Annotated in this window: 40 protein-coding genes and 1 tRNA gene; 15 read left to right on the forward strand and 26 right to left on the reverse strand. The window is 45.2% G+C overall.

Annotated elements, in window-relative coordinates:
* Positions 1-530: 530 nt before the first annotated feature.
* The 7 genes from DWW90_RS11740 to DWW90_RS11770 all read right to left on the reverse strand — a co-directional run bounded on the left by DWW90_RS11740 (position 531) and on the right by DWW90_RS11770 (position 5,769).
* Positions 531-872: a T9SS type A sorting domain-containing protein gene (locus tag DWW90_RS11740; RefSeq protein ID WP_122345103.1), complete on the reverse strand. Its 342-nt coding sequence runs from the start codon at positions 870-872 to the stop codon at positions 531-533.
* Between the two features lie 66 nt (positions 873-938).
* Complete coding sequence (locus DWW90_RS11745) at positions 939-1,256, reverse strand: type II toxin-antitoxin system RelE/ParE family toxin (RefSeq protein ID WP_233547727.1); 318 nt, start codon at positions 1,254-1,256, stop codon at positions 939-941.
* Complete coding sequence (locus DWW90_RS11750) at positions 1,247-1,483, reverse strand: hypothetical protein (protein ID WP_233547729.1); 237 nt, start codon at positions 1,481-1,483, stop codon at positions 1,247-1,249. Before DWW90_RS11750 ends, DWW90_RS11745 begins: the two co-directional genes overlap by 10 nt.
* A 122-nt stretch (positions 1,484-1,605) precedes the next feature.
* Positions 1,606-2,520 carry a ribonuclease Z gene (locus DWW90_RS11755; protein ID WP_122345104.1) on the reverse strand — a complete coding sequence of 305 codons (915 nt, stop codon included), beginning with the start codon at positions 2,518-2,520 and terminating at the stop codon, positions 1,606-1,608.
* Positions 2,521-2,793: 273 nt separating this feature from the next.
* Positions 2,794-3,948, reverse strand: a complete 1,155-nt coding sequence (locus DWW90_RS11760) for a cytochrome d ubiquinol oxidase subunit II (protein ID WP_115500771.1) — start codon at positions 3,946-3,948, stop codon at positions 2,794-2,796.
* Positions 3,949-3,978: 30 nt separating this feature from the next.
* Positions 3,979-5,529 (reverse strand): cytochrome ubiquinol oxidase subunit I, encoded by a 1,551-nt coding sequence (locus DWW90_RS11765; protein WP_122332600.1) that lies wholly within the window; start codon positions 5,527-5,529, stop codon positions 3,979-3,981.
* Between the two features lie 12 nt (positions 5,530-5,541).
* Entirely contained in the window at positions 5,542-5,769 is a 228-nt protein-coding gene (locus DWW90_RS11770; RefSeq protein WP_115500773.1) for a DUF4492 domain-containing protein, read from the reverse strand.
* 287 nt (positions 5,770-6,056) lie between these two features.
* On the opposite strand from DWW90_RS11770, the gene DWW90_RS11775 reads away from it, so the two are divergent.
* Both DWW90_RS11775 and DWW90_RS11780 read left to right on the forward strand, forming a co-directional pair.
* The gene (locus DWW90_RS11775) at positions 6,057-7,541 is read left to right on the forward strand and encodes a Gfo/Idh/MocA family protein (protein WP_122345105.1); all 1,485 of its coding nucleotides are present in this window, start codon (positions 6,057-6,059) and stop codon (positions 7,539-7,541) included.
* Positions 7,542-7,567: 26 nt separating this feature from the next.
* Complete coding sequence (locus DWW90_RS11780; protein ID WP_122345106.1) at positions 7,568-8,419, forward strand: DUF1080 domain-containing protein; 852 nt, start codon at positions 7,568-7,570, stop codon at positions 8,417-8,419.
* A gap of 107 nt (positions 8,420-8,526) precedes the next feature.
* Here DWW90_RS11780 and DWW90_RS11785 read toward each other — a convergent pair whose 3' ends face one another.
* The 7 genes from DWW90_RS11785 to DWW90_RS11815 form a co-directional block, all read right to left on the reverse strand.
* Positions 8,527-9,669 carry a hypothetical protein gene (locus DWW90_RS11785; protein ID WP_122345107.1) on the reverse strand — a complete coding sequence of 381 codons (1,143 nt, stop codon included), beginning with the start codon at positions 9,667-9,669 and terminating at the stop codon, positions 8,527-8,529.
* 9 nt (positions 9,670-9,678) lie between these two features.
* Positions 9,679-10,227 carry a hypothetical protein gene (locus tag DWW90_RS11790; protein ID WP_122345108.1) on the reverse strand — a complete coding sequence of 183 codons (549 nt, stop codon included), beginning with the start codon at positions 10,225-10,227 and terminating at the stop codon, positions 9,679-9,681.
* A gap of 4 nt (positions 10,228-10,231) precedes the next feature.
* Positions 10,232-10,762, reverse strand: coding sequence for an RNA polymerase sigma factor (locus DWW90_RS11795; protein WP_122332611.1), 531 nt, complete (start codon positions 10,760-10,762; stop codon positions 10,232-10,234).
* A 157-nt stretch (positions 10,763-10,919) separates the two neighbouring features.
* On the reverse strand, positions 10,920-11,633 hold the full coding sequence (locus tag DWW90_RS11800; protein WP_233547730.1) for a NigD-like protein: 714 nt from the start codon (positions 11,631-11,633) through the stop codon (positions 10,920-10,922).
* Positions 11,634-11,715: 82 nt separating this feature from the next.
* Positions 11,716-12,849, reverse strand: a complete 1,134-nt coding sequence (lpxB, locus tag DWW90_RS11805) for a lipid-A-disaccharide synthase (protein WP_122345109.1) — start codon at positions 12,847-12,849, stop codon at positions 11,716-11,718.
* 6 nt (positions 12,850-12,855) lie between these two features.
* The gene (gene surE / locus DWW90_RS11810; protein ID WP_199662193.1) at positions 12,856-13,632 is read right to left on the reverse strand and encodes a 5'/3'-nucleotidase SurE; all 777 of its coding nucleotides are present in this window, start codon (positions 13,630-13,632) and stop codon (positions 12,856-12,858) included.
* 125 nt (positions 13,633-13,757) lie between these two features.
* Positions 13,758-14,129: a hypothetical protein gene (locus DWW90_RS11815; RefSeq protein ID WP_147382424.1), complete on the reverse strand. Its 372-nt coding sequence runs from the start codon at positions 14,127-14,129 to the stop codon at positions 13,758-13,760.
* 1,258 nt (positions 14,130-15,387) lie between these two features.
* Between DWW90_RS11815 and DWW90_RS11820 the strand changes: the two genes are divergently transcribed.
* The 6 genes from DWW90_RS11820 to DWW90_RS11845 all read left to right on the forward strand — a co-directional run bounded on the left by DWW90_RS11820 (position 15,388) and on the right by DWW90_RS11845 (position 25,450).
* Entirely contained in the window at positions 15,388-18,594 is a 3,207-nt protein-coding gene (locus tag DWW90_RS11820; protein WP_147382425.1) for a DUF6383 domain-containing protein, read from the forward strand.
* Positions 18,595-19,048: 454 nt separating this feature from the next.
* Positions 19,049-19,813, forward strand: coding sequence for a ParA family protein (locus DWW90_RS11825; protein WP_115500378.1), 765 nt, complete (start codon positions 19,049-19,051; stop codon positions 19,811-19,813).
* A 10-nt stretch (positions 19,814-19,823) separates the two neighbouring features.
* Positions 19,824-20,714, forward strand: a complete 891-nt coding sequence (locus DWW90_RS11830; RefSeq protein WP_115500379.1) for a ParB/RepB/Spo0J family partition protein — start codon at positions 19,824-19,826, stop codon at positions 20,712-20,714.
* Positions 20,711-21,505, forward strand: a complete 795-nt coding sequence (locus DWW90_RS11835) for a DUF5683 domain-containing protein (protein ID WP_233547731.1) — start codon at positions 20,711-20,713, stop codon at positions 21,503-21,505. The genes DWW90_RS11830 and DWW90_RS11835 overlap by 4 nt, the downstream gene beginning before the upstream one ends.
* 4 nt (positions 21,506-21,509) lie before the next feature.
* Positions 21,510-23,063, forward strand: coding sequence for a lytic transglycosylase domain-containing protein (locus DWW90_RS11840; RefSeq protein WP_122345113.1), 1,554 nt, complete (start codon positions 21,510-21,512; stop codon positions 23,061-23,063).
* 122 nt (positions 23,064-23,185) lie between these two features.
* Positions 23,186-25,450, forward strand: a complete 2,265-nt coding sequence (locus DWW90_RS11845; RefSeq protein ID WP_199662194.1) for a bifunctional (p)ppGpp synthetase/guanosine-3',5'-bis(diphosphate) 3'-pyrophosphohydrolase — start codon at positions 23,186-23,188, stop codon at positions 25,448-25,450.
* A gap of 4 nt (positions 25,451-25,454) precedes the next feature.
* On the opposite strand, the gene DWW90_RS11850 is transcribed toward DWW90_RS11845, so the two are convergent.
* The 4 genes from DWW90_RS11850 to DWW90_RS11865 all read right to left on the reverse strand — a co-directional run bounded on the left by DWW90_RS11850 (position 25,455) and on the right by DWW90_RS11865 (position 28,245).
* The gene (locus DWW90_RS11850) at positions 25,455-26,408 is read right to left on the reverse strand and encodes a calcium/sodium antiporter (RefSeq protein ID WP_122345115.1); all 954 of its coding nucleotides are present in this window, start codon (positions 26,406-26,408) and stop codon (positions 25,455-25,457) included.
* The gene (locus DWW90_RS11855; RefSeq protein ID WP_115500384.1) at positions 26,408-26,803 is read right to left on the reverse strand and encodes a DUF3127 domain-containing protein; all 396 of its coding nucleotides are present in this window, start codon (positions 26,801-26,803) and stop codon (positions 26,408-26,410) included. The genes DWW90_RS11850 and DWW90_RS11855 overlap by 1 nt, the downstream gene beginning before the upstream one ends.
* A gap of 86 nt (positions 26,804-26,889) precedes the next feature.
* On the reverse strand, positions 26,890-27,246 hold the full coding sequence (locus tag DWW90_RS11860; protein ID WP_122331825.1) for a MerR family transcriptional regulator: 357 nt from the start codon (positions 27,244-27,246) through the stop codon (positions 26,890-26,892).
* Between the two features lie 15 nt (positions 27,247-27,261).
* Positions 27,262-28,245, reverse strand: a complete 984-nt coding sequence (locus DWW90_RS11865) for a M23 family metallopeptidase (RefSeq protein WP_115500386.1) — start codon at positions 28,243-28,245, stop codon at positions 27,262-27,264.
* Positions 28,246-28,342: 97 nt separating this feature from the next.
* Here DWW90_RS11865 and alaS point away from each other — a divergent pair, with 97 nt between their 5' ends.
* The 3 genes from alaS to DWW90_RS11880 all read left to right on the forward strand — a co-directional run bounded on the left by alaS (position 28,343) and on the right by DWW90_RS11880 (position 32,344).
* Positions 28,343-30,970 carry an alanine--tRNA ligase gene (gene alaS / locus DWW90_RS11870; RefSeq protein ID WP_122345116.1) on the forward strand — a complete coding sequence of 876 codons (2,628 nt, stop codon included), beginning with the start codon at positions 28,343-28,345 and terminating at the stop codon, positions 30,968-30,970.
* Positions 30,971-31,169: 199 nt separating this feature from the next.
* The gene (gene aroB, locus DWW90_RS11875) at positions 31,170-32,234 is read left to right on the forward strand and encodes a 3-dehydroquinate synthase (protein WP_122331830.1); all 1,065 of its coding nucleotides are present in this window, start codon (positions 31,170-31,172) and stop codon (positions 32,232-32,234) included.
* 35 nt (positions 32,235-32,269) lie between these two features.
* Positions 32,270-32,344 (forward strand) — tRNA-Pro (locus DWW90_RS11880).
* Between the two features lie 62 nt (positions 32,345-32,406).
* Here the strand turns inward: DWW90_RS11880 and DWW90_RS11885 are convergent.
* The 3 genes from DWW90_RS11885 to DWW90_RS11895 form a co-directional block, all read right to left on the reverse strand.
* The gene (locus DWW90_RS11885) at positions 32,407-32,685 is read right to left on the reverse strand and encodes an HU family DNA-binding protein (protein WP_115500388.1); all 279 of its coding nucleotides are present in this window, start codon (positions 32,683-32,685) and stop codon (positions 32,407-32,409) included.
* An 11-nt stretch (positions 32,686-32,696) separates the two neighbouring features.
* Positions 32,697-33,572, reverse strand: a complete 876-nt coding sequence (locus DWW90_RS11890; protein WP_115500389.1) for an AraC family transcriptional regulator — start codon at positions 33,570-33,572, stop codon at positions 32,697-32,699.
* A 337-nt stretch (positions 33,573-33,909) separates the two neighbouring features.
* Positions 33,910-34,299 (reverse strand): response regulator, encoded by a 390-nt coding sequence (locus DWW90_RS11895; protein ID WP_115500390.1) that lies wholly within the window; start codon positions 34,297-34,299, stop codon positions 33,910-33,912.
* Positions 34,300-34,587: 288 nt separating this feature from the next.
* On the opposite strand from DWW90_RS11895, the gene DWW90_RS11900 reads away from it, so the two are divergent.
* Positions 34,588-34,851 carry a hypothetical protein gene (locus DWW90_RS11900; RefSeq protein WP_115500391.1) on the forward strand — a complete coding sequence of 88 codons (264 nt, stop codon included), beginning with the start codon at positions 34,588-34,590 and terminating at the stop codon, positions 34,849-34,851.
* Between the two features lie 91 nt (positions 34,852-34,942).
* On the opposite strand, the gene rpsA is transcribed toward DWW90_RS11900, so the two are convergent.
* The 3 genes from rpsA to DWW90_RS11915 form a co-directional block, all read right to left on the reverse strand.
* On the reverse strand, positions 34,943-36,736 hold the full coding sequence (gene rpsA / locus DWW90_RS11905) for a 30S ribosomal protein S1 (protein ID WP_122345117.1): 1,794 nt from the start codon (positions 36,734-36,736) through the stop codon (positions 34,943-34,945).
* A 130-nt stretch (positions 36,737-36,866) separates the two neighbouring features.
* Positions 36,867-37,223 carry a hypothetical protein gene (locus tag DWW90_RS11910; RefSeq protein ID WP_122331818.1) on the reverse strand — a complete coding sequence of 119 codons (357 nt, stop codon included), beginning with the start codon at positions 37,221-37,223 and terminating at the stop codon, positions 36,867-36,869.
* Positions 37,224-37,781, reverse strand: coding sequence for an RNA polymerase sigma factor (locus DWW90_RS11915; protein ID WP_122345118.1), 558 nt, complete (start codon positions 37,779-37,781; stop codon positions 37,224-37,226).
* Positions 37,782-37,934: 153 nt separating this feature from the next.
* Between DWW90_RS11915 and DWW90_RS11920 the strand changes: the two genes are divergently transcribed.
* Positions 37,935-38,363 (forward strand): DUF6249 domain-containing protein, encoded by a 429-nt coding sequence (locus DWW90_RS11920; protein ID WP_122345119.1) that lies wholly within the window; start codon positions 37,935-37,937, stop codon positions 38,361-38,363.
* Between the two features lie 106 nt (positions 38,364-38,469).
* Here DWW90_RS11920 and DWW90_RS11925 read toward each other — a convergent pair whose 3' ends face one another.
* A complete protein-coding gene (locus DWW90_RS11925; RefSeq protein ID WP_158582838.1) occupies positions 38,470-40,902 on the reverse strand; it encodes a glycosyl hydrolase in 2,433 nt (810 codons plus the stop codon).
* A gap of 629 nt (positions 40,903-41,531) precedes the next feature.
* Here DWW90_RS11925 and DWW90_RS11930 point away from each other — a divergent pair.
* The gene (locus tag DWW90_RS11930) at positions 41,532-45,431 is read left to right on the forward strand and encodes a DUF6383 domain-containing protein (protein WP_122345121.1); all 3,900 of its coding nucleotides are present in this window, start codon (positions 41,532-41,534) and stop codon (positions 45,429-45,431) included.
* A gap of 776 nt (positions 45,432-46,207) precedes the next feature.
* The gene (locus DWW90_RS11940) at positions 46,208-49,606 is read left to right on the forward strand and encodes a DUF6383 domain-containing protein (protein ID WP_122345123.1); all 3,399 of its coding nucleotides are present in this window, start codon (positions 46,208-46,210) and stop codon (positions 49,604-49,606) included.
* 489 nt (positions 49,607-50,095) lie between these two features.
* Here the strand turns inward: DWW90_RS11940 and DWW90_RS20985 are convergent, their stop codons facing one another.
* Entirely contained in the window at positions 50,096-53,428 is a 3,333-nt protein-coding gene (locus tag DWW90_RS20985) for a DUF6383 domain-containing protein (protein ID WP_147382426.1), read from the reverse strand.
* Positions 53,429-54,835: the final 1,407 nt, after the last annotated feature.

Here is a 54,835-nt window from a genome sequence, read left to right on the forward strand (position 1 = left end):
TTGCGGGCTTGCCCCGTAACCTCATTCTGGGCTGATTTACAGTGATTAGAATGAGATGGCGGGTCAAGCCCGCCAGGACGCAGACGCTATAAATAGGACTTTTGACACATCCCCATTCTTACAACTGTATCTGTATAAGTAAGCGTGAAGGTCCTGACTCGTCAAGATCGCTTGCGAAATGGTATTGCAGTACTTCATGGGTTTATAGTGCCGTAAAGGAATGAATAACCCGGCAGATAGAATGAACGATGCGGGGTGTGTGCCCCCTCCAGACCTACCCGCTATTCATGTTACAGCCGTGAAACAAAAGAAATCCAACTGTAACATAGAAAGAAGACAGTTGTGACATAAAAGGAATACAGCCGTAACATGCAATAGAGGACCGGGGTTATCCGTTATTGATTCACTATTTGCCAAAAGTGAGCTGTAAATAATTTATCTGTGAGTTTTAGACAAAAGAACAAACTTAGACGAATCCTTGAATTTATAATGGGGCTGTTGGGCTTTTTGTTGAACCTGAAAAAGGAAGATCAGCGGATAGAGATCTTTCGGACAGTATCGCCGATACGGACGATGTAGTACCCTTTGGCAATATCTACGGCGTATTCGCCGGAGGGCTGCTTCATCGGAATCTCTTTCACACGGATGCCTACCACGCTGTAGATCTCGAGCTTGCTGCCGGCCGGCGCATTCTCTACCACGATCTTGTTGTCGTAGGCGCTTATCTCTATGGAGTCCGGGTCTTTATCCTTCTCTTTGGCGGCTGTAGTAGTGGTGGTAGACACAGTTGTATTCGCCTGCTGTGCCATCACCTCAAGCGGACAACCGGCCCATACAGCCAGCAATAGAATGATTGAAAATAGTACTTTCATATTCCAAACCCTAATTTCGTACAAATGTAGGAATATTTTTTGGATAATAATGAAGCATCTGGAATATTAATGATTAAATAGCTTTTTCAGCCGTTTTGTATTTTGCCGACAGTCCCAGACGGCGGCAATCCGTATGGTGCTTCTTTTTACATAATAGATGATTTTATAATGCTTGTTGGATATTAATGAACGATATTCTTTGGCTTCATCCGTTAGCAGAAGCTCTTTAGGAGCCATAAATGGAAATTGAAGAAGCCGATCTGCATCATCAATCAAGCTGTTATAGATCTTGGTCGCGAGCATTTCGCTATGATTGGAATAAAAATCGTAAATATTGTCAAGGTCTTTTTTGGCAGATTTACTCCATTTGATGGTCATTTGCATAGTGGGTGTCTTTTTCTTAATTCGTCACTTGTATAATACCTTCCCATCCTAAAGTCTTCTTCCGCCTCTTCCAGATGCTTTTTAAGTTCTTCGATCGTATATTGGCAAGGCGGTTGCTCGCGACGAACCATGCGATGTAGATATTTTTCCACCCGGTTTACATCCTCTTCTGAGTCGAGCATACTGATTGCTTTTTGCAGTTTGCTCTTTTTAAGTTCTAATTCCATAGCTGTCATGATTATATCCTCTCTTTCTTTTTTATGTATTGATATCCTCACAAAGATACAATAATCCCGGGACAAACCCTCTTGTTCCCCCAAATTTTCAATTTTCAATTCTCCATTTTCAATTATAAGGGTATCACCATCCCCTCATTCCCCAGAATCGTGCCGGGGAAGACAGCTTCGGCTTCGCGGTGGAGGTCGGTGAGGTCGTCGTAGCGGGCGGAGTAGTGGCCGATGACGAGGCGTTTCACCTGGGCATCGCGTGCTATCTCGGCTGCTTGGCGGGCGGTGGAGTGGAAGGTTTCTTTGGCGCGTGCCAGGTCGCACTCGGCAAAGGTCGCTTCGTGATAGAGCAGGTCGACACCTTCGATGATAGGGATGATGGAACGGTTGTAGGCTGTATCCGAGCAGAACGCATACCGCTTAGGCGCTGCTGCCGGACGCGTCAGGCGGGCGTTGGGGATGACTTCGCCTTCGGGGGTGACGTAGTCCTGTCCCTGCTTGATGTCTTTCATGCAGCGGACGGGAACTTGGTAGAAATCCGTCATCTCGCGGATGATATGCGCCTCCTTCGGCTTTTCGGCAAAGAGGTAACCGCAGGTGGGGATACGGTGTTTCAGGGGAATAGACCAGACCGACAATGAGCGGTCTTCCATCACTAACGAATGGCTGCGGGTGTCTACGGTGTTGAAACGGACGTCGAACTCCATGCCCCGGCAGAACAAATCCATCACCGGACGGAGGTAGGTCTCCACCTCCTTCGGACCGTGTACGACCAGTTCGCCGGTACGTCCTAACATGCCGAGCGTAGAGATCAGTCCGGGCAAGCCGAAGCAATGGTCGCCATGCAGATGGGAGATGAAAATATGGGCGAGACGGCCGAAGCGGACACGCATATTGCGCATCTGTACCTGTGTACCTTCCCCACAATCAATCATATATAATTTATCTCGTAAATCTACTACCTGAGAAGTTGCCAGATGCCGCGTGGTAGGTAACGCTGAGCCGCATCCCAATATATTTATGCTAAAATCTGCCATGAGGTTTCATCGGAATATTTCATTGCAAAGATAATACAAAAGCATTGGCGTTCTGTGAAAAATAACAAAAAATGCGGGAAGATTGTTCCGGGGATGGCAGGTATTCTATATATTTGTTTGCTGTCCTCGAATGGAAGCTATTTAGAGTCAGTAGAAAAGACTTAAGATATTTTCATCTAAGCCTTAACTAACTTTTTCTTTTTGTTTAAAACGGTTAAATGTAGAAACGGCCAAGCGTGAGCTTCGCCGTTTCCTTTGTTTTACAAGGGGGTGTTAATAAGTATGTCCCTTATCACTCTCCATTTCCTTCTCATTAATTTTCCGCAGGTCGAGTGCACGCCAGGCATAGAATATATACGCCAGGACGAACGGCACGAGGATAGAGACGTAACTCATTACCTTCAACGTGAACGGACTGGAACAGCTATTCTCGATCGTCAGCGAACTTTGCAGGTCGGCAATGGACGGATAATAAGCCGTATTGTTCCAACCGGCGCAAAGCAGCAAGGCTAACACGGTCAGTACCGTACCTGTCCCGCAATACCAGATTCCCTTTTTCCATGTCCCCGGCAAAATCGTACGGATAATGCCATAGAGAACACCTACGACACCGACCAGCAGTATCACAGTTACGGCAGGCATCTCAATCAGGTTGGTGAAGTATTTATACGGTTGCATGAACACCTCTTTTGTCTCCGGATTGACTGCAAAACCATCCGCAAAAAGCAGGTGCACGAGGAAGGTGAGGAAGAATACGAGGAACAGTGCCGTCTCTATCACCAGATGTTTGCGGCATCTTACCGTAATCTCCGCATCGTCTATATTATTAATAAAGTAAAGCAACGCCTGGATACGTGCCAGGAAGAACACGGCCAATCCAAGGCATACGTTCCAGAACACAAAGGCCGCTTCAAGCCCGTGCCAGGGGTTTGCCCAGGTGGAGATCACCGGCATGGCGACATCGGTCAGTTGTCCTTTATTGACGATAAACTCCGCTCCGTTGAAGAACGTCCCGACAGCTGTCCCGAGCAGGATCGGGCCCAGGATGCCGTTGAGCAACAGGAATACCTGGTAGGTCTTTTTACCTAACAGGTTTCCCTTTTTCGACTGGTATTCGTACGACACGGCCTGCAGGACGAAACAAGCGAGAATCAGCATCCATACCCAGTAGGCGCCACCGAAGCTGGTCGAATAGAATAAAGGGAAAGAGGCGAAGAACGCACCTCCGAAAGTGACCAGTGTCGTGAAGGTAAATTCCCATTTACGCCCGGTCGAGTTCAATAACATCTTTTGCTGCAATTCCGTCTTGCCGATGGTGAAAAGCAAAGACTGTCCGCCCTGTACGAAAAGCAGGAAAACCAATAGTGCTCCTAACAGGGAAACGAGGAACCACCAGTAATGCTGTAATAATATATATGTACTATCCATAGCGCTCTTTTAATTTTTAATTCATAATTCTTATTTTACTGAAGGTCCTTTCTTAATCGCTTTCACCATTATGCCGATCTCAGCAATCAGCAGGACGGTGAAGAGAAGGAGGAAGAGGAAGAAAGTAGTCTGTACCGACGAGGTGGCCAGTTTGGAGACGGATGCACTGGTCGGCAGGATGTCTTGGATGGCCCAGGGTTGGCGTCCCACTTCGGCTACGATCCAGCCGGCTTGCCCGGCTATGTAGGCCAGAGGAATGGTCCACAGGCTTGCCCATTGCAGCCAGCGGGCATCGGCAAACTTGTCTTTCTTGCTCCATATCAGGGCAATGATAAATAAGAGAATGAAATATCCGCCCAGGATCACCATGACGCGGAATGAATAGAATGTGAGTCCTACGTGCGGAACCAGGTCGGCCGGATCTTTGATATATCCGTATCCGAAGTAGGCAAAATTATCGTCCAGCAGCGTACGGGCTTGCTTCGCGGCAACCTGGTCTTTGTCTTTCACGGCCTTGCGATAGTCGGCAAGTGCCTGGATGGCAATCTGTCCTTTTTCGATCTTTTCGGCGGCAGAGAGGGCTGTCGTTCCTTTGTTTGTCGTATAGCCGCCTTCGATCAGGTTGACGATACCCGGTACGTAGGCGTCCGCTTTGCGTTCGGCAAGAAAGGATAGGAGTTTAGGAAGCTTTAGATCGAAGATGAACGGATTTTCGTTGTCCTTATAGCTTGTCTTGTCGGGATTCAGCATGCCGATGGCAACCAGTCCCATGCCGTTGCCGCCTTCGTAGAGCCCTTCCATTGCAGCAAGCTTCATCGGTTGCTTCTGGGCTACCTGGTAGGCCGAGCCGTCACCTGTCCATATAATAAGGATAGAGGCTACGAGGCCGAAGATGGCGCCGACTTTAATACTTTCGAGTGAGAATTGTTTATCCCGGTTCTTCAACAGATACCAACTGCTGATACCGATAACGAATACGGCTCCCACAACCCAGCCGGAGAGTACGGTGTGGAAGAATTTATTGATGGCGACGGGTGATAAGGCAACCGCCCAGAAGTCGAACATCTCGTTGCGAACGGTATCCGGGTTAAACTGCATGCCTGCCGGATGCTGCATCCAGGCATTGGCAATCAGAATCCAGAGTGCGGAAAGGGTTGCTCCAATGATCGTCAGCCATGTCGAAGCCAGGTGGAAACGTTTGCTGACCTTGTCCCAGCCGAAAAACATAACGGCTATGAACGTTGCTTCCATAAAGAAAGCCAAGATTCCTTCTATAGCTAACGGGGCGCCGAAGATGTCTCCGACGAACCAACTGTAATTGGACCAGTTGGTCCCGAACTCAAATTCGAGGATAAGCCCGGTGGCCACACCGATGGCAAAGTTAATACCGAACAGCTTCATCCAGAACTGCGCTGTCTTTTTCCAAAATTCGTTACCTGTCTTGTAGTAGATGGTCTCCATGATGGCTTGTATAACGCCGAGCCCCAGAGTCAGGGGGACGAAAAGCCAGTGATACATGGCGGTGAGAGCGAATTGCGCCCTCGACCAGTCAATCAATGAAGTGTCAATGCTTGCGATCATGATTATTATAATTTAAGGAGTAATTGCCCTGTTGATCAATTCACCTGAAACGTGCTCTTCCTTTGCGGAATCTCCTTCAAACTTCCCTAAATAATTAGGAAAGAAAAACAGTTTTAAGATAAAAAACATGATGAAGAGCTTGACCAATATGATTAGCCACAACGTTTTACCCAGTTTCATTTCGCGGAATCCTTCCAGGTAAAAATGATAAATTCGTATGTGTATTGGTTCTTTTTCCATGTTGGTATCGTATCTTAATAACAGAAAATCAAGTGAATTAGTTTTCTCTATCTACAAATATAGGCAATGCGTTAATTCGGTTTCCCCTAAAAGCATAGATATTATTTATGAAAAAATAGATATTGTCTATAATCACTGTTAAAAAAAACTATTTTGATAAAGAAAGCCCGAAGGAAGACTTGCCGTTATTTTCGCATTGGCTATATTTGCGTCAGTTTGTGTTTTTATATGACGAGAAATCACATCGAATATTATAATTAAGTGCTAATCTATAAAAAATTATTACTATGTCGAACATTTCAAGAAGATCTTTTCTTCAAAGAGGAGCCGCTGCTGCCGCAGCGTTCTCTATCGTGCCAGGTTCCGTTCTTGGTAAATCTCATGGATATGTAGCTCCGACTGACAAGTTGAATATTGCAGCTGTCGGTATTGGTGGTATGGGTAATGCCAACCTCAAGAACATGGAAAAAACAGAAAATATCGTAGCTCTTTGCGATATTGACTGGAGATATGCCAAACCGGTATTCGATCGTCATCCGAATGCTAAGAAGTATTGGGACTATCGCAAGATGTATGACGAAATGGGTAAGTCTTTTGACGCTGTATTGGTGGCTACAGCCGACCATACACACGCCATTATCACTGCTGATGCATTGACAATGGGTAAACACGTTTATACCCAGAAACCGTTGACCCACTCGGTTTACGAATCCCGTTTGCTGACTAAATTAGCTAAAAAGTATAATGTAGCAACTCAGATGGGTAACCAGGGTTCTTCTGCAACAGATACTGATTTGGTTTGTGAATGGATCTGGAACGGTGAAATCGGTGAAGTAACGAAAGTGGAATGTGCCACTAACCGTCCTATCTGGCCGCAGGGCTTGAACGCTCCTGAAAAGGCTGATAAGATTCCTTCTACCCTGAACTGGGATTTGTTTACTGGTCCTGCAAAGGTTCGTCCTTATAATAAAATATATCATCCCTGGAACTGGCGCGGATGGTGGGATTATGGTACAGGTGCTTTGGGTGATATGGCTTGCCACATCATGCAGCCGGTATTTACTTCCCTGAATTTAGGTTATCCTATCAAAGTACAGGGTTCTTCTACTCTGTTGCTGGCTGACTGCGCTCCTAATGCACAGCACGTAAAAATGGTATTCCCGGCTCGTGACAATATGCCGAAGGTGGGTCTGCCGGAAGTTGAAGTGCATTGGTATGATGGCGGTATGATGCCGGATCGTCCGGAAGGATTCCCTGATGGTATGGAACTGATGGGCCCGGGTGGTGGCTTGTGTATCTTCCACGGTACGAAAGACACGCTGATCTGCGGTTGCTATGGACAGAAACCTTGGTTGTTGTCAGGTCGTGTGCCTAACGCTCCGAAAGTTTGCCGTCGCGTAGAAAACGCTATGGGTGGTGGTCACGAACAAGACTGGATCCGCGCTTGTAAAGAAAGCCCGAGCAGCCGTGTAATGACTAAGTCTGATTTCTCTATGTCAGGACCGATGAACGAAATGGTGGTTATGGGTGTATTGGCAATCCGTTTGCAGACACTGAACAAAGAACTGCTGTGGGATGGTCCTAACATGAAGTTCACCAATATCAAGGACGACGAAGTAATTAAGATCATTAAGAAAGACGACTTCAAGATCGTCGACGGTGACCCGAAATTCAACAAGATCTGGACTGATCCGGTTCCTGCTAAACAATTCGCTGAAGAATTGATCAAGCATAACTATCGTGAAGGCTGGAACTTGCCTGCTATGCCGTGATAATTGTTTTAAACAGATAAAATAGAATGAAAAAGTCAGTATTATTAGCAAGTGCCGCAGTGATGATGTGTTATTTCACATCTTGTGGCGGTAAGAAAACAGAAGAAGCTGCCGCTCCAGCAGAAGAGGCAACAACAGAAGCAGCCGTTCCTGAATACAGAATCATGGACGAACTGCCGACAGTTGACCTGTCTACTTTCCCGAAAGATATAGACGGAAAGATCACTTTGTTCGACGGCAAGACGCTGAACGGCTGGAGAGGTTATAACCGTGAAGATGCTCCTACAAGATGGAGTGTGGATGACGGTGCTATCCATATGACAGGTTCAGGTGCCGGAGAAGCTGGTGCTAAAGATGGTGGCGACCTGGTTTTCGCTCACAAATTCAAAAACTATGAACTTGAATTTGAATGGAAAGTGGGTAAAGGCTCTAACTCTGGTGTTCTGTATATGATCCAGGAAGTAGAAGGACAGCCTTCTTACATCTCTGCTCCTGAATATCAGGTACTCGACAATGAAAACCATCCGGATGCCAAGTTAGGTAAGGACGGTAACCGTCAGTCTGCTTCATTGTATGACATGATCCCGGCTAAGCCACAGAACTCTAAACCGTTCGGCCAGTGGAACAAAGGTAAGATCATGTGCTACAAAGGTACAGTTGTTCACTATCAGAACGACGAACCGGTTGTTGAATACCACTTGTGGACACAGCAGTGGAAAGAAATGCTGGATAAGAGCAAGTTTAGCAAAGACAAATGGCCGTTGGCATACGAACTGTTGCTGAACTGCGGTGGTGAAAACAAAGAAGGTTTCATCGGTCTGCAGGATCATGGCGACGACGTTTGGTATCGTAACATCACAATTAAAGAACTCGACTAATCAGCCGTTTCTTTGATCAAATAGAAAATCCCCGGTATCCAAACAGATACCGGGGATTTTTTTGTCCAACCTTTTTTAATTGGCACATTGGCACATTGGCATATTTATTATTTCGCCATCACCTTGATATTGCTGTAGCTGTTGCCCTCGAAATTGATACGGCCATTCTTGCCGTTGTTGACATCGAGGACGTAGTTGTTTTTGTTCTTCTGTTCGCTGCGGCTGTCGAAGTCGCTTGAAGAATTTTCTTCTACGCGGCGGGATTGTACATTGAAACCGCCTTTGATGCTGCAATTGCCATATTTCATATTATTGGCGACAACGCGGAAAGAAGCGTTTACGTCGGTATAAATATTCAGGTTTCCATAGCGGGCATCTACATCTATCTTTTCGAAGTTGGAAGCAAGGTCTTTGATGGTCAGCGTGCTGTAGCTCAGCTCATCAACCGTGATGCTTTGCTTCAATTCTTCCATCCTGCATTCGCCGTATTTCAGTTCCAGATAGCCGCTGTTAAGCCTACCCATTAGAATCTTGCCGTATTTGGCCTCAATGTTCATCTTCTGGACATTTCCGAGGTTGAGGTTGGAATATTTGCTGTCGACATTCAACTGGGAGGCGTTTTGGAGGTTCGCTTTGCCGCAATAGGCCAAATCTAACGTCGCATTATCGACGTTTGCGATATCCAGGTTGCCATACTGCACTTCTATATTCAGCGGGCCTGTGAAGTTGCCACCGTTGATGTTGCCGTATTTGGCATGGAGGTCGCATTTCCCCTTGTTGTTCTCCGGCATATAGATATTACCGTATTTCTGCGTCAGATCGCACGTCAGTTCTGCCGGCATGTTGATATAGTAGTTGATGGTGAACGATTCGTTGGAGTTATTATTCCCGTTCTGCGATCTCAGCGTTGTAACAGCCGAAACCGTGTTTCCCATCTTTTCCATCCGGATGCTGATGCGGTCGAGGGTTGCCTGCGCCCTGTCCTCATTGCGTGCCTTGGCTTCGATTGCGACGCGGATGGAGACTTCGTTTTTGTTCCAGTGCGTGATGGTGATGTTGCCGAAGCGGTTGTCCACTTGTAGAAGGTCGTTTTTGCCGACATTGAAACTCTTGTTATATTCTTTCTTCTTGATGCTTTCCTGTTTGCTTGCCCAACCGGGAAGCGCACAGAACAAGATGAGAAGCATAAGGAGGCAAGGACGGATGACCGCCTGTTTGCCGATGGCTGATTGTTGGTGAATTGCTTTCATTTTGATTGTTTATTTCTGATTTACTTTTTTATTCGTTTCCATTTTCTCCATCTGTTCCAGCATGATGTTGAGGCTTTCTAAGCTCGTGCTGTAATGCTGGTTCATGGCGTACAGGCCGTCGTTGGAGCAAGGCAGTGTAGGGAGAACCGTCTCTTCGAACATATAGTTGTCCGTCAGGACCCGTTTCGTCTCTTTCAGCAGCTCTTCCGAGCCGGGGATGCGCTGTTGTTTGTACATCGCCTGCATCTGCGAGATGATTTCGTTCATCTGCATATTGTAGTAGAGCCGGAGTTCCTCGATTTCCTCCTTCATCTGGCATTTGTGCGGCTGCGAAGCTACCGGCTTCTGCTGCGGAAGCGGTGTGCCGCCCGGCATTTTGAAGAGGAACAACAAAGCGATGCAGGCTGCTGCCGCAAAAGCACAAAGGCTGTATAGTGTGGCCCGGCTTTTGCGCGGCGCAGCGAGCTTCTGTTCGAAGCGTTCGAAGTGGCCCTCCGGTAACAGGTCGTCCTCAAAAGCTTCCCGGTTCGTGTCTATGAAATTCTTTAATTTATCCATTTTCTTAATTTGCTGCTATAATGTCCAACAATTTGCGCTTTGCCCTGAGATACTGGCTGCGTACGCTTGGCGGCTGGATCTTCAGGATGGAGGCTATTTCTTCCATGTCATATCCCTCAAAGAGGTAGAGCGAGAGGATTACGCGGTAGCCGGCAGGCAGTTTCTTACAGGCCTCCTTGACCTGGGCGACCGAGTATTGGAGCTCCTCTTCATCCGGCCCGTCGTCATCGGGTTCGGCATAATTGTCGGAGAGTTCCACCCAGTCGGGTGTCTGTCGTCTTACGTAATCAATGGCTGTATGGACGGCTATCCGGTGCATCCATGCTTCGAAACATTGCCCGTCATGATATTGGTCCAAGCGGGTGAAGATCTTCAGGAAAGCATCCTGCATGGCTTCTTCCGCCTCGGGCGCGTTCCCTACAATACGCAGGCAGGCGACGTATAATCGCTGTGCGAATTGCTTGTACAGGGTGAGCTGCGCTGTCCGGTTTCCTTTCCGGCACCCCTCGATCAGATGTGCATTTGTTTCTTCCATTTTCATATATATAAACGAGAGACAGGTGGCAACCGTTGCATACCGATAGCTCAAAAATAAGAAAAAAAGGATGATTTTGGGTATAAAAAAAGAAAGGCATCATCCCGACGCCTCTCTCCCTGAACTAAATGATAAAAATAAAAGTTATGTGGGAAGGTTATTCTTTTGATTTGTAATCCAATTCGATTGTTCTATAATCGTTTATTGCGAAGGATTTATATTTTATCTTTAACTTAACAGTCTTCCCTTCCGTGCTCGGCAACTTGTCCAGCTTGAACGAAACCAAGCCCGGGAGTGGCTGATACGTATAGTCACCATTTTCGGCACGATGACGGAATTCCAGTTCGTACGGGTCGGCGCTGTTTGTTTGTACGAGGTTGAGGAAATGTTTCTCTCCTTTATTGACCAGAAAATCGAACGTTACGTATCCGTCTTCAATCCAAGCACCGCCCGGAAACCAATTGCTGGCGCCGCTTAATGCGAGCATATCGGTCCCGTAGTAAGAGTCGTTTTCCGCACCTAAATCGGGGGCGATTTCTTTTGTCAGGAGCGTATCCATCCGTATCACCTCGACAGCTTTGTCATAATCCGAAACGACCTTGTCAGATTCTCTAAGAATAACATATGCACGTATTTCCTTTAAGTTTTCGGGTACATACGAGTTGGTCGGGAACAACGTAATACTGTCGTTCAACTGCATGTAGTAGGTATTGTCGGTTAAAGGCTTAACCGTTACAATAGCCTGTTTTTTATCTTTCCAAAATTCACTGTAGCTGTCATCAGTATCCAGACAGGAATAAAAAGTGGTTGAACCTAACAGGATTCCAAACAGAAGCATAAATGTCTTCAACGTCTTCATAGCATGTATCATCTAAATTATTATTATTTTTTGTTTCTATAGAGGAAGATGCCGGATGATCGTGAAATGCTGCAAAGATGGTTTATAAAAGATGTTAATGCTTCAGTGATTGATAGATAAGTGTTGCTGTCCGCCGGGATGCGCCGGGTTTGCCGAGCTGCCGGATAATCTCGTCGTAGCCTTCGAGCATATGGTCTCGATAGGTGCTGTCGTTTAGGATACGTCCCAGTTCTTCGTCTATCTGCCGGCGCGAGAAGCGGGCTCCGAAAAGCTCCTGCACCACTTCGCGGCCCGCAATCAGATTGACCAGCGAGATGTATTTCGTGTGGAAGAAATTCCGGAAAATGAAACTTGCCAGACGGCCGGCCGGAACATAATAGCAGACGGCTTGCGGAACACGGAAGAGGGCGGTTTCGAGCGTTGCCGTTCCGGAGGTGACCAGTGCCGCGTCGCTATGCTGTAAAAGGGGATAGGTCTTGCCAAAAACGATGCGGACGTTTGCCTCTCCTATATATTGTTTGTAAAACTCCGGTTCCAAGCCGGGAGCGCCGGCTATTACCGGCTGGTGTGTGGGATAGGCGGCTGCCACTTCCAGCATGGTCGGGAGGTTTTCCTTAATTTCCTGGCGGCGGCTACCGGCCAGCAGTGCCAGTATGGGGCGTTCGTCGAGCTGTTCGTCCACGCGGAACGTGTCGGGTTGCGCTGCCTGCTCTTCCTTATAATAGGCCACAGAGTCGACGGACGGATTGCCGACGTAATCCACCGGATAATCGAGTTTGCGGAAGAATTCCACTTCGAAGGGCAGGATGCAGAACATCCGGTCCACATAGCGGCGGAAATCCTTGATGCGGTATTGCTTCCAGGCCCATATTTTAGGTGAGATATAATAATAGACGGGCAGTCCCAATTGCGTCTTTACGAACTTCGCAATCTTCAGGTTGAAGCCCGGGTAGTCGATCAGGATCACCACATCCGGCTTGTAACTCCGGATTTCCTCCTGGCAGGCTTTCATATTACGGAGGATCGTACGCAGATTGAGCAGTACGGGGATAAAGCCCATGAAAGCCATCTCCCTGTAATGTTTCACCAACGTGCCTCCGACAGCTTGCATCAGGTCGCCTCCTAAGAAGCGGAAATCGGCTTCCGCATCCTGCTCCTTCAATGCCGCCATCAGATTCGATGCATGCAAATCTCCGGAAGCTTCTCCAGCGATTAAAAAATATTTCATATAGTTTTAATTGTCAATTGTCCATTGATTTTTTAGCTTTGCTAAAAAATCATAGTCCGTCACGTCAATCTTGCAAGGGACAAGCGAAGCGTAGCCGCTATCCAATGCCTGCGTGTCGTTGTCGGGGTGGATCGGTTTCGCGTTTTCGAATGATCCGGTGAGCCAGAATACCGGTTCGCCCGATGCGTTTTCCGAACGTTTGAATTCCTTCACCCAACGGCCGTCGGCCTGGCGGCAGACTTTCAGACCTTTCACATTCGGAGTGTTGGGGACGTTCAGGTTCAAATAAGTACCGTGCGGCAGGCCCTCTTTTATGACCCGGCGCGCCAACATGCGTCCCAGGCGGCAACATTCCGTAAAGTCGGCATCCGGACGGTGATCCAGGAGCGATACGCCCATAGACGGAATGTCGAATACGCATCCTTCCGCCGCCGCGCCCATCGTACCCGAATAGTGTACGCAGATCGCATGGTTACCGCCATGATTGATACCCGAGGCAAGCAGGTCGGGCTTCCGGTCCAGCACTTCGTTGACCGCCAGCTTTACGCAGTCCACCGGAGTCCCCGTGCAGCTGTAAACCGTCAGCCCTTTTTCTTGCTTGATCAATGTATATTTGATCGGTATGAGCGAAGTAATCGCGCTTGCCATTCCCGAACGGGGTCCGTCCGGAGCAAACACTACGATGTCTCCCAAATCCCGGAGACATTCGGTCAACTCTTTTATCCCTTTAGCTTCAACACCATCATCATTTGTTATCAGAATAAGCGGTCTATCGTTCATCATGTCTTTTTTTATTGCATACAAATATACTTACTAAAAAGCTATTTGCAAAAATAAGCATTGCCTTTCCTTGTAATCATACCAAATATGATCATATAAGGCAAAATGAGATATACGATATCGTTTTTCTATACTGGACGAAAAACGGTTTTATGTAAACATTGATGTTCAAAGCTTGTAGCCATGTCCTGAACTAAAAGCGGTTTTTCCCTACCATATATATTAATATAAAATATATACAGTTCCTTTTTTCTTCTTTTTACGATAATGAGATCCGGGAAAGAAAACAATTGTCTGTAATCACAAAAACAATTACTTTTGAATGCGAAGACAATTGCTTTTAACCACACAGACAGTTGCTTTCTCTTCAAAAATAATGAGTCAATGGGATAAAGTGCCAATATGCCAATGAAAAGAAAAAGTGCGCCTTTGTAAACCTGATGAATTACAATAACCCCCATTTTGACCGTTTTTCTATTTCGTCTGAAATCTTGATCCATTTTGGATTGACTCTTTTCAGCGTTTTAGCCTTCCCGGCTGACAATAGGCGGAATGAGGTGCCGAGCCCGTCCCGAAATGTGTGCAGTTTGATTGCCGGACGGCGGAAATACTATCAAAGTGATAAAGTTTAACTCCCGGAGAATCGCCTGTAGCAAAATAAAACGGACGGCGTTTCAAATATCCCAAGGAAATTTTGGTGGTTTTTTGCCATGTGGACGGTCGTTTTTCAAAAGAAGACGGTCGTCATCGCCATTACGACCGTCCTAATGGGTGATGCACTCGGCACCTCGCAAAGATTAAGACGGTCGTAATGGCAAAGAGGACGGTCGCAATGGCGAAAAACTCCCGGAAAAGAGGAAAAAGCCCCTTTTTGGCGTCAGAAAATTGGATTAACTTTTGTTTACTTTCGGGGCTTTCTCGAGACTAAAAAATGCGTTTTATACAATAACCCCTTGTAAATCGGAAATAATTTTCATGCCCATCCGTTCGAAATTCCATGCCCATGCAATTAGATTTCCATGGGCATGGAACAAGTCAGGGATGACTATGCCTGCTGCCTAATATCGATGCCTGGGGCTTAAAATAGCTAAATAAATGCGCCTGTAATTAACAAAAAAAGACGGATTGATCTCTGTTCCTCGAAAAACGCCTGAAAAGAGCCTTTCGATCGAAGAAAACTAAAAAATATAAAACATTGACAAACAGAGGAATAAGTGAAAACAGGACAGCGAAAGAATCGTTGAATTTTTACGTGAAAATCGGGTAAAAAATGATTGTAAATAATTGAAGTATAGTGAATTATCTTAGGTTGGGAGAATGACTAACGAAAACGTACGTTTAGATTCGTCATAATTCAGGTACAAAAATAGGCATAAGTTTTAAACCTGCAACTATATCCTCAAAGAAATTTCTTATTTCTATGTCCTTTCTTATCAACAGAATAGCTTAACGAGTACAAAAAACCGTGTTCTTAATACGAAGTGCAAAGATCGCAAAAATAAATGACTAAAAAAAATGTACGTTTTCTCTCGTCATTTTACAACGATTAAGAAAAATCGTGTTTGAACACGAAGTGTAAGGACGATATAGAATTCAATATACTATACATTATTATTAATTAAACATTTTAGAATTATGAACAAAAGATTTTCTACTCTTTTGGCTGCCGCTTTGGTAGCTGGTAGTATGTCTGCTAATGCCGCTGTTAATCCAGATGGAGAATTGGTTCCCGCTGGTATAAAGAATGGTGGTAATGTCTTGTTGAGACAAGTTAGTGGAGGTGCTTATGAAGGTCCATTATTTATTGCAGACAATAATGGTACTCTTTCAACTCGTTTCACTTCAGGCTCTATTGCTGCAGCTACTTTTGAAGAAGTTTTAGCAGCTACTTGGAAAGTTACAATCATTCCTGCCCAATCATTGAATGGTCTTCCTACTTACAAATTTGTAAATAAGAAAACTGGTGAACCTTTGGCTATTGTATTGAATACGAATAATAATGGTATTTCTACTGATGAACCGGCATTGGATGAAGCTGGTAATCAAGAATGGAGCTGGAATACTAAGTTAGGTTTGTATGCTACTACAAGTGACTCTACTTTCTTTTTTGTAAATGATGGAAATCAGGCCCGTTTGAAAGCCGTTAAAGGTGAGGCAGCTGATGCTGTTGCAGCTTTAACAGGTGGTGTTACTGCTTTCCGTTTGGACCCGACTATTGAAGGTTTTGCTGCTAAAGACTTGACTCCTGCCGGTTTCAACTTTTTGGTAGGTTCATCAAAGAAAGTTTATTTCAAGAATGACAAGGATGTAAAGAACTCGACTGCTACTCCTGCAAATATTCTGACAGGTAATACTTGGAATGCTCGTAGTGCTTCTGCTTCTGCAGACTCTTTGACTTCAACAGACTTGTTCTTAACGAACACAAAGAAAGCAGCTTCCGGTAATCCTTATATGTTGATGACAGATACATTGTTCTACAATATCACAACTATCGATGCAGAAAAATTGAATATGTTGGTTTGTGATACATTAGGAGCAATGCCTACTTGGGCTACTGATGGTAAGTATACAGCTGGTGTTATGGCAGGCTCAAAGGTAACTCGTGGAACAGGTGCAAATGCTAAAGAAGTTGCATTGCGTCCGAGCAATCCTGCTATATTTACTGGTGAATATTTCTTTGCTGAAGACTCTATGGTATTATATGCAAAGTATAAAGCTCAAAAGCCTACAACAGATAAGGTGATTACATCTGATGAGTATGCCACGATTTGTGATGATGCAGATGGTATCGGTCAGATCGCTCTGAAAGTCCTCAACGACAACAAAATCGTTTTAGCGCCGGCTGTAACTGATATCAGTACTGAAGCAAAGGCAACAGATGCCGATTATATCCTTCCGTTGATTCAGGTTGCTGAAATCGATGCTGCTACTGACGGACGTACATCTGTAGATGATGGTTTGTATTATATCAAGAATAATAAAGGTCAATATCTGGCTTCTCCGATTCATAAAAATGGAACTGCTGCTGAATGGGTAACTGTAAATGCTGATGAACAGAATGTTGCTCATATGCCGGCATTCCAGTGGGTTGTTTTGAAAGACAGAACTTATTCTACGAATGTGAAGAAAGTTTCTGCTGTAACTGTTGCAAACCGTGAATTTGAAGGTTTGTCAAGCAGCGTTCAGTTGATGGCTAAACCGGGTGCAAAATATATGTATGTATCAGGCGGAACAGATTCATTGAGCTACGTGAAGATTGAAGATGCAGCAATCTTAGGTGATACCTTGCTGGGTTATAAGAATCTGGAAGCAAACGATATGTTGGTAAACCGTTATACATTCAACTATCTGCATGCTTATACTCAGGACAAATATCTGGCTAAGTCAGCAGCTGACTCTACGGTAAATGTATTGTCTGAAGATAAAGAAGCCTTTACGCTGAAGAAAATAGGCGATATCCAGGATTACGGATATGAAGTAACAGATCCTGTTGCTACAAGAATCCCGGGCTTGAAACAATTAAGAAGACAGGCTTATCAGATCTATCTGGAATCTGCAAGCGGTGACAAATATTTGTGGGCAGAAACTGGTACGGAAAATAAATATGCAGTAAGTCCTTATTTGCATTATGCAAACACAGGTTTCTATCTGAAAGAAAACAATGATTTGTCTGAAGATAAGTGTTACCATGCATTGATTAAGGTAATTGGAACAGAGAATGATGATAATGTATATGAATTTGACGCATTTTCTTCTAAGGGTGGTGTAACAGATGATGATTTGTCTGCAACATTGAAAGATCAGGTAATCGGCGAAGTTCGTACTTCTGCATTCTTGGTGGCTCCGTATGATGCTCCTCTGTATCGTCGTTTCAACTCTCTGGCTCTGGAAGGCAACGAAGGTGATGCAGCTGATACATTGAGATTCAAAGAAAAATATCGTGGTGAGTATCTTCAGGTTGAAGCTAATCCTAACTTCAAAGTTAAAGGCATTGACTTCTTAGGTATCTATACTCCGGACTTCACGAAGGATGGTAAATCATTCATCGTTGATACTGCATTTGTAAATCGTTTCAACGGTAATATCAAACCTCAGTATCTGATTTCAATTGACCGTGTAGACCAGGCATTTGAAGCAGGTGAAATGTGTCCTGTTTGCCAGGAAATCGTAGCAAATGGTGGTACTCGTCCTGCAAACTGTCCTCACGATAAAGCAGGTAAGGCTCCGTTCCATATGGGTAAATACTTGGTTAACTTCGAAGATTCTACTGCAAATGCTATTAATAAAGCAGACTATAAGTGGAAAGGTTATACTCGTGCAGGTTTTGTAAAAGCTGCTCACATGGGTGATAGCTTGTATATTCTGACTGGCCAGTTTGCAGATGTAACTCTTGCTACATTTGATACTGCTGCAATTCATAAAGCAATCAAGGATAACAAATATGATAAAAAATATCTTATCGACTTGATTAAGAATGAAGATGCTCATCAGAAAGTAACTTGGTCTATGCGTTATGTTGATCCGACAATTGCTGCAAATGAAGTAGAAGCTGATCGTGCATTCTTGCTTGAATCTGATGGCTATGACAAGGATATTGCTCCTATCTATGGCGCTTGGTTAAAGATGCAGAATGGCTGTCTGGTATTGTCTGATTACTCAACATCGACATTTGATAAGATTACGAAGGGTGACGACGCTCTGATCTTCAATATCGAAAAGGGTTCAAAGGATGATATCGCTACAGACAATGAAACGATCGCTACATCAGAAGTGAAAGTAATCGCTGGTAACGGAAATGTTCAGATCATCGGTGCTGCCGGCAAGACAGTTGTTGTAAGCAACATCTTAGGTCAGACAGTCGCTAACACAGTCATCTCTTCTGACAACGCAACAATCGCTGCTCCTGCCGGTGTAGTCGTAGTTGCTATCGAAGGCGAAGAAGCTGTAAAAGCAATCGTAAAATAAGAATGAAATTATAATCAAATAATTCGATCGCGCGGTTTTGTGCGGGATGCGCGTAGAGACGGACGGCCGTCCGTCTCTACATTACGGATGAATATCCGTTTATCCCATACCAATGCCAATTACCCTGCGACAGGCGAACAAGCGGTCAGATTTAATATTAATAATACTAAAGTAATGAAATTAAAAGTTCATCTGCCTTTCCCTCTGTGAAGACCGAATGCAGACACAAAACAAGCCCCGACAGTTTGAATGCTGCCGGGGCTTCGTTTCGTTATCATTCCTAAAAAATACACCTCATTCCGCTCATTTGAAATAAGTTATTAAATATTCTGATTATATTTGCAAGTTATCAACAGGAAAGACGACTTTTCAACAAAACAGGCATTGTTTTCGTTGAACGGGTTTGTGTTAGGTTTTTAATGTTTAGTTTTGCTCCCGAATAAATAGACAAAGTATGGGAAAGATTATCGCTTTAGCAAATCAGAAAGGTGGGGTAGGTAAGACTACCACTACGATTAATCTGGCTGCGTCACTGGCTGCACTCGAGAAAAAAGTGCTGGTGGTGGATGCGGATCCGCAGGCTAATGCTTCGTCGGGATTGGGGGTGGATATCCGGAATGTGGAACTATCTATCTACGAATGCCTGGTCAACGGTGACGATCCGAAAGGGGCTATTACCAATACAGAGGTGGAAGGATTGGATATTATTCCTTCCCATATCGACCTCGTGGGTGCGGAGATTGAAATGCTGAACATGGAGAACCGGGAACAGATATTGAAACAAGTGCTGGTCCCGTTGAAAGACCGGTATGATTATATCCTGATCGACTGTTCTCCCTCTTTGGGCCTGATCACGGTGAACGCCCTTACGGCTGCCGATTCGGTGATGATACCCGTTCAATGCGAATATTTTGCGCTGGAAGGTATCAGCAAACTGTTGAATACGATAAAGATTATCAAATCGAAGCTGAATCCCGCTTTGGAGATCGAAGGCTTCCTGCTGACGATGTACGATTCGCGCCTTCGTCTGGCCAACCAGATATACGAAGAGGTGAAACGTCCGTTCCGGGACCTGGTTTTCACAACCGTTATTCAGCGTAACGTCAAATTAAGCGAAGCTTCCAGCTACGGCAAACCTGTGTTGCTTTACGATGCCGAGTCGAAGGGAGCCCTTAATCATATGCAGCTTGCACAGGAGCTGATAGATAAGAACAAATAATTCATAAGAGATGGCAGTAATGAAAAGATCGGCACTTGGCCGCGGATTGGATGCTTTGATAACGATGGACGACCTGAAGACGGGCGGTTCATCGTCTATTAGTGAAATAGAGCTGAGTAAAATCCAGCCCAATCCGGATCAACCCCGTTCTGTTTTTGAGGAAGAGACACTCGAGGAGCTGGCTACTTCCATCCGTTCCTTAGGTGTCATCCAGCCGATAACGCTGAAAGAGACAGGGCCGGACAAATATATGATTATCTCCGGTGAACGCCGTTACCGGGCCTCTTTGAAAGCCGGGTTGGAGCGTATCCCCGCCTATATTAAGACCGCTGCCGACGAGAATGTCGTCGAAATGGCGCTGATCGAGAATATCCAGCGTGAAGACCTGAACTCGATCGAAATAGCCCTGGCTTACCAGAAGTTGATCGACAGCTACGGGCTGACGCAGGAGAAGCTGAGCGAACGTGTCGGAAAGAAACGGGCGACGATCGCCAATTACCTCCGCCTCCTGAAACTTCCTGCCGAGATACAGATGGGGCTGAAGGATAAAAAGATCGACATGGGACATGCCCGCGCGTTGCTTCCCGTCGAAGATCCGGAAGTGCAGCTGGCCCTTTACGAGCAGATACTGGCGGAAGGATTGTCGGTGCGCAACGTCGAAGAGATCGTACGTGGCGGTGTAGACGCGGCAGCCCTTGAACAGGCAAAGAAAGAAAAGTCTGCCGAGCGGAAACCGAGATTGCCGGAGGAGTTCAACTTGTTGAAGGATCATCTGTCCAGTTTCTTCAATACGAAAGTACAATTGGTGTGTAACGATAAAGGAAAAGGTAAAATCACGATCCCCTTTGCATCGGAAGATGAACTGGAACGGCTGATCGGCCTGTTGGATAAGTTGAAATGAGAAACGGAAGAGTGATTCGGATGAGCCAAAAGATAAACAAAGTAATACTTATATTAGCCCTATTGTGTAGCTGTGTGTGGATCGGCTATGCACAAACGGAGATTACGGCAAAGCCGGATACGGTGATACCCCGCGATTCGGTTGTTACGGCTGTGGTTCCGACTCCGGGGGGAACGGCGGCCTCCGATTCGACAGTAAAAGCTGTGCTTTCGGCTGCCGACTCGTTACCCCAGCCCAAAGTGAAATTGAACGAGTTCAAGCCGGACCCAAACAAAGCCTTGCTTTATGCGTTGGTGCCGGGTTTGGGACAGATTTATAATAAGAAGTACTGGAAACTCCCGTTGGTGTATGGTGCCTTTATGGGATGTATGTATGCCATCACGTGGAATAACAAGAACTATAAAGACTATTCCGGTGCATATTTCGATATAATGGAGGACTACAGTAAGGTCCTGCAGGGACAGCAACCGGGGCATGAACCGTATGAGGGGCCCTGGAGTGATAGCTGGACGATCTTTGTGCCTGTCGGACAGGAGAGTTCGTATGTCTCGAACACCCAGTTCCAGGAGAACCTGAAGCGTCGGAAAGACTATTTCCGCCGTTACAGGGATTTGAGTATTATTATTACGGTGGGCGTGTACGCGATCAGTATAATCGATGCGTATGTGGACGCCCAGCTGTTTGACTTTGACATTTCTCCGGACCTGAGTATGCATTGGTCGCCGGAGGTTACGCCGAAGACCCGCTATACGCAGGCTTCGTACGGATTGAATTGCAGTTTTAAGTTCTAACATCATGAATAAAAACCTACTTATCCTATTCTGCCTGTTTTGCCTGATACAGCTATCCCGTGCACAGGATGCCATATTTGGCGAACCGCAGCATTCGACATTATCGACAGACTCGCTGTCTGACGTAGTGGGCCTGATACCTGAAAGCCTGGATGCCAATGTAGACAGTCTGTTGCATTCCTGGCACGTGCAATATTTTTCGAAAGTGGACGAATATTGCCATGATGACGAGGAGAATGTTTATTTCCCCGACTCCATTTATATCGAACGCCTGGAACGTCTGCCAAGCGTGATCCGTCTGCCCTACAATGAGGTGGTACGGGATTGTATCGATCTGTATGCCGCCCGTAAGCGTGACCTGGTGCGTTATATGTTGGGAATGGCTGACTTCTATTTTCCGATAATCGAGCGGGTGTTGGATAAGCACAATCTGCCTTTGGAACTGAAATACCTGGCTGTAGTCGAAAGTGCCCTGAATCCTGTTGCCCTTTCCCGTGTGGGAGCTTGCGGGTTGTGGCAGTTCATGCTTCCGACCGGAAAGATATACGGCTTAGAGATAAACAGCCTGCTGGACGAGCGCCGCGACCCGGAAAAGGCAACCGAGGCTGCCTGCAAATACTTTGAAGATATGTATGCCATCTATGGCGACTGGAACCTGGTGCTGGCTTCCTATAACTGTGGCCCGGGTAACGTGAACAAGGCGATCCGCCGTTCCGGCGGCAAGACCGACTTCTGGGAGATCTTCCGCTATCTGCCCCGTGAGACGCGTTCGTATGTGCCGCTGTTCATTGCGGCCAACTACATCATGAATTATTATTGCGATCATAATATCTGTCCGTTGCAGACCAGCCTGCCGTTAGCGACCGATACGGTGATGGTGAGCAGTATGCTTCATCTGCAACAGGTCTCCGATGTGCTGGGTGTAGACATCGAGCAGCTTCGCGCCCTCAATCCGCAATATAAGCGGGATATTATCCCCGGAAATACGAAACCGTCCGTGTTGAAGCTTCCTGCTAACCAGACATATGCGTTTGTCGACAAGGAAGATACCGTTTATACGCACCGGATCGAAGAACTTCTGGCGAACTGTGTGCCAGTCAATGCCGACGACGGATCGAAGAATCTGAGGCTCGAGAAGATCACGCACGTGGTTGCTTCCGGAGAAAACATCTATACCATCGCAAACCGCTACGGTGTGACCCCGAAAGATATCCGTAAATGGAACGGACTGAAGTCGAACCGCGTCGGTAGAGGGGCCCGCCTGCGCTTGCATGTCGATAACGGAGGAGTGACTTTTGCTTCTGCCAAGACACAGAAGGCGGAGAAAACAGAACCTGCCAAGGCTGTGCAGAAAGCGACTCCTGTCGCTACAAAGAGCAACCTGACCGCTCGCGCTACCGGTGGCAAGAGCCATACGTACACCGTACAGTCCGGAGACTCCCTGTATTCTATAGCCAAGAAATATCCGGGCGTTTCTACGGACGACTTGCAAAAGGTTAACGGGCTGACCAGCACTGATATCCGTCCCGGACAAGTCCTGAAAATACCTGTCGTCTAACTTTTTCTGTCGCTTTCGGGAATATATAAGCAAATATTTATATATATTTGCCTAATACACGTTTTAAATACGGAAGGGCATTCAATATGAGCGACATAAATAATACAAAAGACACAACGGAAATGCTGCCTGCGCAGGAGGTTAAACCTGTCCTCTCGCCGGACGAGCAGATGATACAGGACGGCTTTGACGAGCTGTTGCAGGATTATCTAAAATCAAACCATCGACGCAAGGTGGAACGTATTACCAAGGCGTTCAACTTTGCCAATCAGGCGCATGCAGGCGTGAAACGCCGTTCGGGTGAGCCTTATATCATGCACCCGATAGCGGTGGCGCGTGTCGTTTGCCGCGAGATGGGATTGGGGTCGACATCCATCTGTTCGGCTTTGTTGCACGATGTTGTGGAAGATACCGAATATACGGTTGAGGATATTAAGGACATGTTCGGCGAGAAGATCGCCCAGATCGTGGACGGTCTGACGAAGATATCCGGCGGTATCTTCGGCGAACAGGCTTCGGCACAGGCGGAGAACTTCCGGAAGTTGCTGTTGACTATGAGCGACGATATCCGGGTGATCTTGATCAAGATAGCCGACCGCCTCCATAATATGCGTACGTTGGGCTCCATGTTGCCCGCAAAGCAGTTTAAGATAGCGGGTGAAACACTTTACCTTTATGCTCCCTTAGCGCACCGCCTGGGGCTCTTTACCATTAAGACGGAACTGGAAGACCTGAGCTTCAAATACGAACATCCGCAGGAATACGCCTTTATCAACTTGAAACTGAAATCGACCGAGGCTGCCCGTAACACCTTGTTCGAGCATTTCGCCGTGCCGGTGGACAAGAAGTTGAAGGAAATGGGGTTAGACTATGAGATGCGCGCCCGTGTTAAGTCCGCCTATTCCATCTGGAACAAGATGGACAGTAAAGGCGTCAGCTTTGAGGATATCTACGATATATACGCTGTCCGCATTATCTTCGACCCGCTGCCGGGAGTGGATGAGAAAAACCAGTGCTGGGACATCTACTCGGCTATTACCGATATTTACCGTATCCGTCCCGACCGCATCCGCGACTGGGTGAGCCGTCCGAAAGCAAACGGTTATCAGGCGTTGCACCTGACCGTGATGGGACCCGACGGACAGTGGGTGGAAATACAGATCCGCAGTCGCCGTATGGACGAGATTGCCGAGAAAGGTTTTGCCGCCCATTGGAAATATAAAGAGCATAATGTGGAAGAAGATACGGAGCTCGATAAATGGTTGCAGACCATTACCGAGATTCTGGAAAGCCCGGACCCGAATGCGCTCGACTTCTTAGACACGATCAAACTGAATCTTTTCACCTCTGAAATATTTGTCTTTACCCCGAAAGGAGATATCAAGACGTTGCCGCAGGGAGCAACGGCACTCGACTTTGCCTATGCCCTCCACTCGGATATCGGTAATAAATGTATCGGGGCGAAGGTGAACCACCGGCTGGTTCCGTTAAGCCATCAGTTGGCAAGCGGCGACCAGGTGGAGGTCCTGACTTCCCGTTCGCAGACCCCGCAGCCGGAATGGTTGAACTTCGTGACGACAGCCAGGGCGCGTGCCCGCATCGACGGTATCCTGAAGAAGGGCCGTAAGGAAGCGGCTAAAGAGGGAGAGGTCAAAGTGATCGAAGCCCTTAAACGCAGCGCGCTGGAAGTTAATACGTCCAATCTGGATAAGCTTTGTATGTATTACGGTTTCTCCAAGCGTGAAGAGTTCTTCTATTCCGTGGAGAAAGGGGAGGTTATATTGCCGGAGAACCTCGGCAAGCTGTTGAAGGAGAAAACGGACAATGTCTTGTTCAAGTATGTGAAGCAGGCGCTCCGTGTCGCCACAAAAGCGACTACCGGCAAGAAGGAGGAAGACGAAAAAGAGCAACCGAAGGAAAAGCCGAAATATGATAAGAAGAAACCTTATATCCTGAAAGAGGAGGCTTTCGAACGTAATTACGTGATTGCCGACTGTTGTAAGCCGATTCCGGGAGATGAGTCCTTAGGCTTTATCAACGACGACGGCAATGTAGTGGTCCACAAACGTTCCTGCCCGATCGCCATGCGCCTGAAAAGTAGCTTTGGCGAACGCATCCTGAACACGGAATGGAGCAGCCATCATTCTTCGTTTGAGGCGACGCTCGAGATCAAGGGCATCGATTCGATGGGAGTGCTCAATACGATCACCCGTACGATCTCCGATGATTTCAATGTCAACATCATCCGTTTATTGATAGAGGCCAAAGACGGTGTGTTCGAAGGGAAGGTGAAGATGAAGGTGCACGATGTGGAGGATATCCAGCGGATGTGCGTCACCCTCTCGAAGATCAAGAACATCAAGTCCGTTGCCCGTGTAGCGGATTGAGCTATCAGGCAATGGAGATCAGATAAGCCGTATAGCCGATGTAGCAGGCAATCATCACAATCCCTTCGATCCGTGTAATCGTCCGTTTCTTGAAGAACCATCCGAAGATGTAAAGCAGTACGCACGAACCGATCAATACGCCGAGGTCCAGATTGGTAATGCCCTGTATATTGAGCGGGCTGATAGTCGCGCTGCATCCTAAGACGAAGAATATATTGAAAAGGTTGGAACCGATTACGTTTCCGATAGCCATTTCCGGATTCTTCTTTAGGGCGGCAACAACCGAGGTTGCTAATTCCGGCAGTGAAGTCCCTCCGGCAACCAGTGTCAGGCCGATAATAGATTCGCTGATACCTAAGCTGCGGGCGATTTCCGAGGCTCCGCTGACAAAGAACTGTCCGCCGTAGACCAATCCTGCTAAACCGCCGGCAATGAACAGGACGGACTTCCAGACAGGCATATCCTTGATTTCCGACTCGCCTTCGCTACTGCCGTTGTGGGCGATGGCGAACGTATATCCTAAGAAGATAAGGAAAAAGCACAGCAGGAGCATACCGTCGCTGCTGCTGATCGTATTGGCCGCCGCTTTGTTGATCAGCACGTCGTTTGCACAGATGAATAAAACGACGGAGGCCAGTATGCAAAGCGGGATTTCCTTGCTTAACGTACCTTTGGTTACACTGATCGGGACGATAGCGGCTGTACAACCTACAATCATCAGCGTGTTGAAGATATTACTTCCGACAACATTCCCGATCGCCATGTCCGCGCTACCTTTCAGCGCCGAAACGACACTGACAGTCAACTCCGGGGCGGATGTCCCGAAAGCTACGATTGTCAACCCGATCACCAAGCTGGAGATATGAAAGCGTTTGGCAACCGAGGCAGCCCCGTCGGTCAGTGCGTTTGCACCGACCAAAATAAGGAGCAATCCTCCGATCAAAAGGACGATATTCATCAGAATGGCAGGTCGTCGATCGGGTTGGCCGGACCAAAATCGGGAGCGGCTGATACGGCAGGAGCGGAGGCCGGTACGACGTTTTCCGGAGTCATGGCACCCGGTGCTGATTGAGGTGCGGCGGCCATCGGGCGTTCAACTTTCCAGGCACTGATGTTTGTAAACCAACGTCCCTGATATTCGCGGCTGTCTATGTCGAAAGAAACTGTAAGTTCTTCTCCGGGCTGTATGGCTGCCTGCTCGATGCGGTCTGCACCGAAGATCTGGAAGCATACTTTCTTGGGGTATTGGTCATGTGTTTCCAGGACATACTCCTGCTTTTTCCACTCGTTTCCACTTTTACTGATACCGCCTTGGACAGGCAGTACGGCGATGATTCTTCCCGTAATTTCCATGTTTATTGTTTTATTAAATTGCTGCGAAGGTACGATTTTCCGGCATAACAAGCTAATTCTTTGAGTCTGTTTTTACCTGCAGGAGGCTATTTGGGAGTGTCGAGAACCTCGAACGCATCCTTCATGGCAAGCAGCTCTTCCTTAATTTGTTTCAACCTGTTCACGATCTCTTCGTGACGGATGGTTGTGTCCGGGTTTTCTTTCAGCTTTTGTCGCGCTCCCGCCAGTGTCATGCCGCGTTCTTTCACCAGGTGATAGACCAGGCGTATGGCGTCGATATCTTCCTGGCGGTAGGAACGCGTTCCCTTGCCTGTCTTGCGCGGGCTGATCTGGTCGAATTCCTTTTCCCAGAAACGCAATGTCGACTCGTTGACGTCGAACATCTGCGCCACCTCGCTGATGGAGAAATAGAGCTTTAGATTTTTATCTTTATTTAATGCCATCCTATTAAACAATGTTTAATCCATAACCTGGCCGTGATTTTCGGCAATCTGTATCATGCGGTCGTATTCTTCCGGGGTGAGGTCCATGTAGTAGTACTTGGACGGGTTGTCGTGCTTGCCGCGGACGATCACCTCGTAGTGGAGGTGCGGGCCGGTCGACTTACCGGTGTTTCCTACTTCACCGATCACTTCTCCGCGTTTCACCTTCTGCCCGACACGCGCACGGAACTTGCTCATGTGTCCGTAGAGTGTCTGGAAGCCGTGTCCGTGGTTGATCATCAGACAGTTCCCGTATCCCTGTTTCCAGGCGGCGAAGGTGACGACGCCGTCGCCGGTGGCATATATTTCCGTTCCCACTTTGGCGGAAAAGTCCATGCCGGAGTGGAAACGGGGCGTGCGGTAGATCGGGTCGATGCGGACACCGTAACCGGATGCCGTACGTTTCAGGTCTTTATTCGAGATCGGCTGGATAGCCGGAATACATTTGCTTCGTTCCTCCTGATTCTTGCCGAGTGTGATCAGCTCTTCCAGTGAATTGGACTGTACATAAAGCTGTTTGCTCAACATATCCATCTTTTTGGTGGTCGCAACGACCAGGTCCGGATTGGACAGGCTCATCAACTGCTCGTAACGGTTCGAACCTCCGAAGCCGGATTTGCGGACGGATTCGGGAATGGATTCTGCCTGGAAAATGGCACGGTACAGGTTTTCGTCGCGCTGTTGTATATCGTCCAGCACTTCCAAAGCATTGGTCAGGCGTAGCGAAAGCACCTCATACTGTGTCTGTAACAGCTTGTTTTCCTTCTTCAGAAGCGATTCGACGGGCGAGTCGAACGTGCGTGACAGGATATAAAAAATACCTACGCCGATCGCAATACCGATACTCAAATGTCGGAGTACACCGAAAAAACGGTCTTTGGCGGAGGGGTAAACACGTTCGTAACTGAGCGTGTTGGGGTTATATAAGTAATATGTTTTTCTGCTTTTAAATAGTTTCATCAAATATTTTCTTGCTTGGATACGTGCAAAAATAATAATTTGCTGTACTTTTGCAAATTGTTTTTCAGAATATTAACGAGACTATATAGAATAGATTATGTTGACAGCAAAAGAAATCCGTGAATCATTTAAAGACTTCTTCGCTTCCAAGCAGCACCAGATTGTGCCTTCTGCTCCGATGGTAGTGAAGGGTGATCCTACATTGATGTTTACCAATGCAGGTATGAACCAGTTCAAAGATATAATCCTGGGGAACGTACCCCGTAAATATCCACGTGTCGCGGATTCACAAAAGTGTCTTCGCGTAAGCGGCAAGCATAACGACCTGGAAGAGGTGGGACACGATACGTATCACCACACCATGTTCGAGATGTTGGGTAACTGGTCGTTCGGCGATTACTTCAAGCAGGAAGCGATCAACTGGGCATGGGAATACCTGGTAGATGTGTTGAAGTTGAACCCCGACCGCCTGTATGCAACCGTATTCGAAGGAAGCCCTGCCGAAGGTCTTTCGCGCGATGACGAAGCAGCCGGATATTGGGAACAATACCTGCCGGCAGACCATATCATCAATGGTAACAAACACGATAACTTCTGGGAAATGGGCGATACGGGTCCTTGCGGTCCCTGCTCAGAAATCCATATCGACCTCCGTACGGACGAAGAACGTGCCGCTGTCCCCGGTCAGGAGATGGTGAACAAAGATCATCCGCAGGTGATCGAAATCTGGAACCTTGTGTTCATGCAATATAACCGCAAGGCCGACGGCTCCCTGGAACCGCTGCCTGCCCGCGTAATCGATACCGGTATGGGATTCGAACGTCTGTGTATGGCTTTGCAGGGAAAAACGTCCAACTACGATACGGATGTTTTCCAGCCGATCATCAAAGTGATTGCCGGTATGGCCGGTACGACTTACGGCAAGGATAAACAACAGGATGTGGCTATGCGTGTGATCGCCGACCATATCCGTACGATCGCTTTCGCGATTACCGACGGCCAGTTGCCTTCCAATGCCAAAGCCGGTTATGTGATCCGCCGTATTCTGCGCCGCGCCGTTCGTTACGGCTATACATTCCTGGATCGCAAAGAATCCTTTATGTATAAGCTGCTGCCGGTGCTGATCGAAACGATGGGCGATGCCTATCCCGAACTGATCGCACAGAAGTCGCTGATTGAAAAGGTGATCAAGGAAGAAGAAGAATCTTTCCTCCGTACGCTGGAAACAGGTATCCGTCTGCTGGATAAGAAGATGGAAGAAGCGAAGGCTGCCGGTAAGACTGTGATCAGCGGTGTGGACGCCTTTACTTTATATGACACATACGGATTCCCGTTGGATTTGACTGAACTGATCCTGCGCGAAAACGGTATGGAAGCCAATATCGACGAGTTTAACGTCGAAATGCAGAAGCAGAAAGAGCGTGCCCGCAATGCTGCCGCGATCGAAACAGGCGACTGGGTGGTGCTGAAAGAAGGCGAATGCAAGTTTGTGGGCTACGACCTGTTCGAATGCGACGCTGAAATCATGCGTTATCGCCAGATCAAACAGAAGAATAAGGTATTATATCAGATCGTGCTGGACCAGACTCCTTTCTATGCGGAAATGGGTGGACAGGTCGGCGATACCGGTTGGCTGATTGCCGACGGCGAAACGGTCGACGTGATTGACACGAAGCGTGAGAACAATCTGCCGGTTCATCTGGTGGCTAAATTGCCGAAAGATGTAACCGCTACTTTCACGGCTAAGATCAACGAAAAGAAACGTATCCAGTGCGAATGCAACCACTCTGCCACTCACCTGTTGCACGAGGCTTTGCGCGAAGTGCTGGGGACACATGTCGAACAGAAAGGTTCTTACGTTTCTCCCGAGTCGTTGCGTTTCGACTTCTCCCACTTCCAGAAAGTGACGGACGAAGAGATCCGTCAGGTAGAACAGTTAGTGAGCGAAAAGATCCGTGCCGACTTCCCGCTGGAAGAACATCGCAATATGCCGATCGCTGAGGCGAAAAAGTTAGGTGCGATGGCGTTGTTCGGAGAAAAGTATGGTGACGAGGTCCGTGTGGTTAAGTACGGCAGTTCTATCGAATTGTGCGGTGGTACGCATATTCCGGCAACCGGTATGATCGGTTCCCTACGTGTGATCGCCGAAAGCTCTATCGCTGCCGGTGTTCGCCGTATCGAGGCTGTTACGGCCGAAGGAGCTGAGAACTATACTTTCATGTTGCAGGATTCCCTCCGTGAACTGCGCGCCATGTTCAACAATGTTCCGAACCTGGCACAGACCATCCGGAAATCCATTGAAGAAAATGCCGAACTGAAAAAACAGGTAAGCGATTACGTGAAAGAGAAAGTTCAGCAGTTGAAGAAGGAATTGATTGCAAAAGCGGTTGAACGTCACGGTGTGAAACTGATCGTCTTCCGTGGTGAAGCCAGTGTGGAAGCAATCAAAGACCTGGCTTTCCAGATTAAGGGAGAAAGCAATACGGATGAAAAAGTATTCTTCGTAGCCGGAATCAAAGACGCTGACAAATGCGCATTGACGGTTATGCTGAGTGATCCGTTGGTAGCGGAAGGCTTGAATGCCGGTAAACTGGTGAAAGACGCAGCCAAACTGATCCAAGGCGGCGGCGGTGGACAGCCTCACTTTGCAACAGCCGGCGGAAAGAATCCGGACGGCCTGGCACAGGCTATCGAGCATATCCTCGAAGCAGCCGGTTTGAAATAAAGAACTGAATAAATAGTTGTTTCCCCTGCATGGAATTTTTGTTTCATGCAGGGGAAACTTTTGTTCCATGCCCATGAAACTTTTGTTTCCTGCCGATGAAACTTTTGTTCCCTGCTCATGGGATTTTCTTTTTCCCCGTTTTGATAATCGGATAACAAATAATACCTTTGCCGGAACGATATTAACTAATAAGGACATTATGGCCGCTCAAAAAGTAGTAATCAGCAAAGACCTCAAAGCCGACTTGCAGGCGTTCTTTGCTTCCCTGAGTTATGATAAGCTCTTTATCCTGACCGATACGAATACACAAGATAAATGTTTCCCGCTGGTAAAAGATATCCCTGCCTTTCAGAATGCCCCTGTCATTACCGTGCAGGCAGGCGATACGCATAAGGACATCGAACAGGTCGCTTCTATCTGGTCGCGCCTTTCCAATGAAGGCGCTTCCCGCAATTCCCTGTTGGTCAACTTAGGAGGCGGCATGATTACCGATATGGGAGGTTTTGCCGGCGCAACCTTTAAACGGGGTTTGCGTACCGTCAATATCCCGACAACCCTGATGGCTTCTGTCGATGCCGCGGTGGGAGGGAAGACCGGAGTCAACTTCAACGGCTTGAAGAATGAAGTCGGTTCGTTCTATCCTCCCGAATGCGTTTTTATCGATTGTGAGTTCCTGCGTACGTTGGACCGTGATAACCTGTTGTCCGGCTATGCAGAGATGATCAAGCATGCGCTTATCAGTTCGATGGATATTTATGCGTCCGTGATGTTGTTCGATCTTGATGCGAAGATCGATTATGCTTTCCTGAATAAGATGGTGGCCCAGTCTGTCGCCGTGAAAGAACGCATTGTCGAGGAAGACCCGAAAGAACATGGTATCCGTAAGGCGCTTAACTTCGGCCATACGATCGGTCATGCCTACGAAAGCCTGTCGTTCCGGAAGAACCGCCCTCTGCTGCACGGACATGCTGTCGCTGCTGGCATTGTGAGCGAATTATACCTCTCTTATAAGGTTTGCGGGTTCCCGATGGACAAACTGAGCCAGGTTGTCTATTACCTGAAGGAATATTATCCGGCTTTCGTCTTCGATTGCAATGATTATGACACCTTGTACGAGCTGATGACGCACGATAAGAAAAACGAGGCGGGAATTATCAATTTCACCTTGCTTTCCCAAATCGGTGACGTTCAGATTAATCAGCAGGTAAGCAAGGAAAAAATCCTCGAGTCACTGGATTTTTACCGTGAAAGCTTTGGCGGATAACGAAAAATATTTACCTTTGCAGCCGTAAAACAAAGCGGGGTGTAGCTCAGCCCGGTTAGAGTACGCGTCTGGGGGGCGTGTGGTCGGAAGTTCGAATCTTCTCACCCCGACAATAGCTGAGTAAAGAAAAAAAGAGGCTTACAAGAAATTGTAGGCCTCTTTTTTCATGTTGTTATTTGTCGTTCATTTGCTCCAACAGAAGGGGAGCACACTTAAAATGAATGATTGTCCTGGGAGACAGTTGTACGGTTGTTCCGTTTCTGGGATTCCGCGCCGGGCGGCTGGTTTGTAAGCGTGGCTTGAATGAGCCAAAACCGTGCAGGCAGATTCTTTGCCCTTCTTTGGCTTCCTGAATAATCAGTCTTTGCATTTCATCGATTGTTCGTCTTACGTCCTTCTTGTCTAAACCTGTCTTCTCTGACAGTGCGTTGATTAGCTGATTTCTGTTCATGACCTTTGTTATTAATTCTGTGTTCTGTAAAATGAAGGCGACACGCCTGTATGTTTCCTGAAAAAGCGTCCTAACGATGTCTGATTGGAGAAATGGGTCCGTATGGCAATCTCCTGAATGTTCAACGATGAATTCTTTAACAGGAATTTGATCTCTTGTATGATATATTCGGTGATCCAGTCTTTGGCTGATTTGCCGCTGACTTCTTTGACAACCATTGTCAGGTATTTTGGAGTGATATATAGTTTGTTTGCATAAAACGTCACACTCCTGTTATCTTTGTAATATTTCATGATGAGTTGGAAGAAGCCGTTTGCCAACTCTTTTTTGTGGCTGTTGAGCTTGAATTGTGCGTTCTGTGAATTTATTTTGTACGCATTATAAATATCCAGATAGAGTATCCGCATGAGATGGATGATCGAATCTTTGCGATATAGGTTTTCCGGTCCCTTCGCTTTGGAATATACCAATTGAAAGAAATTAATGTATCTGGATATCTCCAACTCCGATAAGTTGTAATAGTAGTGACTCCTCATGTAGAAAAAGAAAAGAGGTGAAAAGCGGCAGAGACCGCTAAGCACATCGTTGTAAAGATTTATGGATAACGAAAAGTAGCTGACCGTAAAATCTTTACTACTTTCCGACAGAGAAACTAACTGCCCCGGGAAAATAACAACCAATTCTCCCTTCATAAACAAATGGTCATACTCATGGATGTCCACTTTAGCACTTCCTTTCGTGCAAAAAGCAACGATTGCTCTGCGGGAATAAGAAGGATATAAAGGGATTGGGAATTCCGTCGAGTTCTCGAATATCTCAAAATCATTTTCTAAAGAATGAGAAGCCGCGTTTTTATCTGATGTCCTTTTATATTTGCTGCCTGACATGTCTATTTTCGTTTCGTACGTAAAAGTATAATTTCGTCCCTAATGAAATTCGGTTAGTGCCTGTTTGGTATAACTTTCCAGAAATCTGGTACTGATTGACGGCACTTTTTATCTATATGATTTTACCCATGCACTTAACAGGGAAGATAATGTTTTGTTTAATTGGAGTTTGTAAAGAATTTTAATGCAAATAGGTCCGTATATGGAGCGGTTTTCTGAAGAAAAGAACGGGAGGCTGCTTAATTTAAGATATGCACCGAAAAAAGAAAAACCGGAACAGTCCTAACGATTGTTAGAACCATTCCGGTTTTTTTGTAATTATAGAGTTCTTAAATTCTTACCAGGTAATCTGCGGCAAGAATTTGGAAATCGTCTTTTTCAACTCGACAATATTAATAGGCTTGGTGATGAACCCGTTACTACCTGCGGCACGGGCCGCTTCCATATCGTTTTCGAAAGCATAGGCGGACTGCATGATAATAGGTATCTGTGTGTCTTGCTTCCGGATCTCCTTTAAGGCATCGATACCATTCATTTCCGGCATCTTTATGTCTAATAAGATCAAGTCTGCCCCCTGTTCGGCGTAGACTTTTAAAAGCTCACGTCCTGTTCTTGCTTGCAGAACATTACAGTGTCTCTTTAATATGGTTTTTAATAATAGGAAGTTGCTTTCCTCATCTTCTGCAATCAGAATAGTTACATTCTTGTTTTCTTCGTTTGTGCCCATAGCTTTTATATTATCTGTGAACAAATTTCAGCATTAATTTTTACATAACCAAATAGAATAGAACTTATTCTCTATTTTATGGCTTGATTCTCTTGTCTAATTGGAAAAAAGCCTTTAATGGAATTGTCATCTGTTTTTCATAATTCTTTAAAAATAAAAAGAGGGAAAGGATGAAAGATCAAAGGATGTTTGTATATTTAGTGCATTAAATGGAACGGGGCGGTAAAACTTACCGCCTTTGGGAATGGTTATTAATAAAAAACAAGTATAACTTTTAAATCAAACATCATGGGAAAGAGTCAATTAATTCACAACAATGAGTTTCACCTGATCAATAAGGCAGAAATTCGCAAAGCAACAGGAAAATTGGTAGAAGCATTGAATTTAGCTGCCGGTTCTACGGACGGATTCGATATTTACAAAGTTGTAGACGCCTATTTCACCGATCTGGACAAACGCCATGAGATAAACGCATTGCTGGGTCTCGGTGAAAGCTGCAAGTATTATGGTGAACAGGAACAGATAGAGGAAGCGATAAAGGAGGTAGACTAAGGCGCTTTCTCTATTCTTTTTTTCAGGCAATAAAAAAGGAGATATCCACGAATGGAAATCTCCTTTTTCTTTTTATCAAGATTGACAGATATTATTTACCAGCCAGTTTTTCTTTCAGAGCAGCGAGTTCTTCAATGTCACCCAGTGTAGTCTTTTCAACCGGACCAGTTACCATTGCAGATTCTTCTTCCTTCTTGCCACCGCGTTTAGCAGACGGTTTCTTTTCACCTGCATCTTTCTTAGCGCCCTTCTGTTCGTCTTCGAAGATACGGCTGTGAGAAAGGATGATTCTCTTAGCTTCCTTGTTGAATTCGATTACCTTGAACTGCAGTTTTTCGTCTACAGCAGCCTGAGAACCGTCTTCTTTTACCAGATGTTTCGGAGTTGCGAAACCTTCAACGCCGTAAGGCAGAGAGATTACAGCACCCTTATCCAGTACTTCGATGATTGTTCCTTCGTGGATAGAACCTACAGTGAAGATTGTTTCGAATACATCCCAAGGATTTTCTTCCAGCTGTTTGTGGCCTAAGCTCAAACGGCGGTTTTCCTTGTCGATTTCCAGTACCTGAACTTCGATTTCAGCGCCGATCTGAGTGAATTCTGACGGGTGTTTGATTTTCTTTGTCCAAGACAGGTCGGAGATGTGGATCAAGCCGTCAACACCTTCTTCGATTTCAACGAATACACCGAAGTTAGTGAAGTTACGTACTTTAGCCATGTGGCGAGAACCTACCGGGAAGCGAGATTCGATATCTTCCCAAGGATCAGCTTTCAGCTGTTTGATACCTAAAGACATCTTACGTTCGTCGCGGTCCAGTGTCAGGATAACAGCTTCGATTTCGTCACCAACTTTCATGAAGTCCTGAGCAGAACGCAAGTGCTGAGTCCAAGACATTTCAGATACGTGGATCAGACCTTCTACGCCCGGAGCGATTTCGATGAATGCACCGTAGTCAGCCATAACGACAACTTTACCTTTTACTTTGTCACCAACCTTCAGGTTTGTATCCAAAGCATCCCAAGGATGCGGAGTCAGCTGCTTCAAGCCGAGAGCGATACGTTTCTTTTCGTCATCGAAGTCAAGGATAACCACGTTGATCTTCTGATCCAGCTGAACGATTTCTTCCGGATGAGAAACACGGCCCCAAGACAAGTCTGTGATGTGAATCAAACCGTCTACGCCACCCAGGTCGATGAATACGCCGTAAGAAGTGATATTCTTAACCGTACCTTCCAGTACCTGGCCTTTTTCAAGTTTGGAGATGATGTCTTTCTTCTGCTGTTCGAGTTCAGCTTCGATAAGAGCTTTATGAGATACAACAACGTTTTTGAATTCCTGGTTGATCTTCACGATCTTGAATTCCATTGTCTTACCTACAAATACATCGTAGTCGCGGATCGGTTTGACATCGATCTGAGAACCCGGCAAGAATGCTTCGATACCGAATACGTCAACGATCATACCGCCCTTCGTACGACATTTAATGTAACCTTTGATGATTTCGTCTTTTTCAAGAGCTTCGTTAACACGATCCCAAGAGCGTGTAGCGCGTGCTTTCTTGTGAGACAGGATCAACTGTCCTTTTTTGTCTTCCTGGTTTTCGATGTAAACTTCTACTTCGTCACCAATTTTCAGATCCGGATTGTAACGGAACTCAGCCATAGATACAACGCCATCTGATTTGAAACCGATATTCACTACAACTTCACGTTTGTTCATTGCAGTTACAGTTCCCATAACGACTTCTTTGTCCTTTACAGTGTTCAAAGTTTCGTCATACGTTTTTACAAGATCGTCCTTGCTTACCTGACCGTAAGATTCGCCCTCTTCAAGAGCATCCCAGTTGAAATCTTCAATGGGTTGAATGTTCTTTAAATTTTCCATTCTCTAATTGTTAATACTTAAGTTTGTTTTAATTAGTAAGTTAGACATTATGTTGTCATCTCTCAAAAATCGGGGCAAAGGTAATGCTTTTTTCTGATTTACAAGTCTTTTTATATGGAAAAAACGCTCTTTACTCTTCTTTGTGCGACACCTGTTTCTTTTTGAATATCTGTCTGAATTTGTAGTCGGCTCCGAGTAGGATGAAGGTCAGTATCCCGATATAAACATAGAAGGGAAGCGAACTCAGGCGGGGCAACGATACGGATATCTTGGGCATATCCATATAGAAGAATGCTCCGACAGCCAGGCCGACCATCAACAGAGAGGCGGAGATAACGGCGATCCATCCCCAGCGCTCGTTCCGTTTGTGTATCCGTTCCGCTTCGGCCAGGATTTGTTGCATCACGTTGGCGCGGAACGATCCGGGAAGCTCTTCTTCGGGCATCCGGCTAAACAAATCTTTCAGTATGTCATTCTTTTCTGTCATTTATCGTTCCTCCATTCCTTTTAATACAACAAACAGTTTCTTTCGTATGCGGTGTAGTTTCACTTTAACATTAGACGGTGTCAGTCCGGTGATGGTTGCCACCTCTTCGACCGTTTTTTCTTTCATATAGAAGAGTAGGATGAGGGCCCGCTCGTCGGGTGGCAATTGGGCCAGTGCGGCATCGAGCATTTGCATCTGGCTGGAACTGTCCGTCCTGCCCAGCGCCTCGGATACCTCTTCTTCCGATACATTATTAATAATAGTGTCTTCGATCGCCAGAAATTCATGCTTCTTTTTCCGTGTCTCCGAGATAGCCGTGTTGTAGGCGATCCGGTAAATCCAAGTGGAGAAGCTGCATTCTCCTTTAAAGGACGAAAGATGTTTGAATACCTTCATAAACACATCCTGTGCCAGCTCTTCCGCATCTTCCCGGCTGCGGACAACCTTCAGGATTAACGAATGAACAGGACGGCTGTATTTATCCAGAAGGCAGGCAAAGCATGCCGTATCTCCCGCTTGTATCCTTTTTATATAATATGTGTCGGTGTACAACTCCATCGTATTATAATGGACGCAAGCCGGGCGAACAGGTTACAACTTGCATCAACAAAAATAAAAAATAATTTTTCTTTCCCCTCATTTGTAACCTTTCGGAAAGAGGTGCGTCAAAAGTAACAAAGAAATTAATTAATCATTTAAAAAAGTACAGTTATGATGGATTTTCTTACAGCTCCGCTGATTGTCGGAATCGTTTTTGCAGCTATTTACGGATTGTTTGAACTGTTTGTTCGCCGTAATGAACGTTTGGCTATTATCGAAAAGATAGGTGATAAACTGGATGCTTCCGCTTTTGAAGGAAAGTTAGGATTTCCGAGTTACCTGGGAAACCGCCTCTCTTTTAGTTCTTTGAAGGCAGGTTGTCTGCTGACGGGTATCGGTTTGGGATTGCTGGTCGGTTTTATTATCTCCACATCCTTCGGTGCGAGCGGTTTCGGCTTTATGAACAATGGCTGGCGTGATTGGTATCACAGTGATGTTTCGGGCACAATCTATGGCGCTTCCGTCCTGTTGTTTGGCGGTATCGGTTTGCTGGTCTCCTTTATCATCGAGATGAAGATGGGAAAGAGAGACGACAAATAAAGATTAAAAAAAGTTTCACCTGTTTTGTTAGGTGAAACTTTTTTTTCATGCCCGTGAAACTTTTGTTTCTTCGAGGGGAAAATAAAGTTTCTCCCTGATGAAACTTTTACTCCATCTCGACATCTTGCTCAATAATTCGTACCGGACCCAGCAGCCCCGCCTTTTGCAGGGGTGAATCTTTCCGGTGGTAATACCAGATTGAGAATGTTTTCCTTCCATTTGACGGGCGCGGTTGGTTTTGGAGGAACCATTCCGGATAGGCTTTCATGGCGCGTCCTAATTTCTCTCCCCGGTCCTGTCCCCATTCGAAATCGGCAGGATACTGTTCATCCCCGATCAAGCGGTTTGCCCAGTTGTTGGTGACTGCAATTTCTATCTCGTTCTCACCGGCCTTTATCCAGGGCGTAATATCAGCCAGATAGGGAGGATACCATAAAACACCCGCCTCCCTACCGTTTACCGTCAGTTCGGCGATATCGTTCATCTCGCCTAAATCCAGTAAAATCCGTTTTTGCTTTCCCAAAGAGTTTGCATCCACCGGAATTGTTTTCCGGTAAGTCGCTGTCCCGGCAAAGTACCGGATCGTAGTGTCTTTATCCTCGCTGAAATCAGATAAAACTGCAAACTCCCGTTGGAAAGGTTTTCCCAATTTAGGCGCAAAGCTGATATGCCATGGACCGGCCACTTCACGGGAACTCTCTCCGCACACTTTTATCGTCGGCTGTATCATGGCCGTGTAGCCATTATCCTTCTTATCCGGGAAAATCAGGAATACGGATTCGTCTGCATTGAGCTTCAGGTTGACGAAAATAGAATCGGCCGATTCCCGCCAGTCGGCAACCCGGCAAATAATCCCTTTGTCCGGCAGCCATAACTCCGGAATCCGGTTTTGCATGGCAAAAGCAAAAGTACGTGTCTCAACGGAATCCGAAGGATTGATGATAAAGTATAAGTCGGCATCCGATGTTTTCCGATGCAACATGCGTTCGTCGGTGGAGATAAACACTCCCTGCTGCAACAACATCTGGCAACGGGCAAGATAAGTGAAGAAAGCCTTTCCCGGCTTGAGCCAGGTCTGGTGACGTCCGAAATGCGTTCCCCACCAGCCCATTCCCATGCCCGGCTGGTATCGGTCGTCGAAAGGCTGGTGCACCCAGTGATGCAGGAACAGCAGGTTTGCACCGGAGGCAAAACTTCCGTCGGCCGTATGTTTCAGAAATGCCGGATCTTCCGTGTATTGGCTGATCTCGGGACGCCCGGTGAATGCTTCGGCACCCACAATCCGTTTGCCGTATATCCGTGCCGCTTTGGGTATTGTATTCCAGATAGCTCCTTTGCCGCCTGTCCAGAATTCGCCCATCGGGATATCGGGAATGGCAACCGACTCGAATGAATCGAACGGCCCGAAGTAAGGCTCCCAGTAAAATTTCAGTCCGGCCTCGTTTATCATCTCGCGGGCTATCTTCCAACCATTGTCGATGTAGAGGCGGCTGACCACCTCTTTGTAATCCTCGGTGAACTGCTTGACGTCGTTGCGTTCACCGGCGTTGTTCCGCAAGGCGATCCAGGGAAGCGGATCGTATCCTTTCAGGCGGATGAAATCTTTCCGGAAGTCGGGTGTCCAATCCTGGTCTCCCGCTTCGTAGCTGTCGATCAGAAGGTGCGTGAATGAATCGCCGATGTATTCTTTTAAATGTTCTTTCAACGGCTCCAGTACCGATCGCCAGTGATAGGTCATCTGTTCCTTACTCATCTTGTCAGCTTCCAACGCATGCCCGATCAGGTCATCCGGTAGCGGGTGCGGGTTCGACATGGTAGGAGCATGCCCGATCCTGTAGACTGTCCATTGTCCGGCGGGAGCTTGCCAGCGCAAAAGGCCTGTCGTATCCATTGCATCCGACAAATCCAGTATCTCATATGTTTTCACATCCGCTTTTTCGGGGACGGCCATCACTGCGACATCGCGATAGTAGGACGCCCGTTGTTGTGTGCTGCCCCATCCTTTGTAAACCGGCAGTTCCGGTTTTTCGAGCACCGTTTCGACGAGACGGTTACCCGACAGGCTTGTCCGGCTCGAGACAACCTGCTGCATTCCTCTTTCTTCCGTAATCCAGGGGCCACCCGATGTAGAATAGCCCGGCGTACTCTGCAAGCCCAGTTTCAAACCCAAACGTTTCGCTTCCGATGCAGCAAAGCGCAAGGCTTCCCAATATGCCTCGCTGCGGAAAGTCTGTTCAGGCCAGGGATTGTTCTCTGTCGGCGCATGCGTCTCCTGTACCGCCGAAGCCAGGTTGAAAATAGTCGCTCCTCCGATCCCGGCTTCTTTCATTGCCTCGAGGTCTTTGGTGATTCCCTCTTTGGAGAAGTTACTTCCCATCCAGTGCCACCAGACATAAGGCTTATAACAATCAGCCGGCTGTTTAAACTGTTCAGCCAGCGTACGGAGCGGTTCAGACGACGGTTTGCCTGCTGGTTGCTTGTCGTGAACGCAAGCTGTCAGCAGGCAGACTAACGGAATAATGAGAATTGTGTTTTTCATGGGGATAAAGTTCGGAAAATAGCGGGACGTACCCATAAGAATAACGGGATTTATTTCTATAAATGGCAGGTATCATCCTTTCTGTAGAAGTGTTAATGGACAAAAGGAAAAATAACGCTGTTTTTCGGAAATCTTCTGTAGCGACCGATTCTTGGTTAATTTCTGTGTGCCTGCCGTTCATTTTGGAATACAAAGGCGTTTTTAGTTGACAACCCGAATTTTAAGCGTTACCCTTCTTTTACCGTCCTCTGGAATTCCGAATATTAGAAATGAGTTTTTGAGATGATCTTATGGAGATATAAGCTATGAATAATATAGCATAATGGCACAAATAAAAATGACGAAAAAAAACGTTCCTTTCTTTTCGTCATTAAATCGAGACAAAAATACGCATAAGTTTTAAACCTGCAATTCTTTTCTAAAATATTTTTGCCATTATATCTACTTTCTTATCAGTAAGATAGCTTACAGAGTACGAATCTGTCCTTTTTGATGACGAACTCCAAAACACCCCCGAAAAATGACTAAAAAAAAGGAACGTTTTCCCTCGTCATTTTACACAACCTAACCAAATAAAAGTTTAGAACGAGATTTCAATTTTATAGTATTATTAATTTAAATGTTTAGTTATGAACAAAAAGTTTTCTACTTTTTTGGCGTTTTCTTTACTGGCTGGGGCGGTTTCGGCTCAGACTCCGGTACAGGATGCCTATCGTACGTTCGGAACATTGAATGGTTCAGAAAAGGAGGCGTCAAACCCTGCTTTATCTACAGACATCTCATATGGAACCGCAACGTTGGCCACAGGAGGTACATTCAGCAAGTTTATCAATTTTATTGATGATGAAAAGTTGTACCAGTTGGAGATTGGTATTGATAATCAATTGCAAGGACTACCAGCTTCTATTCTTGCAAATCAGTTTAAAGCTGAAAATGAGAATGACGTAACTCCGTACGTCTTGATCCAGGAGCGTGATTATGAAACAGGTAAAGTTTATTTGCGTGCTGTACCTAAAGACGCTACTGCTGATGGTGCAAAATTGAATGCTTCTTTGTGGAGAATCGAATATAGCAAAGAAGATGGCGTAAGTGGAGGTTATTTCCGTTATGTAAATAAAGAAACGGGATTGGCTCTGACTTTTGATCATTCTGTTATAGACAACAACGTAGTCTCTGAGTTGAGAGATGAGATTACTGACTGGTCTTGGTATACTGTGAATAAAGACGCAGAACCTTTTGATTTGGAACGTGTATATTCATATCTTCATAACCAGGCTGGTGGTGAAGTTATGTATTTGACATTTGCAGACGAAGCAGATAATAACGATGGCTTATTAACAAAACTTGCGGATGACGGATTTAAATATCAGGCTTCTGCCGGAAAATTGGTTCAGGCAAAAGTGATCTCATCTACTGCTGCTGGAACAGGCTTAGGTAATGTTAAGGAGGAGGCTCTTCAACTTCGTCCTGTTGTTGCAATGCCGTTCTTTATGACTGCAGAACAGTTCAATACCCGTATGGATGCAGATCTGAGAGCTAATACTGATAGCTTCCAGTTTGTAATGAGTCCTACTGGTTTGAAGGGCGCAGACATATTTAAAGGATGGTTTGTTGCGTATGATGACGATGCAACTGTTGAAGGTGGTTTGGGTTTGAGTGATGAGGATCTTGACCAAACTTCTATTGACGAACAGGAAGGAAACGATGGCGAAGTGTTTGCTCCTATCTCCAAACAGTTTAACCTGACTTTCCAGAAACACGGAACTAACACCTATTTATTGGCAGATACCGCTCGTTATCAGGAAGCAACAATGAAGCCGAACGTTTCTCCTTCTGTTAAGTTCGCCGTAAAGACTCCGAATGAAAATGACGGTGCTTATATGAAGGCTCGCTATTATTTCCGTGCAACATATTTCCCGACAAATGATAGCCTTGTGATTGAACCGTTGAATGCAGCAGTTCAGTCAGATGCAGAGTATGATACTCATACTAAATGGCTTGATTCCGATGCATGTAAGAAATTCTTTGTAAATAATTTTACAAAAGCGAATACATTGGTTAATGACTATGAGTACGATGGCTCGAAGACAGTTTCAATTACTGCTGCTGATATCCCTGGTGATACACAGCGTGCTGTAACTGTGACTAACGACGGTCTTAATGAATTCAAGGTTAAGATGACTATCGACCGTCCGTTCGAATACCTGACCCGTACGACAGTTCCTTCCGGTCTGTACTACCTCAACCTGGCTAACGGTGACGAAAGACAGCGTTCGGTTGGTATGAGCATCGTTCATAATATGGCAGATCGTATTATGTATGATACACAGGCTAAGAACCAGGATTATTCTTTGATGCCTTCTACTATGTGGGTTATCAAACAGCTGGGCTGCCCGCTGAGCGATAAGGCTGCTAAATATGTACAGATCCAGAACCGCGAGTATCCGGGTGTTGTATTTGAAGGTCAGTTGTATAAAGTGAAAGGTCTGGATAAAGAAGGTAACGTAGTTGATTGCTATCGCTTCATCGATCGTTCGGCTAAGTATATGAATGGTTATCAAACTTCAGGTTGGATCGATGGTCTGAATTTGCGTGTAGCAGATTTGTTGACGATCACAGAAGTTCCGGAAGAAATCGCTTATACTTCTACACACGGTTATAAGATGTTTAACGAAGACTTCTTGAACGACGGTGTTGAAAACAACTTCCAGATCAACTGGAACAATGCTTACAACGATAACCTGATCTTGAAACATGTTGCAGGTAAGAATATCTCTGTAACAGATGCAGATCCGACAATCTTCGAAATCGCTGAAGCTACTTTGCCGCTTGACGAAGGTGCTCTTGTTAACCAATTCGGTGCTGTTCTGGATCCTCTGAATAAGGACTTTGAACCGGAGGTTATCCTGCCGCAATTGACAAGAAAGGCTTATCTGATCAAGGTTAAAGATCAGAACCTGATCGACAATGACCAGCTGTATCTGGCTTCTGTTCGTGATAACGACGGTCGCTATTATTACAAAGCAATGAAGTTCTCAGATCTGGATAACTACTATAACAAATTAGGTGTATTCTATCTGAAAGCTGACCAAGTTCATTATGACGCTAATGGCGCTCCTACTGATACTGCTTATGTATTCGTTGACATCAATGCGCCGAAGGCTCTGACCGGTGAAGCATTGAGAACATGGGATAACTATGACTTGAGAGTAGAAAACGGTTGGATGAAAGCCGCTGTTGAAGCTGGTTCTAACATGAGTGTGATCCGCGACAACAACCTGGACGATCAGCCGAATGATGTTTCAAGCGCATTCTATATCAATGGTGGTACTGTTAATCAGTATGTAAACATCGCTGGTGACTACAATGTAGGCCTGAACGGTAACATTAAGATCTACAGCAAGCTGAATGCAAACAACTATCTGTTTGAAGATTGCAACGACCATAACAATGTTCAGAATATCCAGAAGATCGATCCTGACTTCCATTATTTAGGAATCGAAAGTAAGGGTATGAATGTTGAAAAGAACGCTGCTTTGTATGTTGACGAAGTTGTTTATGACCATGCTAACATGCAACGTTACCTGTTCGGTGTTCGCGTAGATTCAATTCCTGACGGTTATATCTGCAGTGATCCTTCAAGAATCCACGGTTATTGGGATAACCAGGCTGCTGCAGAAGGTGACGGCGAAGTTCACTACGAAGCATACAACGGTTACACTGCCGGTTGGTTCATGGTAAATCTGGAAGACTCTGTTAAGGGTTCAACTAATATGATGCACAATGCAGACCTGTACAAGTACAATAGCTATACTCGTCTGGGCTTCGTAGAAGGTATCCACCAGGTTGACGGTGAAAACGAATATCTGTATGTAGTTAATCCGGGCTTCACTTTGAATGACCTGATGACTATTAAGGATAACGGTTCTCACGCTAAATATACAACGGCTGGTTTCGTTCTGGATCCTGCTAAGTTGGCTGTAGGTGAAGATGGTAAGGGTGAATATGTGACTCGTCACGATATTGCCGGTAACCTGAACACGAACCATACATTCTCTCTGCGTAAGACGAATGACGAAGTGGGTACAGCTTCCGAAAGCGAACCGTTCTTGCTGGAATCTTATCTGGAAGGTGTTTCCAATATCGGTTCTTTCAAGGGTGCTTGGGTGAAGACAGAAAACGGTATTCCTGTATTGGCTAAGTATGATACAGCTGCCGGTGAACACGAATGGAATGGTAGCCAATTGGCTGAAATGATCGGTCAGTCCGGTGTATTCTACTTCGGTTCTACAACAGACGAAGCTACCGCTAACGATGAAGTAACAGTTTCTTCTGTTAAGGTAATCGCTCTGGATGGTAAGGTTCAGATTGCCGGTGCTCAGGGTAAGAAAGTTGTGATCACCAACATCCTGGGTCAGACAGTTGCTAACGCAGTCATCACTTCCGATAATGCAACAATCGCTGCTCCTGCAGGTGTAGTTGTAGTTGCTGTTGAAGGCGAAGAAGCTGTTAAGGCTATTGTTAAGTAAGAAATAACATTACGATTTATAATCAAATAATTCTAAATATTTGACCACGTGGAATTTCGTTTTCCAAGTAACCTGCGACAGGCGAACAAGTGGCCGTATTAATACTAGTAATGAAATGAAAAAGTTCTTCTGATTATTTTCTCTGTGAAGAGAGAATACAGACAAAAAAGAATCCCCGACGGTAGCAATGCCGCCGGGGATTTCTTCTTTTTATTCGAAACAAGCATTTCTTTATAGATGTTAAGAGGTAAAAGGAAAAATAACGCCGTTTTTCGCGAATCTTCTGTAGAGACCGATTCTTGGTCGATTTTTGCATGTTTTACAGTCATTTCAGAATGCGAAGGTATTTTTAAGTAATAGCCTGAAAAATAAGAGCCGTCGCAATTTGATCGGATAAAGATATTCCGTATATCGGAAGTGGACTTTTGAGGCAATTTTTAGAATATGTAAGCTATGAATTATAGGGGATGAGAGGGCATAAAATAAATGACGAAAAAAAACGATCCTTTGTTTTCGTCATTAAATCGACACAAAAATACGCATAAGTTTGAAACATGCAATTCTTTTCCAAAATAATTTTGCAATTATATCTGCTTTCTTATCAGTAAGATAGCTTACAGAGTACGAATCTGCTCTTTTAGCTGACGAACCCCCGACCACCCCCGAAAAATGACTAAAAAAAAGGATCGTTTTCGCTCGTCATTTTACAGAACCTAACCAAATAAAAGTTTAGAACAAGATTTCAATATTAGTATTATTAATTTAAATGTTTAGTTATGAACAAAAAGATTTCTACTTTTTTAGCGGGGATTGCCCTCTTCGGGGCGGTGTCTGCTGGTGCGACCACTCCGGTCACATCTTTGACGAAAACAAGTGATAAGTTGTATCAGTTGGAGGTTGATTTGGGTGAGGGTAGTACAGGCTATTTATCTATGTCGGAAAATGGCGCTTTGTTTTTGGAAGACGGTATTGCTTCTGTTAACCTGGCAAACTCCTTATGGTGTGTTGAAGTAACCGAAGAAGGTTCTGGTAAAGCTCCTATCTTTGATTTTACAAACAAGGCAACGGGGCAGCGTTTGGATATTCAGTATGCAGGAACTCTGTTGGAAGGCCTTGAAAAAAATGTTGCTACTGTTACTGATCTCGATGCTGACTCTACATTTGTTGGCGGTGAAATTTCCGGTTGGGCATTCTCTACCCAGTACACTGCTAATTTGCAGCCTGAAAGAACTCTCTATTCTTATATCAAACCAGACTCTGTAATAGGTCTTGTTAAGGATGAGTCAAACAAGATTTTAATCAAGAAAATGGGTGCATCTGATGCTTATGCTGATGCAGAGGATGCAGATGGTGAGGCATTGACTAAATTCACGTTGGTTGAAGCAGATGTAATCCGTTTGGGAGCAAACGAAATTAACACTTATTTCGGACTGCAGTCTGCTAAAAATGGGGTAGCCCTGACATTCAATCCGGACGAAATGGGAACAAAGGTTGATGTGCCTAATCCTTTTAATGGAAAAAATGTAGGTAAGTTCTTTGCTGAAGCTATTGATAGTGATGACGATTATGTCTATATCCTTAATGGAGACAGCTCTTATTTGCGTGTTGATACTTCAATCGTAAATGCCAGTGGTGAAAAATTCCGCGCTTTCTTCTGGGATAACTTGAAATATGCTAAACTTCAGGCAAGTGGTGCTGGTACAAAACCCACATCTCCGGCAGATTCTATTAGTAGATCCTCTATCGAAGGACAATATAAATTTGCATTTTCTTATTATCCTTCTAAAGACAGTTTGGTAATCCAGGTTGCTGAAGCTTTGAATTATGTGGACGAAGCTGTTGATGGTTCTCATTGGGTAGCAGATGAAGAAGGAGAAGAAACAACAATATTGCCGGAAGTTGCAGATGGAGTTGAAACTAAAGGTGAGAATAACTTTGTTACAGTTCAGGATCTGATTAAAGATCAAGTACGTATTATAACTATCAACGACAAGAAAGAAACTGATATTTCTTTCGGTTATAAAGGTTGCGAAGTTATAGAAACCGATAAAACATCTTTGGCAGACGGTGTTTATACAATCCGTAACGCTAAAGGCCAGTATTTTGCAGTGCCTATTAGTGCTGATTGTTACTATACCTCTGGCTGGTCATCAATCGACGAACCCGTACAGGATGTCTCTCATATGCCGGCATACCAGTGGATAATTACGAAGACGAAGACTTCTGAATATGCAGCTTCGACTTCTCCTATTGAGTTTGTGAACCGCGAATATCCTACTGCTTGGTCTTGGGGTACTGTACAATTGTATAAAGATGAAGACGGCAGCCTCTATTTCTATAGTGGAAATGAAAAGCTGACGTTGACATTCGAAAAGGTTGCAGATGAAATCATCTCTGATCCGAACCTGGGTTACAGATATATGAGTAAAGAAGAGCTGATGATCTCTAACTACGCATTCAACTATTACACTCCGTTCTCTGAAAACAATTATGTAAATATCCTGGGTGGAGACTCTGTGTTGAACGTCTTGAATGACGCTGAAGTATTCTTCGGCATTGAGCCAGTGAGCGAATTAGGTTATGATACGGAAGATTATGGTATTCTGGTTTCGAAAGAATTGAAGGCAAGAATCCCGGCTTTGGCTCAGTTGGAAAGAGCTCCGTATTATATCTATAGAATGGAAGCAAACGGAAAGAAGGCTTATGCCGGTATTCAGAATGATTATAATTATGATGGAATGAATTTGGATGGCCGTGTTGTGATCTCTTCTAACTTGGAAAGACCGACTCCATTCTACTTCAAGGAAAATAACCATTATAACAAAAAGCATTATTATGCGTTTGTTCTGGCTTCTGATGAAAGAAGAGGAGAAGTAAGTGCTGCCATTGCAGAATGGTATGATAATAAGTTTGCTGTAGATGCAGGTGAAGAATCTGAATATTATCCTGAATGTACCAAAGTCGGTGTCGCCGATCAATCCTCTAATGCAATCCTGCAGTACCAGTGTGGTTGCGAAGCTCGTACTTCTGCATTCTCAATCGGTCTGGCTGAACAACCATTGTATCGCCGCTTCAACTCTTTAGCACTTGAAGGTAACGAAGGTGATGCTGCCGACACGCTGCGCTTCATCGAAAAGTATCGTAACGAATACCTGCAGATGGAAGTGAACCCGAACTTCATGTTCGCCGGAATCAACTTCCTTGGAATCGACGGTGCTGAAAAAGCAGTAGATGGCAAGTCATTCTATGTAGATTCAGTTTGGGTTGAACGTGGTCTGGGTTATATCAAACCACAGTATCTGGTATCGATCGATCGTGAAGCTGCTAAGACTACCACAATCAAGATCCCGTGCCCATTGTGCCAGGCAGAAATCGAAGCCGGACATGAAGCTCCTGAAAACTGTATCCATGACAAGTATGTTGACGTAGAAGGCTACGAAAGAGGTCACTACCTGGTGAACTTCGCCGACTCTACAGCTAATAATAACTACATGTGGGGTAAGTATAACCGCGTTGGTTTCGTGGATGCTCTTCATATCGGTGACAGCTTGTATCTGTTGATCGACCAGTTCGCCGGTGTTAAGACAGAAAACGTAGACATCGCAGCTATTATCGCAGCTAATACGAAGAAAGGCGGTATTGCTAACGGTACGGGTTATTATATCAAGAACCTGAAGGGCGACGCCCACAAGTATTACACTTGGTCATTCCGCTTCATCGACCCGACTATCGCAGCTGACGAAGTAGAATCAAGCCGTTCGTTCCTGTTCGAATCGATGGCTCATGCAGATCAACCGCAGATTGCTCCGGAAAGAGCTTCTTGGTTGAAGATGCAGAATGGTTGCTTGGTAATGTCTGATCCTGCAGAATCTACATTCGCAAATGCTAAGACCGGTGGCGACGATGCCCTGATCTTCAATGTAGAAGAAGGTTCTAAGGATGATATTGCTACGGATAATGAAGTGATCTCGGTTGAAGGTGTAAACGTGATTGCTAAGGTTGGTGCCGTACGGGTATCAGGTGCCGAAGGCAAGAAGGTTGTGATCACCAATATCTTAGGTCAGGTAGTAGCTAACACAGTTATCACTTCCGACGACGCAACAATCGCAGTTCCTGCCGGAATGGTTATCGTTGCCGTTGATGGTGAAGAAGCTGTTAAAGCAATTGTTAAGTAAGAATTTATAATCAAATAATTCTAAATAAGATCACGCGGAACTTCATTGTTTCAAGTAACCTGCGATGGGTGAACAAGTGACCGTATTAATACTAAAGTAATGAAATGAAAAAGTTCTTCTGACATTTCCTCTGTGAAGAGTGAATGCAGACCCAAAAGAATCCCCGGCGGTTATGATACTGCCGGGGATTTTTAATTCTGTAAAAACAGCAATCGCAAAGATGACTTAGAGTTTATTTTTTAGGATACGGCGCGCCAAGCACAGGGACAAAGAAGCGGCAACCCTATAAAACGACGAAGCCCCGGAAGTGTTACCATCTCCCGGGGCTTGTCTTTTGTCGGCCTTCATCCTTCACAGGGGAAAGGCAACTTTTCAATATACTTTAGTATTATTAATATTAAACTTGACCGCTTGTTCGCCTGTCACAGGGTAATTGGGGCGCAAACCCCGCGCGGCCTATTTTAGAATTATTTGATTATAAATTCATTCTTATTTTACGATAGCTTTTACAGCATCTTCGCCTTCGACAGCAACTACGACTACGCCTTGAGGAGCAGCGATGTTTGCGTTGTCTGAAGAAAGAACTGTGTTAGCAACTGTCTGGCCTAAGATGTTGGTGATAACAACCTTCTTGCCCTGTGCACCGATGATCTGAACACCACCGTTAGCAGCGATAACCGTTACGCCTTCAGCGTTGATCGTTTCGTTGCCTGTTGCAATCACATCATCTGCTGATACTTCAAGAACGTTTACGACAACTGCGTCTTCTTTCGGACCCATTGCCAATACACCGTTGATGTTGTGAACGTAGTTCTTGTCATTGTTGTTCTGACATACGATGTTGTATTCGTTGTCTGCATCTTTGCTTGCAGATTCGAAGCTGAACTGGTAGTTCTTAACGCCTGCCTTAACAGCATGTTTCAAACCGTCCTTAGATGTCCCTGCAGCAGCAGCAACCGTATCGATCTTAGCAGCATCCATAGTCGGAACTAACAATGTATCCTGAGCCATGATAGAAGCAGTGCGGAACATTACGCGGTTTGCACCTGTACCATAGATGTACGGAAGTTCTTTGTTTGCATCCTTCGCAGCAGCAGAGTCTACAGAGTTCCACATATACAGTCTGCTTGCAGCCACTTCTTCTGTTTCTTTTACACCCTTCGTGATGTAGTAAGTGTAAGGAGCTGCATTCTCATAATGAGCTGTATCCAACCAGAAGATAAAGTCTAAGTTGTCATAAGCATCAGCTTTCAAATCACCTTCACGGACAGCGATACCCTGGTTCTTAGCGTTAACAGCGGCATAGTCGCCGTTGATGGCCTGGATACGTACGTGTTTCGGCAGAGATTTGTAAGAGGCAGGAGCAGCTTGTGGTTTGATGATGAACATGTCGTTACGAGCTGTCAGAGCTTCGCCTGAGATTGTCTTGTACTGAGTGCTTACAACTAACTTCAGAGGATCAGGAACTGCTGTTTCATCATATAAAACAAAAGTAGAATCCGTATCGACAGCGATCATAGAGAACTGAACCGGAGTACCGTTCTTAGTTGCATATTTACCGTTAGAGAATACATAACCCTTTGTTGCATCTTTGATGATAAATGCACTGTCAGCATCCATGATTGTATAAGTTACTTTCTTCAAAGCATCTTCTACGCCGTATTTGCCTTCAGCAGAAGGAACTAAAGTGTACAATACTTCGTCTTCCGGAGCTGCAACTTTCAAAGTAGAGTCTTTTGTCATTACAATGCTCTGTCCTGCCAATACGTCGGCAGCAGAAGTGATGGTGAACTTATTGTTCTTAGCATCGTTAGCTGTGATATATTTGAAACCGATATAAGCGTTGTCTTCGTCTACGTCGTCAGCGGCTACTAACTGGATGGTGTCACCACCGATAGTATAGATATTATTGTCTTTGTCGACAACATTCGTTACACCAAACCACTTATCTACAGTCTGCGTATTAGTTTCACCTGCACGATTCAGAATCGTATAGTTACCTTTATCTACACCAGCAGCTTTTTCTACTACGAACTGTGCATACGGATTGAATGCCTGAGCTTTTCCTACATAATTAGCAGAATTAACCGGGCTTTCATCATAGTACAAGCCATAATATTGGTTAGCAACACCGGCACTCTGTTCTTTCATTGCATTGATAATATAGTACAAACCTTCTGGAATTTCAGCATCGCCACCGATACCAGGTTTAGTTGCATACGGCTGAATCAAAGCAATCAGGTTGGAAGCATCATTAGCTGTAGCAATTGTTACAACCTTTGTATCGGAAAGTTTACGGACAACAATTTGTTTATTAGCTGTTGCATAACTTAAAGCAGTCAAACCGTCTTCGAAGTTTGCTTCGTTTTTGTATTTATCGGTAGTGACAACAGCAGCAACAGCACCAGTTGTACCTGATGTCGGAGTTACGATTGTAAGTCCTTTCAAGGCATTAATAAATGCAGTAGCAGCAGCTTTTTCAGCTTTTAATGTTGCTTTCTCTGCATCTGTTGCACCGGATGCATCTTTTGCGTCAGAAACAACTTTTTCAGCAGCTTCAATTAACTCTGCTCCAGTCTTTGATGAGCCAGATGTTGCTTGCCATGCTTGACCACTATTAGCAAAGTTGGATGCTGCAAAAGTTACATCTGCGGCAGGGAAATTGGTACCTGCTGTTCCACTATTATTAGCTGCATAAAAAGCAGCGACAGCAGCTTTCAAATTAGCAATAGCACTACCTGTATCTGTTAATTTTGTATTTGCAATAAGAGTAGCAAGCTTATCCAAAGTCGTTGTTACCAAAATAGAAGCCGGCTGATACAATGAAGTCAACACGATAGAATTATTTGCAATGTAGTATTCAGCTTTGAAAGCTGCTGCATACGGATGATGTTTGCCTCCTATAACTGTACGAGCATCAATTTTAGCTGTAGTTCCATCTGCAGCTGTTGTAGTAGGATCAAACGACAATGTATCAACAGTCAGAATATTCAACGTATTTGCCGGAGCATTATAGAAGCTATGATCAACTACCAGATATTTCTTCTTATTATCTGTTTTAGCCAAAGCATTATCATAACCGGCTACTTTTTCACCGTTAGTCAAATATAAAACATTGACAGGAGAAGTATTGCCTGCAAATCCTTCTGTCGCAATCTTATAACTTTCAGCCGTCCACTTATTAGCCGTCAAAACATTCTTCTGACCCGTAGAAACGTTTTCACCATTGAAATACAGTTTGCCATCTTTTACTAAAGCAGTAAAGTCGTCGGCTGTCATTTCAATGTTTGCATCTGCTGCAACTCCTTCGTAAGTAATAGCCGCAGTAGGAGTACCAACTGTAGAACCTTTAGCGGCCTTCAAATCTTTTCCATCAATCCAGAAAACAGAGTCAGTAGTCAGTGCATACAAACCGTTGGTCTGATCCCATCCCCATTTTGTATTACCTGCTTCAATTTTCAAATTATCTTTACCAGAAGCTGCTTTATTCGATTTCAATTCGATAGAAAGCAACTGGCCTGTACCTTTGTTTGTAAATTGATAAGCATAAGTTGTTCCTGTAACAGTTGTTGTAGGAACAGCTTTAATAGTCCAAAGAGCGGAAGATAGATTTGCTCCAGTTAACGGACCTGTAACAGCTTTCAGAGAACCATCCTTGTCAACTGTAAGATAATTGCTTCCAGCTTTTAGATACGCATTGACTCCTTCTTTAACTGTCCCACCATCTACCGTTGAGGGTAAATAGGCTGTAGCAGCCGCATTGAAGGACAATCCACCGGCTACCAGAGCGGCAGCCAAAAGAGTAGAAAATCTCTTGTTCATAATCATTAAAAATTAATTGTTAATAAAATAGTGTTTAAAAATCCAACAACTAATTTCACGAAGGGGAAAGACAATCCCCCGCGAATGATTATGAACGGGCATAAAAAAACGCGGGTCTAATTGTCTATTATTAGTCCTAAGGCTCTGGTAAGCCCGTGTGAAAATAATAGAACAATAGCCCGCGCCTATACGATATATATAATCCACCCATCTAAAATGGTAGACATTCTATATACGTAATCAGCGCAAGCATTTACTGTCCATTATTCCTTCACACTTAAAAATTTACCAGATTTTAGGAACTGGAATAATCTTCGTAAAATGCTTACAATATGTAATTGATCCCGCGCTCCGTGGGCCGCTGCCCACTACGGAATCGTTGCAAAGGTAAATAGGTTTTCCGAATCAACAAGGGAAAACGCCCTTAATTTTCCAAAACATATGGGTTACAGGACAAAACAATACCGTTTATGCAACATATCCCCCAGGTTTAGGGAATAAAAAGGATGATTTACGGTCCAAGATACGGCAGGTCATTTTGCGATCCCGCGTCGGAGCGCGGGAACGGGATGGTTCATTATTTCTTAAAACCAAACCATCTCTCATCTTTATCTATTCTCTCTGACTTTATTTGATACTTTTTTATAGAAAAAGTGTAATTGAACCAGCACCTAACACCTTTTGTGATTATATAGCTTATAATCAGCCAGTTCATCTGGTGGCAGGTGGGTGTTAGTTGGTGTTAGGTACCCTTTTACCGACACCGACCAACATACATATAAATTTCACCTCCCTACCTGTAAACTAAGTCAAAACATACAGTAAACTAATCCGAAAACAACAGTAAACTAAGTCACGGCATATCAGTCATTAATAACAGGTAGTTACTACTTATAGGCGATACATAGTTACTACCTGTTGCCGATACATAGTAACTACCTATATGCGATAAGTAGTACTATGTATAAACAGTCCACAATATCTTACACAATAGTTTACTGTATGCTTTGACTTAGTTGATAGTTGGAAACGGATTAGTTTCCTACGAAGCGAAGCCGATAAATAACAGTATGTTGGTCGGGTGTCAGGTGGTGTCGGTAAAAAAGGCTACCTAACACCCATCTACCACCCGATAATTATGTAATTATCAGCAACATGCGCAAAAAGGTGGCAGGTGTTAGTTGTTTTGACGTTTTTTCTTAAATAATTAGAAACAGCTTCACTTCTTGGCATATTTGAGCTATCCCCTTCCCGCGCTCCGACGCGGGATCGCAAAGGAACAGGTTTTATCCCAAACTGGTAAATGATGATTTATCGGTGAGTACAATGTTGTCGCAGGGGCGGTTTGTGAACCGCCCAAAGCCCTCGTATGTTTGCAAAGAATTATTAGAATCGAATAAAAAGTAT

The organism is Parabacteroides sp. AF17-28 (assembly GCF_003479205.1).
Classification (GTDB): domain Bacteria; phylum Bacteroidota; class Bacteroidia; order Bacteroidales; family Tannerellaceae; genus Parabacteroides; species Parabacteroides acidifaciens.

Bases quoted from the DNA above. Each gene is read 5' to 3' on its own strand.
- DWW90_RS11740 (WP_122345103.1), bottom strand. From the start codon at position 872: ATGAAAGTACTATTTTCAATCATTCTATTGCTGGCTGTATGGGCCGGT.
- DWW90_RS11745 (WP_233547727.1), bottom strand. From the start codon at position 1,256: ATGCAAATGACCATCAAATGGAGTAAATCTGCCAAAAAAGACCTTGAC.
- DWW90_RS11750 (WP_233547729.1), bottom strand. From the start codon at position 1,483: ATGGAATTAGAACTTAAAAAGAGCAAACTGCAAAAAGCAATCAGTATG.
- DWW90_RS11755 (WP_122345104.1), bottom strand. From the start codon at position 2,520: ATGGCAGATTTTAGCATAAATATATTGGGATGCGGCTCAGCGTTACCT.
- DWW90_RS11760 (WP_115500771.1), bottom strand. From the start codon at position 3,948: ATGGATAGTACATATATATTATTACAGCATTACTGGTGGTTCCTCGTT.
- DWW90_RS11765 (WP_122332600.1), bottom strand. From the start codon at position 5,529: ATGATCGCAAGCATTGACACTTCATTGATTGACTGGTCGAGGGCGCAA.
- DWW90_RS11770 (WP_115500773.1), bottom strand. From the start codon at position 5,769: ATGGAAAAAGAACCAATACACATACGAATTTATCATTTTTACCTGGAA.
- DWW90_RS11775 (WP_122345105.1), top strand. From the start codon at position 6,057: ATGTCGAACATTTCAAGAAGATCTTTTCTTCAAAGAGGAGCCGCTGCT.
- DWW90_RS11780 (WP_122345106.1), top strand. From the start codon at position 7,568: ATGAAAAAGTCAGTATTATTAGCAAGTGCCGCAGTGATGATGTGTTAT.
- DWW90_RS11785 (WP_122345107.1), bottom strand. From the start codon at position 9,669: ATGAAAGCAATTCACCAACAATCAGCCATCGGCAAACAGGCGGTCATC.
- DWW90_RS11790 (WP_122345108.1), bottom strand. From the start codon at position 10,227: ATGGATAAATTAAAGAATTTCATAGACACGAACCGGGAAGCTTTTGAG.
- DWW90_RS11795 (WP_122332611.1), bottom strand. From the start codon at position 10,762: ATGGAAGAAACAAATGCACATCTGATCGAGGGGTGCCGGAAAGGAAAC.
- DWW90_RS11800 (WP_233547730.1), bottom strand. From the start codon at position 11,633: ATGATACATGCTATGAAGACGTTGAAGACATTTATGCTTCTGTTTGGA.
- lpxB (WP_122345109.1), bottom strand. From the start codon at position 12,849: ATGAAATATTTTTTAATCGCTGGAGAAGCTTCCGGAGATTTGCATGCA.
- surE (WP_199662193.1), bottom strand. From the start codon at position 13,632: ATGATGAACGATAGACCGCTTATTCTGATAACAAATGATGATGGTGTT.
- DWW90_RS11815 (WP_147382424.1), bottom strand. From the start codon at position 14,129: ATGGATCAAGATTTCAGACGAAATAGAAAAACGGTCAAAATGGGGGTT.
- DWW90_RS11825 (WP_115500378.1), top strand. From the start codon at position 19,049: ATGGGAAAGATTATCGCTTTAGCAAATCAGAAAGGTGGGGTAGGTAAG.
- DWW90_RS11830 (WP_115500379.1), top strand. From the start codon at position 19,824: ATGGCAGTAATGAAAAGATCGGCACTTGGCCGCGGATTGGATGCTTTG.
- DWW90_RS11835 (WP_233547731.1), top strand. From the start codon at position 20,711: ATGAGAAACGGAAGAGTGATTCGGATGAGCCAAAAGATAAACAAAGTA.
- DWW90_RS11840 (WP_122345113.1), top strand. From the start codon at position 21,510: ATGAATAAAAACCTACTTATCCTATTCTGCCTGTTTTGCCTGATACAG.
- DWW90_RS11845 (WP_199662194.1), top strand. From the start codon at position 23,186: ATGCTGCCTGCGCAGGAGGTTAAACCTGTCCTCTCGCCGGACGAGCAG.
- DWW90_RS11850 (WP_122345115.1), bottom strand. From the start codon at position 26,408: ATGAATATCGTCCTTTTGATCGGAGGATTGCTCCTTATTTTGGTCGGT.
- DWW90_RS11855 (WP_115500384.1), bottom strand. From the start codon at position 26,803: ATGGAAATTACGGGAAGAATCATCGCCGTACTGCCTGTCCAAGGCGGT.
- DWW90_RS11860 (WP_122331825.1), bottom strand. From the start codon at position 27,246: ATGGCATTAAATAAAGATAAAAATCTAAAGCTCTATTTCTCCATCAGC.
- DWW90_RS11865 (WP_115500386.1), bottom strand. From the start codon at position 28,245: ATGAAACTATTTAAAAGCAGAAAAACATATTACTTATATAACCCCAAC.
- alaS (WP_122345116.1), top strand. From the start codon at position 28,343: ATGTTGACAGCAAAAGAAATCCGTGAATCATTTAAAGACTTCTTCGCT.
- aroB (WP_122331830.1), top strand. From the start codon at position 31,170: ATGGCCGCTCAAAAAGTAGTAATCAGCAAAGACCTCAAAGCCGACTTG.
- DWW90_RS11885 (WP_115500388.1), bottom strand. From the start codon at position 32,685: ATGAACAGAAATCAGCTAATCAACGCACTGTCAGAGAAGACAGGTTTA.
- DWW90_RS11890 (WP_115500389.1), bottom strand. From the start codon at position 33,572: ATGTCAGGCAGCAAATATAAAAGGACATCAGATAAAAACGCGGCTTCT.
- DWW90_RS11895 (WP_115500390.1), bottom strand. From the start codon at position 34,299: ATGGGCACAAACGAAGAAAACAAGAATGTAACTATTCTGATTGCAGAA.
- DWW90_RS11900 (WP_115500391.1), top strand. From the start codon at position 34,588: ATGGGAAAGAGTCAATTAATTCACAACAATGAGTTTCACCTGATCAAT.
- rpsA (WP_122345117.1), bottom strand. From the start codon at position 36,736: ATGGAAAATTTAAAGAACATTCAACCCATTGAAGATTTCAACTGGGAT.
- DWW90_RS11910 (WP_122331818.1), bottom strand. From the start codon at position 37,223: ATGACAGAAAAGAATGACATACTGAAAGATTTGTTTAGCCGGATGCCC.
- DWW90_RS11915 (WP_122345118.1), bottom strand. From the start codon at position 37,781: ATGGAGTTGTACACCGACACATATTATATAAAAAGGATACAAGCGGGA.
- DWW90_RS11920 (WP_122345119.1), top strand. From the start codon at position 37,935: ATGATGGATTTTCTTACAGCTCCGCTGATTGTCGGAATCGTTTTTGCA.
- DWW90_RS11925 (WP_158582838.1), bottom strand. From the start codon at position 40,902: ATGAAAAACACAATTCTCATTATTCCGTTAGTCTGCCTGCTGACAGCT.
- DWW90_RS11930 (WP_122345121.1), top strand. From the start codon at position 41,532: ATGAACAAAAAGTTTTCTACTTTTTTGGCGTTTTCTTTACTGGCTGGG.
- DWW90_RS11940 (WP_122345123.1), top strand. From the start codon at position 46,208: ATGAACAAAAAGATTTCTACTTTTTTAGCGGGGATTGCCCTCTTCGGG.
- DWW90_RS20985 (WP_147382426.1), bottom strand. From the start codon at position 53,428: ATGAACAAGAGATTTTCTACTCTTTTGGCTGCCGCTCTGGTAGCCGGT.